The organism is Streptomyces sp. PTL18, from assembly GCF_059510295.1.
The window spans coordinates 1-55,642 of record NZ_JCAJZO010000027.1; the positions used below are offsets into that span (position 1 = coordinate 1).

Sequence of the window (55,642 nt, forward strand, 5' to 3'; positions counted from 1 at the left end):
CCACGGCTTGATCGTGACAGTCAACGCGGTGCTTGCAAAGGAGCAAGGTCAGGAGCGCACGGCGCTGCCACTGTCTGTCTACGTAGCATGGCGGCCATGACGCCGGTCAACTCCTCGCGGGCGGTGCACGGCCACCCGGTACATCTGTCCCCTCCTCGGGAGCTCCACGTCAGAGTTCGCGGCCTGTGCTCACTCAAGGGAGGGAAGCTACGGCGAGGTCAGGAGGGTGCGGTGAGTCGGCTCGCGTTCTTCACCGCCGCCCCCCGCCGGATGGTATTCGGCGAGGTGCCGCTGCAACTGTCCGGCCGCTTCCCGCTCGTACCGTTCGATGGTCTCGCCGACCTGGCCGTCGATCGTGTTGTCGGCCGACGGGACGCGGAACGTGGGGGCGTTGTACACGTAGCCGAAGCGGCAGCCGTGCGGGCACTGCGGCAGCGACCCCATGAAGTCGAGGAGGCGGCGCTGGGCGGGCGGCAGGTCGTACAGGGTCATGCCGCCAGTATGCGCGCCCGTCAGCCGAGCCCGTCTGCTGCCGTCTTGTACGCGGCGGCCTGGTCCGGCGTCAGGTAGTGGGAGACGCGGACGAGCACAGTCCCGTGGACGTAGTCGTACTCGGCGAGGGCGGGCATCGACTTCGTGACGGCCTGGATGTACTTCGCCCGGGTCGCCGCGTCCGCCGGGTCGGCGAACACCTCGACGGCGCCACCGCGGTCGACGTCGCCCGGCTTCGTGTACTCGACGTCGCTGGCTTTGATCCGTGTGTCCGTGAACGTGATCTTCGAGGTGTATTGGCCCGGCCGGCCGAGGAGATGGTTCGGGTCGTTGGCCGCTGTGACGGTGCCGGACAGCTTCGCCGAGGACACCTTGTCGGAGATCTGCGTGAATGCGCTGCCGGCGTCGAGCGGCTTGCTGACGGCCGGGGTGGCGGAGGCGCCGGCCTTCCCGCCGGTCTGCTGGTTCGAGGAGCTGCTGCCGCTGTTGCTGCTGCAGGCGGCAAGTGTGGCGAGGAGAAGGGCGGCGGCTGCGGTGGTGAGGGTTTTGTTCACCGGCAGATCATGCAACCTGTGCATCATGCACGGAAGTGGCGTGATGGAGTTGTGAGGGTGCGTTCGAACGCTGCGCACGCCGAAGGCCCGCACACGGTAGCCCCGAGCGCTCATGGCGGCCCGGGCACAGCCGGTACCGTCGTCTGGTGACCCGCAATCACGCGAGCTGCTACCACACTGGCTACGCCCTCACCTGCGCCGAGTACGACGACCTTCTCCGTCGCGCCGACGACCGCTGCATGCTCTGCCGGGTCAGACGCCGAACCGCCCGTTCCCTCAACATCGACCACGATCACGCGCTCGGCCGCTGGGCTGTCCGAGGCCTCGTCTGCGACCTCTGCAATCAGGCGCTGCGCTACGTCGAAGCCGGAGAGAAGCCCGGCACGCTGAGAATCACGCAGTACCTCGGGAACTCCTGGCATCTGTCCCAACCGTCCAGCGCGGAGAAGGCAGTCCGGGAAAGGCCGCGGACCACCTGCCCGACGTGCGGCAAAGAAGGGGTGTCGGTGAACAGGGACGGGTCCTTGCGGCAGCACAAGAGGTTCGTGCGGGTTGACCGGAGGACCCAGATGGCTGTGTGCCCTGGGCCGAACGGCGCTATGGCGACTGCCGAGATGAGGTACGAGGCGGGCAGCAACGTCATCCCGTTCCAGGCGGCGCGGCGACGGCCGAAGAAGGAGCCCACCACATGAGCGTCGAGATCGAGTTCGTCGGCGGCCCCCACGACGGTCACCGCACCCACACCGACGGCGACTCACTCAAACCGCCGAAGATCCTGCACGCGTTCGACGCGCCGCGCCCGTTCGATCCCACACGAGACGACAATCCAGTCGAGCCACTGCGCAAGCTGGTCTACCAACGCGCCGGCCGCGACGGCCATATCTGGCGCTACCAGTTCCAGAAGCCCACCGAATGACGACGGCCCCGCCCGGACGCGTTCCGGAGCGGGGCGGCGGCGAAATTGGCCGAAACAGCCCATGAGGCCAGCTTCGCTACCTGATATATGCCTGCTCCCCGGCTGCTCCTCGGGCGTCGAGAAGGACGGCCAGCTCCTCCGGATTCAGTGCCGCGTCCCGCAGATGCGCCCGCCAGACAGCCACCGCCCGCAGGAAGGCTCGCAGCGCCTTTTCGTCGAGCGGCTCCTCCTCGACCGCCGGCAGATTCGGATATGGCGGGACTCCCGGTGGTAGCTCAGGACGCCGGTGGCCATCAGTGAAGCCGCCCCAGGCTTCGTTGTTGTACAGGGGCAGCTCGGTGCGCACTGCCTTCCGCTCTTCCAGCCATGCGGGGTCCCGGGCGGGGAACCATTCCAGGCGACGCTCGGTCACCTGGTACCACCAGTCGTGGTGGTTTTTGCGGTGCTCCTTCCACCGGCGGGAGATGTTCGCTGTGATGCCGACGTACAGCAGGCGACCGAACACGTCGTACTGCCGGTACGCGCAAGTCGGGATCGCTTCGAGGGCGGCCCGCTGCCCCTCCACGACCTTGAGATGGCAGGCTTCGCACGCGGGTGATGGACCGTCTGAGCCCCAGAGGCGGCCGCCTGGGTTGCCGCAGATCACGCACTTCACAGGGGGCAGGTCCTGCGGCGATCCCGTCCACGAGCCTCGCCCGCCGCCAGGGCCGCGGTCACCACCACGTCCAGTCGCCCGAACGCCGTGACCGCGCTGTCCACCGCCGCGCGCGCCGCGGCCGCATCGGTCACATCCAAGGGAGCGGTACGAACCCGTGCCCCATAGCGGGAGACCAGGTCTGCCATCTGCTCCGGCTGCCGAGCCGTCGCCAGCACCTGATCCCCGTTCTCCAGGCCCCAGGCCCCAGGCCCCAGGCCCCGGGCCCCGGGCGCCTGGGTAACGCCTGGGACGCGGGCCGTGGTTGGCCAGGTCTGCCCCCGGCTCGACGAGGCTCACCGATCGGAAATCTGAGCACCGATGTCGCGGAAGTGGGTGTCAACCACGGCGGCGCCCCCGTCGCCCACAGAGCGCTGTTGGGCATGCTCGGTGCCGGGGTGCCGGGGTGCCGGGGTGCCGGGGCCGGCTGCGGCGCCCTAACTGCAGGTCGGCTGGGACAGCGTGCCGCCCAAGGCGTAGGGCTCTCGTGTGGCGCGCCCGGCGAGACGAGCGTGGGCAGCCTTCCCCTCCTGTGGGTTTCCGGGTGGGGACGAACCTGCGCACGGTTACTAGGTGGACGACGCGTCTCTGACCTGCGGAGATGCCTGAGAGGCAGCAGGCCTTGCATCGCGACCCGAAGGTGTCACGCGAATAAGGATGACCTGACCAGCAGTTTTGCTTGCGCAGCGGGATCTCTTGGGCGGGGGACTCGGAGTATGGGGACAGGCAAAGCCGCACGGCTCTGGAGCTGCGTTGACCATCAAGACGGTCATCCCGCTGAAGCAGTAGGTCGGGCTCTCGCCTCTTGTCGTCTCTGCCAGTCCCGACTGAAACGCCACGCGGTCTTCGCCCTGTTCCCTCTTCGTGGCTTCCATCAAGACGTCGTCGACGCTGCGGAGCGTCGCCAGGATATCCTTTTGGCCGACATCTCTGCGCTGTACTGGGACGACACCATCCGCGGGCTCGCATGACGGGGCCATGTGTTGAAGGCGCACGGGGTCCTTCGCCCGCGGAGCTTGGACGGTGGCCGTGGCCTCGCGGATCAGGGCGTCGGCCACCCGTCGGCTTTGCGGGGCGCTCGCCGGACGGCAGCGCGAGCACGTCGACATCGTGCTTGGCCCGTGCGGCCGGATTTGCGACCTCCGTCGTGCCCACGGCGCTCAGCGTCGGCCCAGTCGTCGCTGGCGGGCTTGCCCCGGGTCCAGCAGGGTACGTTCCACGGGTCGAACATCGCCCTCGTGCGGCACCGGTCCGGCGGCCAGTGGCCGGTAGCCGGGGGAGCCGCCCATGTTGGCGTCGACCTGCAGTGCCACCGCTGGGTGGGAGCACGCGTTCCGACGCTAGAAGGCGCCACCACCCATGACGACCGGCATCGAGGGTTGCCGTCAAGGCGGGCCACTCGCTGCCGCCGGGCAGCTTCGGGCCTGCTCCTACGAGGGTCTCCACAGCAAGGGTAAGGTGAAGCGGCCAGCGGTCACGCCCCGAGGCGGCAGTGGAAAACCGGGGCAACTAGCCAAGCAGGCCCAGAGATTGACGGTCCGTGGTGGCGGATGGATGCCTGATACTGGGTGGATGCGCGATACGAGGCGGGGGTTGGTGGAACGGCTGGCCGAATCGTATGAGGGACGGTTGGACGGAGCAGCGCTGGTTGGGGAGTTCCGGCGGGCGCTGCTGCTTGTTCCGCTGATCGGTGAGGCGGTGTGGTCGGCGGATTCCGGGGGCGTGAGGTGGGTGTATGCCTTCACCGGTGAGGAGTCGCTGGGGCGGTTCCTGGCCGCGCGGGGCGTCGGACCAGGCGCGGAAGTGCGGTACATGAGGGTGTACGGGGCGCGGTTGCTGGATGTGGCGGTGCCCGCGATCGGCGTCCCGGCCGGGATCGCGGTGGACGTGGCCGGGCCGTGGCCGGGGTTGCTGCCGCCGGTGGCGGGGATCGTATCGCCGACGGCGGCGGTGGCGGCGTGAGCGAGGGCTACCAGGTCGATCCGGACGCGCTGAGGATGGCGGCGAAGGGCATCAACGAGGCGATCGACGAGCTGAAGTCGCTCGGGATCGACGAGAGCGGCGAGATCGGCCGGGGCTTCTCGAACATCGAGTTGACGGGCATGGAGCTGGGCGACGCCGGGCTCCGAAGTGCCTTTGACGCGTTCTGCGAGCGGTGGTCGTGGGGCGTGCGCACGCTCGTCCACGACGGTAACGAGATCGCGCTGCGGCTGGGGCTGTCGGCCGGGCTGTACCACGACCAGGAGCAGTACGTGGAGAAGATGCTCAAGGACGTGGTCAACGCGGGCATGGGCAATCCGGATCTCACACAGGAGCAGGTGGAGGCCCAGTCCTGGGGCAAGACGCTGTCGGACAACTCGTTCAACGACTTCCGGCACGCTGACTGGTCGGAGAAGTCGATAGAGGAGGCGGCCCAGCACTCGGCGCAGGCGTGGAAGGCCGAGGGCCGGGACGTGATGGACGGTCCGATGGGCTGGCGGAAACAGGTGGCGGATGCTGCCGGATATGGCGCGGAGTATGACCGGGCGCAGGACGAGATGTTCGGCCCTGAGCGCAAGAGCCAGTAGTAGGGACTGGGATGGGTGTCGGGGACTGGCTGGGTGAGGCCTGGGACACGGGCAAGAAGGTGGTCGGCGAGACGGTCGACGGCGCGGCGCACGTGGCCGGGGCCGGACTGGACATGGTGGGCCTGCAGGGGGCGGCCAAGTCGGTCGACGGCTGGGGTGACAGGGCGGCCGACAGCCTCGGTGTGGCGGTCCCGGAGAAGGAGCTGGGCGACACCGACGACCCCAGGGAACTGCTCCACGGCAACCCGGCGAGGATCCGCGAAGCCGCCGGTCATCTGCGTAACTTTCATGGCGCGTTCGAGTCGACCGGGTCGGGGCTGCAGCGGCTGGACCACGACCACTGGCAGGGCGACGCGGCAGAGGCGTTCCGAGCGAAGTTCACTCCGCACGCCAAGCAGTGGTTGACCGCCGCCGACGCCTGCCAGAAGGCTGCCGATGCGCTGGAGACGTACGCACACGTGGTGGAGTGGGCGCAGGGCCAGGCCAAGCAGTGCCTCGACCAGTACACGAAGGCCAGCGACGCCTACCAGCGGGCTCAGGCGGCGTACAACGCGCAGGTCGCCGCGTACAACGCGCAGGCTGACAGGTACAACCAGGCGGTGTCCGCCGGGCGTGACCCGGGGGCGGCCCCCACCAGGCCGGGGAAGTTCGACGGCGACTCCTATGCGGCGGAGATGGCCCTGGCGCAGACGGATCTGCACCAGGCCCGCGCGCAGCGTGACTCCGCGGCGCGAGCCGCTGCCCAGGCGGTCGAGGCGGCGACGAACACGGCTCCGAAAGAGCCGAGCTTCGCCTCCCGCCTGCTGGCGGACGGTGAGGACCTGGCTGCCGGATACTCGCTCACCCTGGACCACGTCGCCGGCGGTGTCGTCAAGGGTGCCGCGGACCTGGTGAAGTTCGCCCGGGGTCTGAACCCCATGGACCCGTACAACCTCACCCACCCGGCGATGTGGCTGGACCGGGTCAGCACCACGGCGGCCGGAATGCTGCACGCCTCCAACCACCCCACCGAGCTGCTCTCGGCGCTGGTCGGCTCGGGATGGGGCTCCGACCCGGGGGAGGCGTTCGGCAAGTTGGTCACCAACGTCGCCGCCGGTGTGCTGACCGACGGGGGCAGTGCCGGGGCCTCGGTGGCCGAACGCGAGGCCGTCGGCGTGGCCGAGAACGCCGCCAGGGACGAAGCGATGAACCTGGCCGAGCAAGGGGCGGCGAAAAGCGGTAACGCGCTGCCCGACGGCTGGACTATCGAGCCCACCACGGCAGACAAGGAGGCGGCTCACGACTGGGGGCACCTGGCCCAGCCGACGGACCATGTCTCCGCGAAGGCCATTCATCACGACGTCACGGACCTGGAAACACAGCGCAGGTTCCTGGACGATCAGTATCCTTGGCTCAAAGACGTCAATGGCAACCGCTACTGGGACAATGTGCCCGGATACAACCAGAACTGCTCGAAGAACGTGGAGGCGATCGACGGGCGTCTGGACGGCCACGATTCTGTCGCGGAACCGCTGCACCAGCCGGCCTGGCCGAGCAAGGAGAAACTCGGCAACCCGGACGCCGAATGGCAGCACAACACAAGCTACGATTCCATCATCGAGGACATGGACAAACGGGGGCTCGGCTCCCGCGGCGTCGTCTACATATCCAGACCAGACGGAACCGCGCACGTCTTCAACGTGATCCGCGACCGTAATGGAGTCGTTTTCTTGGACGGGCAGACCGGGATGCTCGGCAACCTCGAGAAGAACGTCACCGAAGTGCGTTATCTGCCCTACAAGTAGATTCCTTCAAGCGTTGAGTCCTGTGGAAAGAGCGATCGGGTCCTGACAATGACGATTGACGAAGCCGTCGAGGTGGCACGTGCCCATCTGCGGGCAATCTACGGAGACGGTCCGCCGACCATCGTGATGCAGCCGGAACTGTCGGTCGAGCACGATGCGGCGTGGGCCGTGCGTTTCGACAGTCAGGAGCACATCGACACCGGGGACCTCACCCAGGCGCCGATGGTGCGGGTCGTCGCCGTCTTCAAGGACGGGTCGTTCGTCGGGTTCCCTCCCTCCGCCTACACCACTGAGCAGTTGAGGACGTGGCTCGCCACGGGGCAGCAGCCCAGGAAGCCGTTCTGAACCCATGAGTGATCCGGCATCGCAGGCTGAAGACTGGCTGCGGCAGATCTACCGCGGAATGGTGGAGCTGTCCGGTACCGGCCCGGTCGTTGAACGGCCTCAATCATGGGTCTTCGGTTGTCGTGCACGGCCGGTGCCCGGCTACCCGGCCACCCCCATGTTGACCTCGCTGCTCGCGGTCCCCAAGAGCGGCAGCCTCCCGTTCCACCCCGCCACCGACGATCCCTGGGAGGACCTGGAGGCCTTCGACCGTGCTCCCCGGCCGCGCGACCCCGCCGAGCAGGCGCTGCGCACCAACGCACGAGGCTGTCTGCTGGCCGCAGACGCCGCCTTGAACGGCGCCAGAGCCACGCCGTTGCCATGGCGGCCCTTCCACGAGGCACCGGGCTGGTGGGACCGTATGATCCACTGGCACTTCCCCGATGCCGAGGTGTCGGCCTGTGCGGGCTGGGACGAGGTGATCGCCGCGGTGCAGGAGCAGGGTCCGGGCACCCGCGGCGCGGTCTGGATCCGCCGTGAAGCCCACGGTGTCGAGGCGACAGGACACCTGGTCTACGCACACAACAACGGTGGCCAAGTGGTGCTTCTCGATCCCCAGGCGGGTCGGCTGGCGCGTCTTGAGTCCACCGGGATCCGTCGGCTGACCCTGGCTCGCTTCGCGGGTGGCGACGGCAATGAAACCGAGCCGGAAGCACCTGCTTGGCGTCGGCAGGCCTCTGACCTCGCGTCAGCGATCGGCAAGGCGAAGGAATGGCTTTTGGACACGTACGGTGGTGAGGTCGCCCTGGTCGATCCCTCACCCGCTGATGAACTTGCCCGCGGGTGGCTGTTCGCCTGCAACAGCAAGGCGTTCCTCGCCGACGGACGTCCAGCCGACGCCATGCTGGACGCCGCCCTGGTCGTACCCAAGGACGAGGGCGAGCCGTTCGGGTTGCCCAACTCCGATCCATGGGGCTGGCTCGCGCGCTGGGACGGCGGTACGGAGCCGGGCGCAGAGGGCCTCGATCTGCCGCCGAAGCCGGGGCCGGCGAGATGGATGCCGCAGACGATGGGCCGACTGGGACCTGTGATCTCCGTGACGGATCACACGGAATGGGCAACCGTCTTGGCCGAACTCGCCACCTCCCCGGAGGGAGTTCGCGCGGTGGTCTGGATCCGTCGCGAGGACCGCCGCGGCCGCGAGTCCGTCGGCCTGCTCGTCGTCGCCGCCCACACTCCCAAGGGCCTCGTGCTGATCGACGCCGCCCGTGACGCCCCTGCCACACCGGACAATGCGGGGGTGCGCTCTCTCCACGTCCTCCGCTACCGCTGAGGGTCGGGGCCGTTAACCTCGCGCTTTCACGTGGCGGGGCGTCCGGTGGGTGATCAGAAACGCACTCATGTCCGTGCATGTGTATGGAGGTTGGCCGGGGAGGCTGCGCCGGACGCGGCCGGGCAGGTGGTCGTGGACCTGGACGGAGTGCTGGTGATCGCGCTTTCCGAGAAGCAGGATGCGGCCGCGACCTGGAAGAAGACCTTCGGGCACCATCCGCTGATGGGGTTCGTCGACCACGGTCGGGGTGGGTCCGGGGAGCCGGTCGCCGGGCTGCTGCGGCCCGGGAACGCGGGCAGCAACACCGCTGCGGACCACATCGAAGCCGCCCGGCTCGCGCTGGCGCAGCTGCCGAAGAAGTACCGACGGGGACGGCAGACGCTGATCCGTACCGACTCGGGCGGGGGCACCCACGAGTTCGTCGACTGGCTGTCCGCCCGCGGCCGGTGGCTGTCCTACTCCGTCGGCATGACCATCACTGATGCCGTCCACCAGGCAGTTTTGAAGGTTCCGGCTTCGGCCTGGACGCCAGCTATCGAGCCGGACGGCGAGATCCGCGACGGCGCCTGGGTGGCCGAACTCGACGGCGACTGCCTCAAAGGCTGGCCCAAGGGGATGCGGCTGATCGTGCGAAAGGAACGGCCGCATCCCGGCGCGCAGTTGCGCTTCACCGACGCCGACGGCATGCGCCTGACCTGTTTCGCCACCAACACCAAGAACATCCCGATCGCCGCACTCGAACTGCGCCATCGCCAGCGCGCGAGGGCCGAGGACCGCATCCGTGCCGCGCGAGCCACCGGCCTGCGCAACCTTTCGCGGTCGCTCCTACGCAACGGCGGACATGAGTGTCACCCCGGTCGCCCTTTTCTTCACGGCAGCAGGGCTCTACCAGGCCTGGTGGCTGTTACTCGGCTTCCCGGCCGTGGCTTTCCGGGTCGTACGGACCTGGCGGCCTCTGATGGCCGGATGCAGGCTCGCCGTGAGCCGTCGGCCGGCGCTGACGGTGGTGTCCGGGCTCGTCGGTAACGGGGCGCCTCCGCCACAGCCGCGCGTACCGCGACGCGGCCTGATCCGCCCAACCTTCGGTGGCTTCGTCCTACTGGTTCGGCTGTTGCCGGGCCAGGTGCCGGAGGACTTCGTCAAGGCCGCGCCGGCTATGGCGGAGAGCTGGCAGGTGCATGCAGTGCGGGTGACCTCCTGGAAGCCGGGAGTTGTACGGGTCGTCGCGTCGGCGGCCGATCCGTTGGCCGCTCCTCGCGTGCCGAAGCAGCGAGGGCAGGGTCATCTGCTCCGAGTGACCGTGGGCGTGCTGGAAACCGGGGCCGCTTGGGTGCTTGACCTGCGGCGCGTGCCACACTGGCTCATCGTGGGGGCCACGCGCTCCGGCAAGTCGACGCTCATCAATGCACTCGTTGCGGGCCTGGCTCCGCAACCCGTCGCCCTGGTCGGCATCGACTGCAAGGGCGGCATGGAACTGTCTCTCTACGAACCGCGGTTGTCTGCCCTCGCGACCAACCGGGAGCAAGCCGTCCGGGTGCTGGCAGCCCTCATGGACCTGACCCTCGACCGCATGACCCTCTGCCGGACGGCTCGGGTCCGAAACATCTGGGGTCTGCCGGACAAGGAACGCCCGGTCCCCGTCGTCGTGATCGTCGACGAGATCGCGGAACTGTTCCTCGTCGCGAGCCGGAACGAGAAGGACGAAGCGCAGGCTGCCGGTACGGCGCTGATCCGGCTGGCCCAACTGGGCGCGGCCCTCGGGGTCTTCCTCGTCGTCGCCGGTCAACGCGTCGGCTCCGACCTGGGGCCCGGCGTCACCGCCCTGCGGGCACAGCTCGGCGGCCGGGTGTGCCACCGGGTGGCCGACCCCGGCACGGCGGAAATGGCGCTCGGAGATCTCAACCCCGATGCCCTGAAGGCGGCACAGGGCATCACCCCGGAACAGGCCGGTACGGCTGTGCTCGCCTCCGGTGACGGCTGGGAACGGGCCAGGTCCCACCTGATCACAGAGTCGGAGGCAGAAGCCGTCGCCGCCGAGTACGCGCACCTGGCTCCGGTCCTCTCCGAACTGCACGTCGAAGCGCCGTGAAAGGGGCCTGCCGTGCTGGTGTCCATGTCCGCCGTTCTGCTGCTCGGGCTGCTGATCTGGTTCCTCCTGCGCATCCGCTACCTGCGGTGGGTCGACGCGCTGATCTGCGGAGCCTTCGGCTTCCTGCTCTCCCGGACCTTGGCCGCGCCGCTCGTTCAGACGCTCCTCGACGGCGTGAACGGCTTCCTCGACCATCTCCGCTTCTGAACACGCCCACTCACCAGAGAAGGGAACTTCCTGTGTCCGACTACGTCATCCGCTCCGGTGACCGCGCCGCCTTCCTGGCCGGTCTACGGGAGCTGGTCGACTTCCTGACCGCCAACCCGGCAGTCGTCGTACCGCGTCACGCGTCCGTCATCGTCCTGGTCGACGCCGCTGACTCTGCCGCTCGCCGAGCTGGTGTGGAGTCCGTCGCGGCCCCGCTCGGCGTGCCGACGGAGGACATCGGTCTCGGCTACTTCGACGCACGCCGTGACTTCGGACCGATCTCGTTGGGCGTCGCCGGGGTGCCGCCCGAGGAGCAGCAGTGACTGCCCGTACAACGGGCTCCCGACGGGGCGCGAAGTCGCCAAACCCGACCCCGTCAGGAACCCACCCCATCCGCCACGTGAGCAGTGAAAGGAGTACTCACACTTTGTCCACCGCGCATCATTCGCGCAAATCCCCGCTGCCCGACTGCGAGCTCAGGCAGCGTGACGCGCAGGTCTCGACCTGCGACGGACGGGAACAGATCGTCCTCGTCGGGCTCGACGGAGCCGAGCAGCGGCTGTGCCCCGCACACGCGGCCGCCCTCTGGCTCACGGACCCGACGCTCCGCTTCAGCGCCAAGACCCGCCCGGAAGGGATCTCGGCCGTGATGGGGCAGGCGTTCGGGCGCGGGGGTGGTCGCCGATGACCACTGCGCTTGCGGCGGGTGCTGCCGCGCTGGTCGCCAGGGCGGCGGAGCCGGACTTCACTGCCTGGCGCCGGAACATCGTCCGCCTCGGTGGCTGCACCAACCCCATCCATCTGGTCGGCGCGGCAACCGTCTACGACACGACGACCGGTGCGGCCCTGCTCTCCTACGGTTCGGGCGCCTACGGCGGTCGCCTGCTCACCGCGTGCGGCAACCGACGGGCAACTGTCTGCCCGGCGTGCTCGGGCCTGTACCGGGCGGACACGTACCACCTCGTCCGGGCCGGACTCGTCGGCGGCAAGAACGTCCCGGGGTCGGTGAGTGTGCATCCGCGCGTGTTTGCCACGCTCACCGCTCCCGGCTTCGGCCCGGTCCACACGCGCCGTGAGCGGGATGGGCGCGTGCGGACCTGTCGGCCTCGCCGAGCGGGGGAGTGCTGCCCGCACGGGACTCCGCCCGGCTGCCGGGAGCGGCACCCGGCGGATGACCCTCGTCTCGGTGAACCGCTCTGCCCGCGCTGCTACGACTACGCGGGGGCCGTCCTCTGGCACGCGTTCGCCGGTCGGCTCTGGCACCGATTCGGGCTGGAGCTCCGGCGGGAGGTCGCACGGCGGGCCGGGCTGTCGCGTACGGAGTTCGGGGAGGTTGCCCGGCTCTCGTACGCGAAGGTCGCCGAGTACCAGCGGCGGGGCCTGGTCCACTTCCATGCCGTGATCCGGCTCGCCGGTCCGGACGGGCCCGGCTCGGTTCCACCTGGCTGGGCGACTGTCCCGCTCCTCGTGGACGCAGTACGGGCCGTGGTCGGTCGGGTGCGCCTGACCGCTCCGGGCGCGGATGTGGTCGGTCCGCGGGTGCTGCGCTTCGGCTCGCAGATCGACGTACGGCCGGTCACTTCGTACGGCCGGGAGGTGGGGGAGCGGCCCGCTTCCGCTGGGGCCGTGGCGGGCTACATCGCCAAGTACGCCACCAAGGGTGCGGAGTCCGCCGGCGCGGTGGACGGTCGCATTCATCACGCGAGGGGCATGGTCATGCTGCCGGTTCGTGCGCATGTGCTGCGGATGATCGGTACGTGCTGGTGGCTCGGAGGCCTGCCTCAGTTCGAGCCGCTCGGACTGCGTCGCTGGGCCCACATGCTCGGGTACGGCGGGCACTTCTCCACCAAGTCACGCTGCTACTCGACCACACTGACCGCGCTCCGACAGGCCCGTGCCGACCACCGTGCGGAGCAGCAACGGGTCTCCCTCGGCCTGGCCGACCTCCCGACGGTGACGGTCGGCGAGTGGCGGTATGCAGGGCGCGGCTACTCGCCGGAAGCGGCTCTCCTGGCTGCCTCGGTTCGGGAGGGCGGTGGTCTCCATGGCGCGTGACGGCCGCGCGAAATCGGCGGAACTGCTCACGGTCCGGCAAGTGCTCGACGAACTGGGCGGTATTTCCCGGCGGACCTTCTACCGCTGGCGGGAACTGCGGCTCGCTCCGGCCTGCATCCGGCTGCCGAACGGGGAGCTGAGGGTCCGCCGGGACGTGCTCAACGAGTGGTTGGAGGAGCGGGCAGAGGGGGCGGCGTCGTGAAGTCGTACAAGGTCGTCGTCTGGAAGCTCAGCGTCAACCGCTCAGCGAAGAAACCGACCCATCTCGTCCGATGGTCTGTGGACGGCCAGCCGTTCCATGAGTCCTACAAGACCAAGGCGCTGGCCGACCGCTTCCGGTCTCAGCTCCTGAGGGCGGCGGACAAGGGCGAGCCCTTCGACACCGTGACCGGCCTGCCCGATTCGCTGCGCGGTGGCAAAGCTGCCCTGTCGTTCCTGGACCTGGCGGTCAAGTACGTGGATGCCCGGTGGGCGGAAGCGTCGGCCAAGCAACGGGACAGCATGACGGACGCACTGGCGACGGTCGTTCCCGTCCTGGTCAAGCCGGGACGGGGGCGTCCTGATCCTGAGGTGTTGCGGCGGGCACTGCGCTCGTACCTTCTGCCGGTTCCTCGTCGAGAGCGGGAGCGGCCGGAGGAGATCGCCGCGGCACTGAAGTGGATCGAGAAGGCGTCGCTGCCGGTGGCGGAGCTGCAAGAGATCACCCGGGCGCATGACCTGATCGATGCGCTGGGCCGGAGGCTGGACGGCAAGCCTGCGGCGACCCAGACGTACCGGCGGCGGCGCGCCGTGGTCTTCAACGTGCTCGAATACGCGGTCGAGTTGGAGCGTCTTCCGTCCAACCCGCTGAGCCGGGTCCGGCGTAAGCGGGGCAAACGGGCGTTGCAGGAGGTTGACCGCCGGGTGGTGGTCAATCCACGGCAGGCTCGGGAGCTGCTGACCGCACTCACGTATGTGGGTGGCTATGAGCGGGCGAGTGGGCGGCGACTGCGGGCGTTCTTCGGGTGCCTGTACTACGCGGCCATGCGGCCGGGGGAGGCGCTCGGTCTTCGCCGCTCCGACTGCACGCTTCCAGAGTCGGGCTGGGGCCGTATCGAGCTGGCGGAGACCCGTCCTACGGCAGGGAAGGCGTGGACGGACTGCGGCGAAGCACATGACCGGCGCGGCCTGAAGCAGCGGGCCCATGGTGAGGTGCGGATCGTGCCGATTCCGCCTCCGCTGGTGCGGCTGCTCCGCGAGCATCTGAAGGAGTTCGGCACGGCGAGGGATGGTCGGCTGTTCGCCAGTGAGAGGGGCAACGTGATCGCTGCCTCGTCGTACTCGCGGGCATGGAAGCAGGCTCGGGAACTGGCGCTGGCGCCGGATCAGGTGGCCTCGGTCCTGGCCTTCCGGCCGTACGACCTCCGGCACGCGGGCGTTTCCCAGTGGCTCAACTCAGGGGTGCCGGCGCCGGAGGTCGCCGCTCGCGCGGGCCACTCGGTGGACGTCCTGCTGAGAATCTATGCCAAGTGCATCGATGGCCAAGAACAAGAGATGAACAACCGGATCATGCAGGGGCTCGGGGAGGAGGACGTAACGGAGCAGTGAAGCGGTCCGAGTGACCTACGCGCGTGAGCCCCGGAGGAATCCGGGGCTTTCGTCTGCAACCCGTGTTGTCGAAGCAGCCTTACTACTCAGCGTCCGACGCTCTGCGCGTCACAGGTGCCCGACGAAGTGGGCTCCTGTCACTGGTCCGTAACACTGTGCCGAGACGCCTGTGTGTCTGTACCGCGTTCCGCCAAAATGGCTGACATGTCCGCGCTGTGGAGTTCGCTAGCCGCATCTGCCGGAGCGGTTGCAACCACTCTGATCGGTGTCTTTGCGGGGAGTGTGGTGAGCAGAAGGGCACAAGACCGACACTGGATCCGGGACCAGATAGCGGCAACGTGCACACGCGCGCTCCGCGAATCATCAAGTGTCCTCGTAAGCCTCAGTGAGATGGAAAGCAGTCGACCTGCCTCCATGCCGCAAGGTGTCGTACGCCCCACCACCATCGACTGGCGACCGTGGAACGAGGCTTTGAGCATGGTGAACCTCGTCGCTGATAAGGACATTGCGGAAGCCGTTCACGCCCTCGACGAGCAGATCTGGCGGCTCCACACCATGGTCAAGCGTGGCCTGACCCCCGAGGAGAACTGGTTCGATCTGCGGTCGCGCGTGGTAGCAGCGCAGAACAACGTCATCACCACAGCACGCCGCCAGCTTTCACTTACCGGAGATCCTCTCCAGCGCTTCTCTGGGCGGCCTGCTCCGGACGACCCGATCTGGAACTCGTGATCAGGCCAGCCCTTCAAACCAAAGTTGGCGCGGAGTCCAGATGCACACGGCGATCTTGTGTCAGCGGGCCCACCTTTGTGCAAGCTACCGTTCCTCGGAACAGTCGTTGACCTGCCGCGATACCCGTCAAGATCATTACGTCGCCATTACGTGATCACTGGCAAACGGCTGCTTTCGGCGGCGTCCGCCTGCACATACACGAAGACCCCGACCGCAGCGTTTCCGCTGGTGACGGGGTCTTTGGGCACCTCATACAGGGTGCCCCCGGCAGGATTCGAACCTGCGCACACGGCTCCGGAGGCCGTTGCTCTATCCCCTGAGCTACGGGGGCGTGTCTCGCGCTGTTGCGCTGACGGGTAGAACCCTACCAGCTCACTCGTGGTGGTCATGAACGGATTACCGGGGGCTACGTCGCCGCGGCTCGCCCGGACGGGGTGGAAGTGGGGAAAACCCGGACGCGACCCCTCGGCTCGACCTACTCTCGAGTTGTGCCAGGCGCGTCCGGCCGGGTGCTTGTTGTGGACGACAACAAGGTCATCCGGCAGCTGATCAGGGTCAACCTCGAGCTGGAGGGTCTTGAGGTCGTGACCGCCGCCGACGGTGCCGAGTGTCTGGACGTCGTCCATCAGGTGCGGCCCGATGTCGTCACCCTGGATGTCGTCATGCCCCGGCTCGACGGGCTGCGGACGGCTGCGCGGCTGCGTGCCGACCCCCGGACCCGCAAGCTGCCCCTCGCCCTCATCAGTGCCTGTACGCAGTCCGAGGTCGAGAGCGGACTCGATGTCGGCGTCGACGCTTTTCTCGCCAAGCCCTTCGAGCCGTCCGAACTCGTCCGGGTCGTCCAGGAATTGATCGAGCGCGGCCCTCAGGTCAGTCGGCAGGACCTGCGGCACCAGCAGCACCAGCAGCAGGTCGACGGGCTCGGCGGGCTTCAGCAGGCCGGTGCGTTCCTCGAAGGTGGTGAAGAGGTCGACGGCGCGTCCGACTCCGATGCCGTCGACGTCGCCGATCGCGTCGAGGCCGCCGGCCACGCGCCCCACGCCGGGCAACCGAACGTCTGAGTGCCCTCCCGCACCACCGGCACCGCACCACCGGCACGCGCACCCGCACCCCCGGCACCGTCCGCATCCCGGACCACACCGCAAACCGACTCGCATACCCACCCCCCTCCTCCCCTACCCTTGTCCCCGTGACCCCCGTCGAGCTGTCCCGCACCGTGCTGCGCGCGGTGCGTCGTGCCGTTGACGTGGGGGAACTCAGCGTGCCCGTGCCCGAACGGGTCGTAGTGACCCCGCCCGGGCCCGGTGGCCGCGGTGACTACGCCACCGGCATCGCCCTTCAGCTGGCCCGGCCCGCCGGGCGTTCCGCCCTCCAGGTCGCCGAGATCCTCCGCCCCCACCTCCGCGGCACCGCCGGTGTCGCCGACGTCGAGATCACCGGGCCCGGATTCCTCAACATCCACCTCGACCAGGGCACCGCCACCGCCGCACTCGTCCGGCAGGTCCTGGACGACGACAGCAACGCCTACGGCCACAGCGCCGCCCTCGACGGCACCGTCGTCCCCCTCCGTGTCCCCTACGACATCCGCGCCGAAGTCGTGGCAGACGCCCTCGTCCGGATCATCGGCACCCAGGGCGGCCGCGTCGAAGTCGATCACGCCCGCCCCGACGAACCGGTCGACCTGCGCCCCGTCCCGGCGCCGGAGGACCCCACCCCCCTCGGTCCCGACGCCGCCCGCTGGGCCCTTCTGCACCCCGCCGCCCACGACCGGCCCCGGATCACGGCCGACCACCTGCTCCAGCGCGAGAGCAACCCCCTCTTCCGCGTCCGCTACGCCCACTCCCGCGCCCGCGCCCTGGCCCGCGGCGCCGCCCGACTCGGATTCGAGGCCGCCCCCGGCGACGTACCCGACGCGACCGCCGCCCGCCTCACCCGCGCCCTCGCCGAGTACCCCACCGCCCTCGCCCAGGCGGCCGCGCACCGTGCGCCCGACCGGCTCGCCCGACACCTCGTCGCCGTCGCCGACGGGCTGCTCGCCTTTCAGCACACCGTTCTTCCGCTCGGCGAGGAGAAACCCTCGGCCGCCCACCGCGCCCGGCTCGCCCTTGCCGAAGCCGCCGGGACGGTGCTGGCCGGCGGCCTGTCCCTGCTCGGCATCAGCGCACCCGACTACCTCTGAGACCCGCGAGAAAGCCCAGACCCGCCATGAGCCGTTCCGCACACCCCGCCGGGCCCCGCCACGCCGACGTCCTGCCCGAGGGGCACTACTCCGCCCCGCCCGCCGACCTCAACGCCCTCGACCCGAAGGTGTGGGCCCAGACCGTCAACCGTGACGCCGACGGCGTCCTCACCATCGGCGGTATCGACGTCAAGACGCTCGCCGAGCGGTTCGGCACCCCCGCCTACTTCATCGACGAGGCCGACTTCCGGGCCCGCGCCCGCGCCTGGCGCACCGCCTTCGGACCGGACGCCGACGTCTTCTACGCCGGGAAGGCATTCCTGTCCCGGGCCGTCGTGCGCTGGCTGTACGAAGAAGGGCTCAACCTCGACGTCTGCTCCGGTGGTGAGCTCACCACCGCCCTCGCGGGCGGCATGCCCGCCGAGCGCATCGCCTTCCACGGCAACAACAAGTCCCCGGAAGAGATCACCCGCGCCGTCGAGACAGGGGTCGGACGGATCGTTCTCGACTCCTTCCAGGAGATCGTGCGCGTCGCGCACATCGCCTCCTCCCTCGGCAAGCGGCAGCGGGTCCAGATCCGTGTCACCGTCGGTGTCGAGGCGCACACCCACGAGTTCATCGCCACCGCCCACGAGGACCAGAAGTTCGGCATCCCGCTCGCCGACGGGCAGGCCGCCGAGGCCGTGCGGCGTGCCCTTCAGCTCGACGGGATCGAACTCATCGGGATTCACTCCCACATCGGGTCGCAGATCTTCGACATGTCCGGGTTCGAGGTCGCCGCCCACCGCGTTGTGGGGCTGCTCAAGGACATACGGGACGAGCACGGTGTCGAGCTGCCCGAGATCGACCTCGGCGGCGGCCTCGGCATCGCCTACACCAGCGACGACGACCCCCGGGAGCCCCACGAGATCGCCAAGGCCCTGACCGAGATCGTCTCCCGTGAGTGCGAGGGCGCCCGCCTGCGCACGCCCCGTATCTCCGTGGAGCCGGGGCGCGCCATCGTCGGGCCGACCGCCTTCACCCTCTACGAGGTCGGCACCATCAAGCCGCTCCAGGGGCTGCGCACGTACGTCTCCGTCGACGGCGGCATGTCCGACAACATCCGCACCGCGCTCTACGACGCCGAGTACAGCGTCTGCCTGGCCTCGCGCACCTCGGAGGCGGAGCCGATGCTGGTCCGTGTCGTCGGCAAGCACTGTGAGAGTGGGGACATCGTGGTGCGGGACGCCTTCCTGCCCGCCGACCTCGCGCCCGGTGATCTGATCGCCGTACCTGCGACGGGTGCGTACTGCCGGTCCATGGCCAGCAACTACAACCACGCGCTCCGCCCGCCCGTCGTCGCCGTGGGAGACGGGGAGGCCCGGGTCGTCGTCCGCCGCGAGACGGAGGAGGATCTGCTGCGCCTCGACGTCGGATGAGGCCCGCCCCGCGCAGCCCACGGACCCGGCGGAAGATCTTCCGGTCTTCCGCCGCTGACAAAATGAAATGAACGTCTCACGATCCGGACCAAGGGCAGAAAGTCCCGTCCGGTGAGTGAGACTGGTCCAACCGTAGACCGCATGAGGAAACGAGGTCGGATGATGCGTACGCGTCCGCTGAAGGTGGCGCTGCTGGGCTGTGGGGTTGTCGGCTCAGAGGTGGCGCGCATCATGACGACGCACGCGGACGACCTCGCCGCGCGGATCGGCGCGCCCGTGGAGCTCGCGGGCGTGGCCGTGCGGCGGCCCTCCAAGGTGCGGGAGGGCATCGACTCCGCCCTCGTCACCACCGATGCCACCGCCCTCGTCAAACGGGGGGACATCGACGTGGTCGTCGAGGTGATCGGCGGCATCGAGCCCGCCCGGACCCTCATCACCACCGCCTTCGCGCACGGGGCGTCGGTGGTCTCCGCCAACAAGGCCCTCCTCGCCCAGGACGGGGCCGCCCTTCACGCGGCTGCCGAGGAGCACGGCAAGGACCTGTACTACGAGGCCGCCGTCGCCGGTGCCATCCCGCTGATCCGGCCGCTGCGCGAGTCCCTGGCCGGCGACAAGGTCAACCGGGTGCTCGGCATCGTCAACGGGACCACCAACTTCATCCTCGACAAGATGGACTCCACCGGCGCCGGGTATCAGGAGGCCCTCGACGAGGCCACCGCCCTCGGGTACGCGGAGGCCGACCCCACCGCCGACGTCGAGGGGTTCGACGCGGCCGCCAAGGCCGCCATCCTCGCCGGGATCGCCTTCCACACGCGCGTGCGTCTCGACGACGTCTACCGCGAGGGCATGACCGAGGTCACCGCGGCCGACTTCGCCTCCGCCAAGCAGATGGGCTGCACCATCAAGCTGCTCGCCATCTGCGAGCGGGCCGCCGACGGGGGCTCGGTCACCGCGCGCGTGCACCCCGCCATGATTCCGCTGACCCACCCGCTCGCCTCCGTGCGCGGCGCGTACAACGCCGTGTTCGTGGAGTCCGACGCCGCCGGTCAGCTCATGTTCTACGGGCCCGGGGCCGGCGGCGCGCCGACCGCCTCCGCCGTCCTCGGTGATCTCGTCGCCGTCTGCCGCAACCGGCTGAGCGGGGCGACCGGACCTGGGGAATCCGCTTACGCGGCCCTGCCCGTGTCGCCCATGGGCGACGTCGTCACGCGCTACCACATCAGCCTGGACGTCGCCGACAAACCGGGTGTTCTCGCCCAGGTCGCCACCGTCTTCGCCGAGCACGACGTCTCGATCGATACGGTTCGCCAGCAGGGGAAGGACGGCGAGGCCTCCCTCGTCGTCGTCACCCACCGAGCGTCCGACGCCTCGCTCAGCGGGACCGTCGAGGCGCTGCGCAAGCTCGACACCGTGCGGGGTGTCGCCAGCATCATGCGGGTTGAAGGAGAGTAACCAGCAATGACCCACCAGTGGCGCGGAATCATCGAGGAGTACCGGGACCGGCTGCCGGTGTCCGACAGCACGCCGGTCGTCACGCTCCGTGAGGGCGGCACGCCGCTCGTGCCCGCGCAGGTGCTCTCCGAGCGCACCGGCTGTGAGGTCCACCTCAAGGTGGAGGGCGCCAACCCCACCGGGTCCTTCAAGGACCGCGGTATGACCATGGCCATCTCCAAGGCCAAGGAGGAGGGGGCGAAGGCCGTCATCTGCGCCTCCACCGGCAACACCTCCGCCTCCGCCGCCGCCTACGCCGTGCGCGCCGGCATGGTGTCGGCCGTGCTCGTGCCGCGGGGCAAGATCGCGCTCGGCAAGATGGGCCAGGCCCTGGTGCACGGCGCGAAGATCCTCCAGGTCGACGGCAACTTCGACGACTGCCTGACCCTCGCCCGGGCGCTCAGCGACAACTACCCCGTGGCGCTGGTCAATTCGGTCAACCCGGTGCGTATCGAGGGGCAGAAGACCGCGTCCTTCGAGATCGTCGACATGCTCGGTGACGCCCCCGACATCCACGTCCTGCCGGTCGGCAACGCGGGCAACATCACGGCCTACTGGAGGGGCTACCAGGAGTACGCCGCCGACCGGGTCGCCGGGCGCACCCCGCGCATGTGGGGGTTCCAGGCCTCCGGCTCCGCGCCGATCGTGCGCGGCGAGGTGGTCAAGGACCCCTCGACCATCGCCACCGCCATCCGCATCGGCAACCCGGCGTCCTGGCAGTACGCCCTCCGGGCCAGGGACGAGTCCGGCGGGCTCATCGACGAGGTGACGGACCGTGAGATCCTGCGCGCCTACCGGCTGTTGGCCGCGCAGGAGGGCGTCTTCGTGGAGCCCGCGTCCGCCGCGTCCGTGGCGGGTCTGCTGAAGGCCGCCGAGCAGGGCAAGGTCGACCCCGGGCAGCGCATCGTCTGCACCGTCACCGGCAACGGCCTCAAGGACCCCGACTGGGCCGTCGCGGGCGCCCCGCAGCCGGTCACCGTCCCGGTCGACGCGGCGACCGCCGCCGAGCGGCTCGGGCTCGCGTAACCAGGCCCTTTCCGGGGGATAAGCCTTACGGGCGCCCGACAGAGGGTGCACATGGGGAATACGACACGCATCGTGCGCCTCCTGTGCGCCCTATGTCGCCACAGAACCTTCCTTCGATAGGCTGTACTGAACCCGCCCACCGCATATGCCGCAGCCGCATGTGCCGTGGTGCCGCGCCGCCTTCGCGGCCTTCGGGCCCTTGGTACGTCATCGAATGTCATTCGACGATCACGCAGCTCAAGGAGAGTCAACGAGCGATGGCCGGTCCAGCGTTCCGCGCCGCCGCCGTCCGGGTGCGCGTCCCCGCCACCAGCGCCAACCTCGGTCCGGGCTTCGACGCCTTCGGACTCGCGCTGGGGCTCTACGACGACGTGGTCGTCCGGGTGGCCGACTCCGGGCTGCACATCGACATCGCCGGTGAGGGCGGCGAGACCCTCCCGCGGGACGAGAGCCACCTCCTCGTGCGGTCCCTGCGCGCCGCCTTCGACGCCCTCGGCGGGCAACCGCGGGGCCTGGAGATCGTCTGCGCCAACCGCATCCCGCACGGCCGCGGCCTCGGCTCCTCCTCCGCCGCCATCTGCGCCGGCATCGTGGCCGCCCGTGCCGTGACCATAGGCGGCGACACCCGGCTCGGCGACACGGCGCTGCTGGAGCTCGCCACCGAGATCGAGGGCCACCCCGACAACGTCGCGGCCTGCCTCCTCGGCGGCTTCACCCTTTCCTGGATGGAACGCGGCGCCGCCCGTGCGATCCGCATGGACCCCGCGGATTCCATCGTTCCGGTGGTTTTCGTCCCCGGGAAGCCGGTGCTGACCGAGACCGCGCGCGGACTGCTCCCGCGCACCGTGCCGCACGTCGACGCCGCCGCCAACGCGGGCCGCGCCGCCCTGCTCGTCGAGGCCCTCACCAGGCGCCCCGAGCTGCTGCTGCCCGCCACCGAGGACCGCCTCCACCAGGAGTACCGCGCCCCGGCCATGCCGGAGAGCACCGCGCTGGTGGAGCGGCTGCGAGCGGACGGCGTCCCCGCGGTCATCTCCGGCGCCGGCCCCACGGTCCTGGCGCTCGCCGACGGCGCGAGCGCGGACAAGGTGGCCGACCTGGCGGGCGAGGGCTGGGCCGCCAACCGGCTCGAGCTGGACAGCCAGGGAGCGAGCGTGCTGCCGCTTGCGCCCTGACACACGGTTGCCGGATTTCGAGAGGGGGAATGTTTGTTGGATCCGGTAGTGTTAACCTCAAGTCTGCACCCGACCCCGCCATGGCGAGGTGCTTCGTGTCCCCCGTCCGGGACCGACATTCTTCCGGGAGCTTCCCAAGCCGCCCTGTGTTCCGTATCACGTACCTGAGCCGTACGTCGTACGCGGACACCGAGCGGATTGCAGAGCACGCTCCGGAATCGGCGTGACCGAGCCGCGTGACACAAAACCGGGTGTCACGGCTTCGGGAAGCGCCAATCACCAGAAATCTCCTCCGCCGCTTTGGCGGACCACCGCACCGGCACGGTCCACACCAACCGGACCGAAGCCGGACAGCACAACCGGTCGCCGAGCCAGACAGGCCGACGTCCGCTCCAGGGAAGGACCCTTCGTGAGCGACACCACCGATCTGATGGGCGCACGTGTCGAGGACACCGCTGCCGCGCCCGCCACGGACGCCTCCGCGCCTGCCACCGGTGCCGGGTCCCGGCGGCGCCGCGGTACCGGCCTCGAGGGCATGGTGCTGGCCGAGCTGCAGCAGGTCGCATCCGGCCTCGGGATCAGGGGCACGGCGCGCATGCGCAAGAGCCAGCTGATCGAGGTCATCAAGGAGGCGCAGGCGGGGGGTGGTGCCCCGGCCGCCAAGGCCGACACCGCCACCGAGACCAAGCCCAAGCGCCGGGCCACCTCCAGGACGCGCACCGGCGACGACGCCGCCGCGGCCGAGCCCAAGACCGGCAAGGCCGACAAGGCCGCCGAGCAGGCCGTGGCCCAGCAGCAGATCGAGATCCCCGGCCAGGGAGCCGGTGACGGCGCCCCGGCCGAGCGCCGCCGGCGCCGCGCCACCGCCGAGGCCGGCAGCCCCGAGACGGTTGCCGCCGAGGCGCAGAGCGAGCCGAAGGCCGAGACCCCGGCCCAGCCCCAGCAGGCCCAGCCGCAGGGCGACGGCGCCAAGGCCGACGCCGCCGACGGTGGCGAGGGCCGCCGCCGTGACCGCCGCGACCGCGGCCGTGACCGCGACCGCGACCGCCGTGGCGGCAAGGGCGACGACCAGCAGCAGGGCCAGGGCGGCGGCCGTCAGGACCGTCAGCAGCAGGGCCAGCAGCAGGGCGGCGGCCGTCAGGACCGCAACACCGGCCCCCAGGACGACGACGACTTCGACGGCGGCCGCCGTGGCCGCCGCGGCCGCTACCGCGACCGCCGTGGCCGTCGTGGCCGCGACGAGATCGCCGAGCCGCAGCTCGCCGAGGACGACGTCCTGATCCCCGTCGCGGGCATCCTGGACATCCTCGACAACTACGCGTTCATCCGGACCTCCGGCTACCTGCCGGGCCCGAACGACGTGTACGTCTCCCTCGCCCAGGTCCGCAAGAACGGCCTGCGCAAGGGTGACCACGTCACCGGTGCGGTCCGTCAGCCCAAGGAGGGCGAGCGCCGGGAGAAGTTCAACGCGCTGGTCCGCCTGGACTCCGTCAACGGCATGGCGCCCGAACACGGCCGCGGCCGCCCGGAGTTCAACAAGCTGACCCCGCTCTACCCGCAGGACCGCCTCCGCCTGGAGACGGACCCGGGCGTGCTCACCACCCGCATCATCGACCTGGTCTCGCCGATCGGCAAGGGCCAGCGCGGTCTGATCGTGGCCCCGCCGAAGACCGGCAAGACCATGATCATGCAGGCGATCGCCAACGCGATCACGCACAACAACCCCGAGTGCCACCTGATGGTCGTCCTCGTCGACGAGCGTCCGGAAGAGGTCACCGACATGCAGCGGTCGGTCAAGGGCGAGGTCATCTCCTCGACCTTCGACCGCCCGGCCGAGGACCACACCACGGTCGCGGAGCTGGCCATCGAGCGCGCCAAGCGTCTCGTGGAGCTGGGCCACGACGTGGTCGTGCTGCTCGACTCGATCACCCGTCTGGGCCGCGCGTACAACCTCGCCGCCCCGGCCTCCGGCCGCATCCTGTCCGGTGGTGTCGACTCCACGGCCCTGTACCCGCCGAAGCGCTTCTTCGGTGCGGCCCGCAACATCGAGGACGGCGGCTCGCTGACCATCCTCGCCACCGCCCTGGTGGACACCGGGTCCCGCATGGACGAGGTGATCTTCGAGGAGTTCAAGGGCACCGGCAACATGGAGCTCAAGCTCGACCGGAAGCTCGCCGACAAGCGCATCTTCCCCGCGGTGGACGTGGACGCGTCCGGTACCCGCAAGGAGGAGATCCTGCTCGGCGCCGAGGAGCTCGGCATCGTCTGGAAGCTGCGCAGGGTGCTGCACGCGCTCGACCAGCAGCAGGCGATCGAGCTGCTCCTCGACAAGATGAAGCAGACCAAGTCGAACGTCGAGTTCCTGATGCAGATCCAGAAGACGACTCCGGCGCCCGGCAACGGCGACTGAGCAGATCGTCCACGGCACACAGGGCCGTCCCGTCGGGTACGACGGACGGCCCTGTGTGCCGTTGCCTGTGCACCGGGGCGGCCCGCGCGTGCGTCGGCGAGATCTATGCCACAACCAAGCGGTTGTGGGTGGTACGGGCACTATGACCCCGTACGTGAAAAACCGCAGGTGAGCCGTGCACTCCCCACCCTGGAGCGACCCTGCGTGTTTGCCGGGCCACGTCCTGGACACTCTGCGTTGTGCAACTCTTGCTCCGGTTTCTCCGTCTCACCGACGGGGCGACCATGGAGCAATGAGAGGCCGCCAGGACTGAGGAGCACATGCCTTCCGAGAGCACGCCGGACGCCGGCATACCCGGCGCGGCCACGACGCCGGTTGCGCGCCGCGACGGCAAGGGCCGCCGTCGCAGGCCCCGCAGCGCCGGACACAGGGCGGTCCTGGTCACCGCCTGGAGTGCGGCGGGCATCCTGCTGCTCGGCGGCACGGGCGCCGGCTACCTGTACTTCAAGCTCAACGGCAACATCAAGAGCGTCGACATCGACCAGGCGCTCGGCAGCGACCGGCCCGGCAAGGTCGACAACGGCTCCGAGAACATCCTGGTCCTCGGCTCGGACACCCGTTCCGGTGCGAACCGGAAGCTGGGCGGCGGCACCGACGACGGCACCGGCCGGTCGGACACCGCGATGATCGTGCACCTGTACAGGGGTCACAAGCAGGCCAGTGTCGTCTCCATACCGCGCGACACCCTCGTCGACCGCCCCGCGTGCACCGACCCCAAGGGCGTCACCCACGCCGCGGCCCCCGGGTCCATGTTCAACGAGGCCTATTCCGTCGGCGGCGCCACCTGTGCCGTGAAGACCGTCGAGTCGATCACCGGCATCCGCATGGACCACTACGTCGAGGTCGACTTCGCCGGTTTCGAGAAACTGATCGACACCCTCGGCGGCGTCCAGGTGACCACCACCAAGGACATCCACGACAAGAACAGCCACCTCGACCTGAAGGCCGGCACGCACACCCTCGGTGGACAGCAGGCGCTCGGCCTGGTCCGCACCCGGCACGGCGTGGGCGACGGCTCCGACCTCGGGCGCATCCAGCTCCAGCAGGCGTTCCTCAAGGCCCTGGTCAACCAGGTGGAGCACGTCGGCGTCCTGACCAGCCCCAAGAAGCTGTACGACCTCGCCGACACCGCGACGAAGTCCGTCACCACCGACTCCGACCTGGCCTCCGTCAAGGACCTGGCGTCGTTCGCCGAGGGGCTGAAGGGCATCGGCTCCTCCCACCTGAACATGGTGACGATGCCGGTCCAGTACGACACCGCGGACCCGAACCGGGTGCTGCTGGACGAGGCCAAGGCCCGGCTCGTGTGGAACGCCCTGAGAGACGACCGGCCGATCCCGGCGGCGGCGACCCGCGGGACGGCCACCGGGGAAGCCAAGGACGTCCTGACCTCGTCCTGAGGCGCGCCCGGGGGTGAGGCCGCCCGGGAGGCGGCTGCGCGGCCCGGCGCCACGGGGCGCCTCCTCCGGGCTCTTCGAGCAGGGGTCCCCCGGCGCCCGCCCGTGCCGCCCCGGGGACCCCGGGCCCCCGAGGCTCCGGATGGAGGAGGCACGACTGCCCGCAGTCGAGCCGCCCGGGGAATATCCTGCCCGTCCCCCCGGTTTTGGGGGATGGCGCCAGTCCTGGCAGACTGGTACGTCGGCTCCGGTTCACGCTCCCGCATCCCGCGGTTGCGACCCGGCGCCCTCCCGGAAACTAGGAGACACCTTGAAGCGCGACATCCACCCCGCGTACGTCGAGACGCAGGTCAGCTGCACCTGCGGCGCGTCGTTCACCACCCGTAGCACCATCGAGTCCGGCACCATCCGGGCCGAGGTCTGCTCCGAGTGCCACCCGTTCTACACGGGCAAGCAGAAGATCCTCGACACCGGTGGCCGTGTGGCCCGCTTCGAGGCCCGCTTCGGCAAGGCTGCCGCTGCCAAGAAGTAGCGAGCCCACAGCGCCGGTCTCCGGTGCCCCCTTGGCCGGGGGCACCGGGGCCGGCGCTTTGCGGTGCAGCCTTTGTTTGTCGTACACACGTCCCCGTGGCCCGGCCGGGCTGGGGGCATTTCAGGGAGCCGGAGATGTTCGAGGCGGTCGAGGAACTGGTCGGCGAGCACGCCGACCTGGAGAAGAAGCTCGCGGATCCGTCGATCCACGCCGACCAGGCGGGCGCACGCAGGCTGAACAAGCGCTACGCCGAGCTCGGCCCGATCGTCGCCACGTACCGTTCCTGGAAGCAGACCGGCGACGACATCGAGACCGCACGCGAACTCGCCGCCGACGACCCGGACTTCGCCGCCGAGGTCAAGGAGCTGGAGAAGCAGCGCGAGGAGCTGACCGAGAAGCTGCGCCTGCTGCTCGTCCCGCGCGACCCCAGCGACGACAAGGACGTCATCCTCGAGATCAAGGCGGGCGCGGGCGGCGACGAGTCCGCCCTGTTCGCCGGCGACCTGCTGCGCATGTACCTGCGCTATGCCGAGCGCGTCGGCTGGAAGACCGAGATCATCGACTCCACCGAGTCCGAGCTGGGCGGTTACAAGGACGTCCAGGTCGCGGTGAAGGCCCGCGGCCAGGTCGAGCCCGGCCAGGGCGTGTGGGCCCGGCTGAAGTACGAGGGCGGGGTGCACCGTGTGCAGCGCGTGCCCGCGACCGAGTCCCAGGGCCGTATCCACACCTCCGCGGCCGGTGTGCTCGTCACTCCGGAGGCCGAGGAGGTCGACGTCGAGATCAACCCGAACGACCTCCGGATCGACGTCTACCGGTCGTCCGGCCCCGGCGGCCAGTCCGTCAACACCACCGACTCCGCGGTGCGCGTCACGCACATTCCGACCGGTGTCGTCGCCTCCTGCCAGAACGAGAAGAGCCAGCTGCAGAACAAGCAGCAGGCGATGCGTATCCTGCGCTCCAGGCTGCTCGCCATGGCGCAGGAGGAGGCGGAGAAGGAGGCCGCCGACGCCCGGCGCAGCCAGGTCCGCACCGTCGACCGCTCCGAGAAGATCCGCACGTACAACTTCCCGGAGAACCGCATCTCGGACCACCGCGTCGGCTTCAAGGCGTACAACCTGGACCAAGTCCTGGACGGCGACCTCGACGCGGTCATCCAGGCCTGCGTCGACGCGGACTCGGCAGCCAAGCTCGCCGCCGCCGCGTAAGGCTCCGTACCAGCCGACGAGGCCCGTACACAGCACCGGAGGACCAGCGTGCAGCCATTCGACGGGGGGCGCCCCCCGAACCCCCGCAGCGTGCTGCTCGCGGAGGTGGCCCAGGCCACCCAGCGGCTGGCCGACGCCGGCGTGCCCTCGCCGCGCAACGACGCGGAGGAGCTCGCCGCGTTCGTGCACGGCGTCAAGCGGGGCGAGCTGCACACCGTCAAGGACTCGGACTTCGACGCCCGCTACTGGGAGGTCATCGCGCGCCGGGAGCAGCGCGAGCCGCTCCAGCACATCACCGGCCGGGCCTACTTCCGCTATCTGGAACTGCAGGTCGGGCCCGGAGTGTTCGTACCGCGCCCGGAGACCGAGTCGGTCGTCGGCTGGGCCATAGACGCCGTACGGGCCATGGACGTCGTCGAGCCGTGCATCGTGGACCTGTGCACCGGCTCCGGCGCCATCGCGCTCGCCCTGGCCCAGGAGGTGCCGCGCTCGCGCGTGCACGCCGTGGAGCTGTCCGAGGACGCGCTGCAGTGGACCCGCAAGAACGTGGCGGGCTCCAGGGTCGACCTGCGTCAGGGAGACGCGCGGGACGCCTTCCCGGACCTCAACGGCCAGGTCGACCTGGTCATCTCCAACCCGCCCTACATCCCGCTCACCGAGTGGGAGTACGTGGCGCCGGAGGCACGCGACTACGACCCGGAGTTGGCCCTGTTCTCCGGCGAGGACGGCCTGGACCTCATCCGGGGCATCGAACGCACCGCGCACCGGCTGCTGCGCCCCGGCGGTGTGGTCGTCATCGAGCACGCCGACACGCAGGGCGGCCAGGTGCCGTGGATCTTCACCGAGGAGCGGGGCTGGGCCGACGCGGCCGACCACCCCGACCTCAACAACCGCCCGCGCTTCGCGACCGCCCGCAAGGCGCTGCCGTGAGCGTCCTGCAGACTCTTTTCCCGCAGCAGTACGTGTACGAGGAGGCCAGCTGACAATGGCACGGCGATACGACACCAACGACGCGACCGACCGTGCGACGGGTCTGCGCGAGGCCGCGTCCGCCGTCCGCCGGGGCGAACTCGTGGTGCTGCCGACCGACACGGTGTACGGCATCGGTGCCGACGCGTTCTCCGCGGAGGCCGTGGCCGACCTGCTCCAGGCCAAGGGCCGGGGCCGCACCATGCCCACGCCCGTCCTCATCGGCTCCCCGAACACGCTGCACGGACTCGTCACGGACTTCTCCGAGATGGCGTGGGAGCTGGTGGACGCGTTCTGGCCGGGCGCCCTCACGCTCGTCACCAGGCACCAGCCGTCGCTGCAGTGGGACCTGGGGGACACCCGGGGCACCGTCGCCGTGCGGATGCCGCTGCACCCGGTCGCGATCGAGCTGCTGACGGAGGTCGGGCCGATGGCGGTCTCCTCCGCGAACCTGACCGGCCACCCGGCGCCGGAGACCTGTGACGCCGCCCAGGAGATGCTCGGCGACTCGGTCTCCGTCTACCTGGACGGCGGCCCGACCCCCGGCAACGCGCCGTCGTCGATCGTCGATGTCACCGGCAAGGTGCCCGTGCTGCTGCGCGAGGGCGCCCTCTCGCCGGAGGAGCTGCGGAAAGTCGTACCCGACCTCGAGGTGGCGAATTGACGGCCCCTGACGCGGGGCGTGGCATAGGCAACGGGGAAAGTGCGGCCGAGATCACGACGACGTTCGTGGGGCTTCCGCGCGACAGCTTCCGCATCCTCCACGTCAGCACCGGCAACGTGTGCCGCTCGCCCATCACGGAGCGGCTGACCCGCCATTTCGTGCGGGAGCGGCTCGGCGTGCTGGGCGGTGGGCTGATCGTGGAGAGCGCCGGCACCTGGGGCCACGAGGGCGCGCCCATGGAGGCGAACGCGGAGGCGGTCCTGGCGGACTTCGGCGCGGACGCCTCCGGCTTCGTGGGCCGTGAGCTGCTGGACGAGCACGTCATCACGGCCGACCTGGTGCTGACCGCGACGCGGGACCACCGGGCGCAGGTGATCTCCATGGGGCACTCGGCGGGGCTGCGCACGTTCACGCTGAAGGAGTTCACGCGGCTCGTGCGGGCGATAGACCCGGCCACCCTGCCGCCGCTGGAGGACGGCGTGGTGGCCCGTGCGCGGGCGCTGGTGCGTGCGGCGGCTGCTCTCCGCGGGTGGCTGCTGGCGCCGACGGCGGAGGCGGACGAGGTGTACGACCCGTACGGGGCGCCGCTGCCGTTCTTCCGGTCGATCGGGGACGAGATCCATCAGGCACTGGAGCCGGTGGTGACGGCGCTCACGGGGGTCCCGGCGCGGATGTAGGACGCCGGGGTGTTCCGGGGTGCCCGGGAGGTGCGGGTGCCTGGGGGTGTGGGGCCCGGGGCGTCGGTGCCCGGAGCTGTGCGGTGCCCGGAGGGTGGTGGCGTGGCCCGGCGCCTCGGGGCCCCCACCAAGCTCTTCGAGCAGGGCCACCCCCGGCGCCCACCCGCGCCGCCCGGGGGTCCCCTCGGACCGTCAAGGCTCCGGGGGAGGTACGACTGCCCGCAACCAGGGTGGCTCGCCCGTTCAATACCGGGCGCCCCACCGGTCCCCGGCCTACATTGGACCTACGTCCTCGTCGTCGCCCGGGAGCTCACCATGGCGGTCATCCCCACCCTCGAGGCCGACGTCCTGCGGCGGCAGGACCCCGAGATGGCCGAACTCCTCCTCGGGGAGCTGGCGCGGCAGTCGACCACCCTGCAGCTCATCGCAGCCGAGAACTTCAGCTCGCCGGCCGTGCTCGCCGCCCTCGGGTCGCCGCTCGCCAACAAGTACGCCGAGGGATACCCCGGCGCCCGGTACCACGGCGGGTGCGAGATCGTCGACGTCGCCGAGGGCCTCGCCGTGGAGCGGGCCAAGGCACTCTTCGGCGCCGAGCACGCCAATGTGCAGTCGCACTCGGGATCGTCCGCGATGCTCGCCGCGTACGCCGCCCTGCTGCGCCCCGGCGACACCGTGCTCGCCCTCGGACTGCCGCACGGCGGCCACCTCACGCACGGCTCGCCCGCCAACTTCTCCGGCCGATGGTTCCACTTCGTCGGTTACGGGGTGGACGCCGAGTCCGGGCTCATGGACCACGAGCAGGTCCGCACCCTCGCCCGTACGCATCGCCCGAAGGCCGTCGTCTGCGGGTCCATCGCCTATCCGCGCCACATCGACTACGCCTTCTTCCGTGAGGTCGCCGACGAGGTGGGGGCGTACCTCATCGCCGACGCCGCGCACCCCATCGGGCTGGTGGCCGGGGGAGCGGCGCCCAGTCCGGTGCCGTACGCCGACATCGTCTGCGCCACCACCCACAAGGTGCTGCGCGGCCCGCGCGGCGGCATGATCCTGTGCGGAAGCGAACTGGCCGAACGGGTGGACCGGGCGGTCTTCCCGTTCACGCAGGGCGGCGCCCAGATGCACGCCGTCGCCGCGAAGGCCGTCGCGTTCGGGGAGGCGGCGACGGACGCCTTCGCCGCCTACGCCCACCGGGTGGTCGCCAACGCCCGGGCGCTCGCGGCGGGACTGGCCGCCGAGGGGCTGCACATCACCACCGGCGGCACCGACACGCACCTGATCATCGCCGATCCCGCCCCGCTCGGGGTCGACGGCCGCACGGCGCGCGGGCTGCTCGCCGCCGCCGGAATGGTCCTGGACTGCTGTGCGCTGCCGCACGGCGACGCCCGCGGCCTGCGCCTGGGCACCGCGGCACTGACCACACAGGGCATGGGCGAGGGCGAGATGGCGGACGTGGCGGCCCTGTTGGCGTCCGTGCTGCGCCAGGAGACGGAGGCCAGGGCGGCACGCGAGAAAGTGCGGGATCTCACCGAGGGATTTCCGCCGTATCCCGGGCGATGAGGGGTAGGCGCGCGTTATACACAGCCACACATGCAACCATCTTCGCTACCCGTGAGTCCTCAACCGTATGCACGCGAAGCTAGGGTGTGGGGCTGAGGATGCCCAGCCAGACCTGTGGGGAAGCCCGTGCGTGAATACCTGCTGACGCTCTGCATCACGGCCGCGGTGACGTATCTGCTGACAGGGCCGGTACGCAAGTTCGCGATCGTGGCGGGAGCGATGCCGGAGATCCGGGCCCGGGACGTGCACCGGGAACCGACACCCCGGCTCGGCGGTATCGCCATGTTCTTCGGCCTGTGCGCGGGCCTGCTGGTCGCCGACCACCTCAAGAACCTCAACGAGGTCTTCGCCAAGTCCAACGAGCCACGGGCACTCCTCTCCGGAGCGGCCCTCATCTGGCTGATCGGCGTGCTGGACGACAAGTTCGAGATCGACGCCCTGATCAAACTGGGCGGTCAGATGATCGCCGCGGGCGTGATGGTCATGCAGGGTCTGACCATCCTGTGGTTGCCGGTCCCGGGTGTCGGCACGGTCTCGCTCACCCCCTGGCAGGGCACCCTGCTGACCGTGGCCCTGGTCGTCATCACGATCAACGCGGTCAACTTCGTCGACGGCCTCGACGGTCTCGCCGCCGGCATGGTGTGCATCGCGTCGGCGGCGTTCTTCATGTACGCGTACCGGATCTGGTACGGCTACGGGCTCGAGGCCGCCGCCCCCGCCACCCTGTTCGCGGCCGTCCTGATGGGCATGTGCCTGGGCTTCCTGCCGCACAACATGCACCCGGCGCGGATCTTCATGGGCGACTCGGGATCCATGCTGATCGGGCTCGTGCTGGCCGCCGGCGCCATCTCGGTCACCGGGCAGGTCGACCCGGACGCGATGAACCTCTTCTCCGGTTCCGAGCGCGCGACGGTCCACCAGACCGTCCCCGTCTACATCCCGCTGCTGCTCCCGCTGACGATCATCGCCGTCCCGGCCGCGGACCTGGTCCTGGCGATCGTGCGGCGCACCTGGCGCGGCCAGTCCCCGTTCGCCGCCGACCGCGGTCACCTGCACCACCGGTTGCTGGAGATCGGGCACTCGCACAGCCGCGCCGTGCTGATCATGTACTTCTGGTCGGCGCTCATCGCCTTCGGCACGCTCGGCTACTCGGTGAACTCCGCGTCCCTGTGGATCGTGCTCGGCATCGTGATGCTCAGCGCGGTCGGCCTGGTGCTGCTCCTGTTGCCGCGGTTCACCCCGCGCGCCCCGCGGTGGGCCGAGTCCTTCGTGCCCCCGCGCTACCGGCGCCGCACCGCCGCGCAGCCGCTGCCGGCCGCCGTGTCGGAGAGCGGGCAGCCGCGGCAGGAGGAGCGCCGCACGCCGGTCGTCGCGGGCGTCTCGGGCGCCAACGGAGCCACCGCCGTCGGCAACCGTGCGCGGATGGACCGGCGCCGGGCCGAGTCACCGCGCTGATGCGCAAGGTAAGAATCTGACGAGTGCGTTGCCATTTCGTGGGGGAGCAAAGCGGCTCAATACCAGACAAGATGCCCCCGGATCCGCGCAGACGGGCGGGTTCACTCTCATGTGTGACGGTGGGCACATCGCCTAGGTAAAGACCGCATCAAATAGTTTGTGATACCGTTCACGAGAACCCCGGGATAGAGCCGAAGGGTCCGGATGCGACGGTCCCCAGGCGTGCGGACTCGCTCCGGCCCGGGACTACGCTCGTCCATGACGACACCCTGCCCCCTGTGAAAGCGGAGTTGCCGCCATGCCGTCCAATGACGTCCGGAACCTTCTGCAGACCGCTGTGCCCGCAGCGTCTGTCGGCGCGGTCGCCGTCGTCGTCAGCGGTGTTGTCGCGGGCGGCCAGGGAGCGATCGGGGCGGCCGTCGGCACGGTGCTGGCCGTCCTCTTCATGGGGATCGGGCTCTACGTCCTGCAGTGGACGGCGAAATCGCTCCCGCACCTGTTCCAGGCCATGGGGCTGATGCTCTACATGGCCCAGCTCCTGCTGCTCCTGATCTTCGTGGGCATCTTCAAGGGCACTTCTCTCTTCAATCCCAAGACGTTCGCGCTCGCGCTCGTCGTCACCACGGTCGTATGGATGGCCGCGCAGGCGCGTGCACACATGAAGGCCAAGATCTTCTACGTCGACCCGGACTCCCAGAAGAGCGAGAAGCCCGAGAAGACAGGGCCCGCGTCGTGAGGGGTAGGGCCGGGATAAAGACTTGTGAGATCTCCTGCTATCGTCCGGTGCCAACTGCGGCATCGCGGGCGCGGGCATCCGAGCTGACGCCTGCTCAAACGCGAGGCTTGATGCCCCTCAGCCGCCCCCACATCCGTAACACCAGTCCGGTGCCGATCCGCGGCTGCGCGCCGCGCCGACACAACGAGGTTGCCGTATCCATGCGCCACGCCGAAGGAGCCCGCGGTGAGTGCTGACCAGACCCAGCTCGCCTTCGACTGGAGTTGTCGCATCCTGTCCGACAACGGGTGCGGCTTCCCGGCTCCGGGCCTGCAGTCCTTCTTGTTCAAGCCGCTCTTCACCGTCGGCGGCTTCCAGTTCAACAAGGTCATCCTGCTTGCCCTCATCACCACCGTGCTGATCGTCGGCTTCTTCTGGGCGGCCTTCGGGAAGGCCAAGGTCGTCCCGGGCAAGCTCCAGATGATCGGCGAGGCCGGCTACGACTTCGTCCGCCGCGGCGTGGTCTACGAGACCCTCGGCAAGCGCGAGGGCGAGAAGTACGTCCCGCTGATGGTTTCGCTGTTCTTCTTCATCTGGATCATGAACCTGTGGGAGGTCATCCCGCTTGCTCAGTTCCCGGTGTCGTCGATCATTGCGTACCCGATCGTGCTGGCCGCGATCGTCTATATCACCTGGGTGGCACTGACCTTCAAGCGGCACGGCTTCGTCGGCTTCTTCAAGAACGTCACCGGGTACGACAAGTCGCTCGGTGCGGTTCTGCCGCTCGTCATGGTCATCGAGTTCTTCTCGAACCTCTTCGTCCGCCCGTTCACGCACGCGGTGCGACTCTTCGCCAACATGTTCGCCGGTCACCTGATGCTGGCGATGTTCACCGTCGCCTCCTGGTACCTGCTGAACAGCTGGATGGTCCCGGCCGCCGGTGTCTCGTTCGTGATGACGATGGGTCTGATCGTCTTCGAGATGTTCGTCCAGGCCGTCCAGGCGTACGTCTTCGTACTGCTCGCCTGTTCCTACATTCAGGGCGCTCTCGCCGAGCACCACTGAGTCGTACCACCAGCCCGCAATCCCACAGTCGTCCGGTGGCCAACCCCCACCGGTCCGTAAAAGAGAAGGAAGAAACGGCATGTCCGCTGCCATCGACCTCGCCGCCGGCGTCTCTGGTTCCCTCGGTTCCATCGGCTACGGCCTCGCGGCCATCGGCCCCGGTATCGGAGTCGGCATCATCTTCGGTAACGGCACCCAGGCCCTCGCCCGCCAGCCCGAGGCCGCCGGTCTGATCCGTGCCAACCAGATCCTCGGCTTCGCCTTCTGTGAGGCGCTCGCCCTCATCGGCATCGTTATGCCGTTCGTGTTCGGTCGGTAATCAACCACCCACCGACACGTTTCGACGAAAGGCACTCATGTGATCGCCAACCTGGTACAGCTGGCGGCCCCGGAGGAGGGCGGCAGCCCGCTCCTTCCGGAGTACCCCGAGCTGCTCGTCGGCACCATCGCCTTCGCCATCGTGTTCTTCTTCTTCTGGAAGAAGCTGCTTCCGAACATCAACAAGGTTCTGGAGGAGCGGCGCGCGGCGATCGAAGGCGGCATCGAAGAGGCCGACGCCATGAAGGTCGAGGCCCAGAGCGTGCTCGAGCAGTACAAGGCTCAGCTCGCCGAAGCCCGGCACGAGGCCGCGCGGCTGCGCCAGGAGGCGCAGGAGCAGGGCGCCGCCCTCATCGCCGAGATGCGCGCGGAAGGCCAGCGGCAGCGTGAGGAGATCATCGCCGCCGGTCACGCGCAGATCGAGGCCGACCGCAAGGCCGCCGCGCAGAACCTGCGGCAGGACGTCGGCAGGCTCGCCACCGAGCTGGCCGGCAAGCTCGTCGGCGAGTCCCTCGAGGACCACGCCCGGCAGAGCCGCGTGATCGACCGCTTCCTCGGCGAGCTCGAGGAGAAGGCCGAGGCCGCGCGATGAACGGAGCGAGCCGCGAGGCCCTGGCAGCCGCACGCGAGCGTCTCGACGCGCTCACGGACGCGACGTCCGTGGACGCTGCGCAGCTCGCCGACGAGCTGGCCGCCGTCACCGCGCTGCTCGACCGCGAGGCGTCGCTGCGCCGGGTCCTCACCGACCCGGCGCGGGCCGGCGAGGCCAAGGCCGGGCTGGCCCAGAGCCTGTTCGGCGGCCAGGTCGGCGGGCCGGTCGTGGACCTGCTGTCCGGCATGGTGCGCTCGCGCTGGTCGCAGTCGCGCGACCTGGTCGACGCGCTGGAGGAGCTGGCGAACCTCGCCGACCTCACGGCCGCCGAGAAGGCGGGCGCGCTCGACGACGTCGAGGACGAGCTGTTCCGGTTCGGCCGGATCGTCTCCTCCAACACGGAGCTGCGCGCCGCGCTCACGGACCGTGCCGCCGGCACCCCGGCCAAGATCGAGCTGCTGCACCGGCTGCTCGGCGGTCGTGCCGACGTCACGACCGAGCGTCTGGTCACGCGCCTTGTGACCGCGCCGCGGGGACGTAGCCTGGAATCGGGAATCGAGTCCCTGTCCAAGCTGGCCGCCGCCCGTCGTGACCGTCTGGTCGCCGTCGTGACCTCGGCGGTCCCGCTGAGCGACATCCAGAAGCGGCGCCTCGGTGCCGCACTGGCCAAGCTCTACGGCCGCCAGATGCACCTCAACCTGGACGTCGACCCGGAGGTCGTCGGAGGGATCCGGGTGCAGGTCGGTGACGAGGTCATCAACGGTTCGATCGCGGACCGACTCGAGGACGCCGGCCGCCGCATGGCGAGCTAGCACCAACTCCATACGCAGGACAACGGCCCGGGTTGGGCCGTGCAGAGGATGCAGAGTTTCTGGGGGGCGCCCCCAGAACCCCCACAGAAACTTCGGGCCCAACAAGGAGAGCAGGGAACCCAGATGGCGGAGCTCACGATCCGGCCGGAGGAGATCCGGGACGCGCTGGAGAACTTTGTCCAGTCGTACAAGCCGGACGCGGCCTCGCGCGAGGAGGTCGGCACAGTCACGTTCGCCGGTGACGGCATCGCGAAGGTCGAGGGCCTGCCCTCGACCATGGCCAACGAGCTGCTGAAGTTCGAGGACGGCACCCTCGGCCTCGCCCTCAACCTCGAGGAGCGGGAGATCGGTGCCATCGTCCTCGGCGAGTTCAGCGGCGTCGAGGAGGGACAGCCGGTGCAGCGCACCGGTGAGGTGCTCTCCGTGGCCGTCGGCGAGGGCTACCTCGGCCGCGTCGTCGACCCGCTCGGCAACCCGATCGACGGCCTCGGCGAGATCGAGACCGACGGCCGCCGCGCCCTCGAGCTGCAGGCCCCCACGGTCATGCAGCGCAAGTCGGTGCACGAGCCGATGGAGACGGGCTACAAGGCCGTCGACGCGATGACCCCGATCGGCCGTGGCCAGCGTCAGCTGATCATCGGCGACCGCCAGACCGGGAAGACCGCCCTGGCGATCGACACGATCATCAACCAGCGCGACAACTGGCGCTCCGGCGACCCGAAGAAGCAGGTCCGCTGCATCTACGTCGCCATCGGCCAGAAGGGCTCCACCATCGCCGGCGTCCGCCGCGCGCTGGAGGAGAACGGCGCCCTGGAGTACACCACGATCGTCGCCGCCCCGGCGTCCGACCCGGCCGGCTTCAAGTACCTGGCGCCGTACACCGGTTCCGCCATCGGCCAGCACTGGATGTACCAGGGCAAGCACGTCCTGATCATCTTCGACGACCTGTCGAAGCAGGCCGACGCCTACCGTGCCGTGTCCCTGCTGCTGCGCCGTCCGCCGGGCCGCGAGGCCTACCCGGGCGACGTCTTCTACCTGCACTCCCGTCTGCTGGAGCGCTGTGCGAAGCTCTCCGACGACATGGGTGCCGGTTCGATGACCGGTCTCCCGATCGTCGAGACCAAGGCCAACGACGTCTCGGCGTTCATCCCGACCAACGTCATCTCCATCACCGACGGCCAGTGCTTCCTGGAGTCCGACCTGTTCAACGCCGGCCAGCGTCCGGCCCTGAACGTCGGTATCTCGGTCTCCCGTGTCGGTGGCTCCGCCCAGCACAAGGCAATGCGCCAGGTCTCCGGCCGTCTGCGCGTGGACCTCGCCCAGTTCCGTGAGCTGGAGGCGTTCGCCGCCTTCGGTTCCGACCTGGACGCCGCGTCGAAGGCGCAGCTGGAGCGTGGTTCGCGCATGGTCGAGCTGCTGAAGCAGAACCAGTACGAGCCGATGGCCACCGAGGACCAGGTCGTCTCCATCTGGGCCGGCACCAACGGCCGTATGGACGACGTTCCGGTCGCCGACATCCGCCGCTTCGAGCGTGAGCTCCTCGACTACCTGCACCGCAAGGAGCAGGGTCTGATGACCTCCATCAAGGAGGGCGCCAAGATGTCGGACGACACCATCCAGGCGATCGACGACGCCGTCGCGGAGTTCAAGAAGCAGTTCGAGACCTCGGACGGCAAGCTGCTCGGCGAGGACACCCCGGCCGCAGCCGCCAAGTGACGTAAGGAAGGGACCTGACTCATGGGAGCCCAGCTCCGGGTCTACAAGCGTCGCATCCGATCCGTCAGCGCGACCAAGAAGATCACGAAGGCGATGGAGATGATCGCCGCCTCGCGCGTCGTCAAGGCGCAGCGCAAGGTGGCGGCCTCCACGCCGTACGCGACCGAGCTGACGCGCGCGGTATCGGCGGTCGCCACGGGGTCGAACACCAAGCACCCGCTGACGACGGAGTCGGAGAACCCGACCCGTGCCGCGGTCCTGCTCCTCACGAGCGACCGCGGCCTGGCCGGCGCCTTCAACTCCAACGCCATCAAGACGGCGGAGCAGCTGACCGAGCGGCTCGAGCGCGAGGGCAAGCAGGTCGACACGTACATCGTCGGCCGGCGTGGTGTGGCCCACTACAACTTCCGTGAGCGCAAGATCGCGGAGTCGTTCACGGGCTTCACCGACGACCCCTCGTACGCGGACGCCAAGAAGGTCGCGGCCCCCCTGATCGAGGCGATCGAGAAGGAGACGGACAACGGCGGCGTGGACGAGCTGCACATCGTCTACACGGAGTTCGTGTCGATGATGACGCAGACGGCCCTCGGCGCCCGTCTGCTGCCGCTCAGCCTCGACGACGTGGCCAGGGAGGCGGCGCCGAAGGGCGACGAGATCCTGCCGCTGTACGACTTCGAGCCCTCGGCGGAGGACGTCCTCGACGCCCTGCTGCCGCGCTACGTGGAGAGCCGCATCTACAACGCGCTGCTCCAGTCGGCCGCTTCGAAGCACGCCGCCACGCGGCGCGCGATGAAGTCGGCCACCGACAACGCCGGAGACCTCATCGAGAGCCTCACCCGGCTTGCCAACGCGGCCCGCCAGGCCGACATCACCCAGGAAATCAGCGAGATCGTCGGTGGCGCGAGTGCCCTGGCCGACGCGACCGCGGGGAGTGACTACTAATGACCACCACTGTTGAGACGGCCACGGCGACGGGCCGCGTCGCGCGGGTCATCGGCCCGGTCGTCGACGTGGAGTTCCCCGTCGACGCGATCCCGGACATGTACAACGCCCTGCACGTCGAGGTCTCCGACCCGGCGAACGCGGGCGAGAAGAAGACGCTGACCCTGGAGGTCGCCCAGCACCTGGGCGACGGCCTGGTCCGCACGATCTCGATGCAGCCCACCGACGGTCTGGTCCGCCAGGCCGCGGTGACCGACACCGGCTCCTCCATCTCCGTCCCGGTCGGCGACTTCACCAAGGGCAAGGTGTTCAACACCATCGGTGACGTCCTGAACGTGGACGAGAAGTACGACGGCGAGCGCTGGCCGATCCACCGCAAGGCGCCGAACTTCGACCAGCTCGAGTCCAAGACCGAGATGTTCGAGACCGGCATCAAGGTCATCGACCTGCTGACCCCGTACGTCAAGGGCGGCAAGATCGGTCTGTTCGGCGGCGCCGGTGTCGGCAAGACGGTGCTCATCCAGGAGATGATCTACCGCGTCGCCAACAACCACGACGGTGTCTCCGTGTTCGCCGGCGTCGGTGAGCGCACCCGTGAGGGCAACGACCTCATCCAGGAGATGTCCGAGTCCGGCGTCATCGACAAGACCGCGCTGGTCTTCGGCCAGATGGACGAGCCGCCGGGCACCCGTCTGCGGGTGGCCCTCGCGGGCCTGACGATGGCGGAGTACTTCCGCGACGTCCAGAAGCAGGACGTGCTGTTCTTCATCGACAACATCTTCCGCTTCACCCAGGCCGGTTCCGAGGTCTCCACGCTGCTCGGCCGTATGCCGTCCGCGGTGGGTTACCAGCCGAACCTGGCCGACGAGATGGGCCTCCTGCAGGAGCGCATCACCTCGACCCGCGGTCACTCGATCACCTCCATGCAGGCGATCTACGTCCCCGCCGACGACCTGACCGACCCGGCCCCGGCCACCACCTTCGCCCACCTCGACGCGACGACGGTTCTCTCCCGTCCGATCTCGGAGAAGGGCATCTACCCGGCCGTGGACCCGCTGGACTCCACGTCCCGCATCCTGGACCCGCGCTACATCGCGCAGGACCACTACAACGCGGCCATGCGCGTCAAGACGGTCCTGCAGAAGTACAAGGACCTCCAGGACATCATCGCGATCCTCGGTATCGACGAGCTCGGCGAGGAGGACAAGCTCGTCGTCCACCGGGCCCGCCGTGTGGAGCGCTTCCTGTCCCAGAACACCCACGTCGCCAAGCAGTTCACCGGCGTCGACGGGTCGGACGTGCCGCTGGACGAGTCGATCGCCGCGTTCAACGCGATCATCGACGGTGACTTCGACCACTTCCCGGAGCAGGCCTTCTTCATGTGCGGTGGTATCGACGACCTGAAGAAGAACGCGAAGGAGCTCGGCGTCTCCTGACGTCGCGTCCGTAAGGAGGGGGACGAGACCACTCCCGTGACCGGGGTGCGTCCCGTCCCCCTCTCCACGCCTACTAGAATTCATCCCAACACCCGGCAGAACCGCCGGGTGGTGACCCGAGGAGCCACTCTTGGCTGCTGAGCTGCATGTCGAGCTGGTCGCCGCCGACCGCCAGGTCTGGTCCGGTGAGGCCACCCTGGTCGTCGCGCGCACCACGTCCGGCGACATCGGCGTCATGCCCGGTCACCAGCCGCTGCTCGGTGTGCTGGAGTCGGGCCCGGTGACCATCCGTACGAGTGATGGTGGAACGGTCGTCGCCGCGGTGCACGGCGGTTTCATCTCGTTCGCGGACAACAAGCTGTCGCTGCTGGCCGAGGTCGCCGAGCTGTCGGACGAGATCGACGTCCAGCGCGTGGAGCGTGAGCTCGAGCGCGCGAAGGCGGACGACGACGCCGTCGCCGAGCGGCGTGCCGACGTCCGCCTGCGGGCGGCACAGGCGGCGCGCTGATCTGGGGGCACCTCCCAGGCCGTCTAGGCTCTGGGAGAGCGCATGCTGTGACATGACTCAGCCGCGGTCGGCCCGGAGCAATCCGGTGCCGGCCGCGGCTGAGGCAGATCCGGGTGTTTTTTCCGTTCCGTTACCTAGGAGACGAGGAGGTCGGTGTCGATGGTCCTCGCTCTGAGCGTGTGCGGAGTGGTCGTGGCACTCGTACTGGTGGGGCTGTTCGTCTTCGGTCTCAGGCGCCGTCTCATCCAGCGCTCCGGCGGCACCTTCGACTGCAGCCTGAGGTGGAACGTCCCGGAGGAGCCCGACACCAGCGGCAAGGGCTGGGGGTACGGGATCGCCCGCTACAACGGCGACCGCGTCGAATGGTTCCGCGTCTTCTCCTACGCCCCGCGCCCGCGCCGGGTCCTGGAGCGCTCGGCGATCGAGGTGGCCGGCCGGCGCGATCCCGAGGGCGAGGAGGAGCTGGCGCTGCTCTCCGACGCGGTGGTCCTCGCCTGTCACCACCGGGGCACCCGGCTGGAACTGGCGATGAGCGAGGACGCGCTGACCGGTTTCCTGGCGTGGCTCGAGGCCGCACCTCCCGGTCAGCGCGTCAACGTCGCTTAGCCCCTTCGGTCAGGTTTACGAGAGTCCGTTGCTGAGGGCGCTCACCAGCTCACCATTGGCGGTGTCGCCGCTGAACTCCCAGAAGAAGGCGCCGCCCAGGCCCTGGTTCCTGGCCCACGCCATCTTCGTCCCGATCGTGGCCGGGGTGTCGTACGACCACCAGTTGCTGCCGCAGTGCGCGTACGCGGTCCCCGCGACGGTGCCGGTGGCCGGGCAGGACGTCTTGAGCACCTTGTAGTCCTCGATGCCCTGCTCGTACGTGCCGGCCGCCGGGCCCGTGGCGGTCCCACCCGGCGCGTCCTGGGTGACGCCGGTCCAGCCCCGGCCGTAGAAGCCGATGCCGATCAGCAGCTTCTTCGCGGGCACCCCGATCGCCTTGTACTTGGCGATCGCGTCGGCCGTGGTGAAACCGGCCTTCGGGATGCCGCTGTACGAGCTGAGCGGGGAGTGCGGGGCGGTGGGTCCCTGGGCGTCCCAGGCGCCGAAGAAGTCGTACGTCATCACGTTGTACCAGTTGACGTAACTCGCGGCGCCCGCGTAGTCGGCGGCCTCGATCTTGCCGCCGGAGGAACCGTCGGCGGTGACGGCGGCGGTGACCAGGGCGGAGGGGCCGAACTTGGCGCGCAGCGCGGCCATCACGTTCCTGAAGGCCGCCGCCCCGCTCGTGTCGCAGGACAGCCCGCAGGCGTTCGGGTACTCCCAGTCGATGTCGATGCCGTCGAAGACGTCCGACCAGCGCGGGTCGTGCACCAGGTCGTAGCAGGACTGCGCGAAGCCCGCCGGGTCCTTGGCCGCGTCCGCGAACCCACCGGACCAGGTCCAGCCGCCGAAGGACCACAGCACCTTCAGGTTCGGGTACTTGGCCTTCAGCTCGCGCAGCTGGTTGAAGTTGCCGCGCAGCGGCTGGTCCCAGGTGTCGGCGACGCCGCTGACGGACTGGTCGGCGGTGAACGCCTTGTCGTAGTCGGCGTAGGAGTCGCCGATGGCGCACTTGCCGCCGGTGACGTTGCCGAAGGCATAGTTGACGTGCGTGATCCTCGCGGCGGAGCCGGACGTCACCAGGTTCTTGACGTTGTAGTTCCGGCCGTAGATGCCCCACTCGGTGAAGTAGCCGAGCTTGACCTTGTCACCGGTGGTCGGGGGAGTGGTGGTGCCGCCGGTGGTGTGGACGGCGACCGCGCCGCTGACCGGCCCGGTCTGGTCGGCGGTGTCACGGGCCTGCACCGTGTAGGAGTAGTCGCTGCCGGCGGTCAGGCCGGTGTCCGAGTACGAGGTGGTCGTCACGGTGGCGACCGTCCTGCCGTCGCGCAGGACGTCGTAGTTCTTGACCCCCTTGTCGTCGGTGGCCGCGGACCAGCTGAGCTTCACCGAGGTGTCGGTGAGGTCCGAGGCGGTGGGGGTGCCGGGAGCTGAGGGCGGGTTGTCGCCGGGGACCGTGGTGCCGCCGTCGCAGCTTCCGCCGTTGAGCCTGCAGTTGGACGGTGCGCCGGAGCCGGTGCCGTTGAAGCCGAAGGAGACGGACGCGCCCGGGGCGAGGGTGCCGTTGTAGGACTTGTTCTTGGCGGTCCAGTGGGTGCCGGAGCCGGTCACGTCCGCGTCCCACGCGGAGGTGACGGAGGTCCCGGAGGGGAAGTCCCATTCGATGGTCCAGGAGTTGATGGTCGTCGAGCCGGTGTTCTGCACCGTCCACTTGCCTTCGAAGCCGGTGCCCCAGTCCTGCGTCTTGGCGTAGGTGGCGGTGGCGGTCGAGGCGGCCTGGGCGGGGCCGGCGGCGAGTCCGACCAGCCCGGCCAGCGGGAGCAACAGGCTCGCGCATCCTGCCGCGGCTCTGTGTCTGAAGCGCATGCTGCGCCTCCCTGTCTTGGGGGTGGGGAGTGGTGGGCATGACTGAGCCTTCACGCCCACGGTGCCGCGAGAATAGAAAGGTCTGGACCAGAGGTCAATAGGTCTGGACCACTGTGCGGTCGGTCTACTGGATCCCCAACTCCCGTGACAGCACGGCGGCTTGCACCCGGCTGCGCATCCCCAGCTTGCCGAGGAGACGGCTGACGTGCGTCTTCACCGTGGCCTCGGCCATGTCCAGACGCCCCGCGATCTCGGCATTGGACAACCCCTCCCCGAGGCACGACAGCACCTCACGCTCGCGCCGGGTGAGGGTCTCGAGGACCGCCGGGTCGGCCTTCGGCTCGCGCACCGGCCCGGCGGCGAACTCCGCGATCAGCCGCCGTGTGACCGCCGGGGCGATCATCCCCTCGCCGCGCGCCACCGTCCGCACGGCGTCGATCAGGTCCCTCGCCTCCGTGTTCTTCAGCAGAAACCCGGCAGCGCCCGCCCGCAGCGCACCGAAGACGTACTCGTCCAGATCGAAGGTGGTCAGGACGAGAACGTCCGCCAGCCCCTCCTGGACGACCTGCCTGGTCGCCGACACCCCGTCCAGCTTCGGCATCTGGACGTCCATCAGAACGACGTCCGGCCGTAGTTCACGGGCGAGCGCCACCGCCTGCTCGCCGTCCGCGGCCTCTCCGGCCACCTCGACGTCGGGCGCGCTGCTCAGGATGAGGACCAGTCCTGCGCGTACGGAGGACTGGTCCTCGGCGACCAGGACGCGGATCATGCGGGATCTCCTTCGCTCAGCGGAAGAGCGGCGCGTACGGTCCACCGGGGGCCGTCGGGCCCCGCCTCGAACGTGCCGCCCAGCAACGTGGCCCGCTCCCGCATTCCGACGAGCCCGGCACCGGAACCGGGGGCGCGCGGTCGGTCCCGGTCGCCGCAGGGGCTGGTCACGCGGATGTCGAGGAAGCCGTCGCGCTGGGCCAGACGCACGGTGACCCGGCCGGGACCGGCGTGTTTGAGCGCGTTGGTCAGCGACTCCTGAACGATCCGGTACGCGGCCAGCTCCACGGGCGCCGGTACCCTCTCGTGCTCGGCGCCGAGGGTGACGTCGAGCCCGTTGGCGCGGGCACTGTCGACCAGGGCGGCGAGCCCGTCCAGGGTGGGGGTGGCGGCGGGGTCGCGCGCGGCGCCCCCGTCGCGCAGGATGCCGATCAGCCGCCGCATCTCCTCCAGCCCGGCCACGCTGTTCTCGCGGATGACGGCGAGGGCCTCCCGGGAGGTCGTCGGATCGTCGAGGGAGAGCGCGGCGGTGGAGTGGATGGCGATCGCGGACAGGTGGTTGGCGACCATGTCGTGCAACTCCCGTGCCACCCGGGCGCGTTCGGTGGTGACCGCCTGGGCGCGGTCCATCTCGGCCAGCAGGGCCGTCTGTTCGGCACGCAGCCGGGCCGCCTCGGCGGCGTCGCGGTGGTTGCGGACGACCCAGCCGGTGGCGGCGGGTGCGAGGGCGACGACACCGACACCGACGCCGATCAACAGGGCCTGGGGGACGCGCCAGACGGCGAGGGGGACGAGAGCACCGGCGACGGTGAGGAGCCCCATGACCCACGGCAGGCGGCGGGCGGAGGCGGGGGTGCCGTAGAGGACGGCCGCGTACACCAGGTCCGTGAACATCACGACGGTGGCCACGCTGCCCCGGGTCACCGTGTCGCCGACCACGGCGGCGGTGCCGATCAGCAGGGCCGCCTTGGGCCGGGTACGGCGCAGCAGCTCGCAGCCGGCGGTGACGACGAGCGGCACGAGCAGCGCCCAGCGGTCCGGACGGAGCACGAGCGCTTCGTGCGGCCCCCGGGGGCTGAGCCCGATGCCCCACAGCAGCAGCCCACCGAGCAGCCCGCCGACCGCGATCCGCACGTCGTCACGGTGCGGGCGGGGCACGAGTGCGGGCATGGCTCCATCCAACACGGCACGCGGGGCGGCCGTGTGCGTCTCGGGAAGGGTTCCGGACTGCATCTTTCGATGGACGGAGACCTCGTCATCACCGACGACGACCCGCGCACCCGGGAAGCGGGCCCGGTGAGGTGCGCGAGGGGAGCGAGCCTCGATCGTCGGGTTGGCCGGCGCATGTGGGGGACGCCGATGTCGCCCTCTTGGAGGAGCGCCGTACGCTGACCCGGCGACAAGCGGTCCGGGGAGGGCGTATGAGTGACGCGGTCGGGGCGGTGCTGGTCGTGGACGACGACGCGGCCATCCGGCGGTCGCTCGAGCGCGGCCTCAGGCTCAGCGGTTTCCGGGTGCGGACCGCCGAGGGCGGGGCCGAGGCGCTCGCCCTCATCCGGGACGCACCGCCCGACGTGCTGGTCCTCGATGTGTCGATGCCCGGTATGAGCGGCATCGAGGTGTGCACCCGGCTCCGCGACGACGGCCAGGACCTTCCCGTCCTCATGCTCTCCGCGCTCGACGAGACCGCCGACCGCATAGCCGGCCTGCAGGCGGGCGGCGACGACTACCTCGTCAAACCCTTCGCCCTGCAGGAACTCGTCCTCAGACTGCGCGCCCTGCTGCGCCGCCGCCCGCCCGCCGACCGGGACGTGCTGCGCGTGGCGGACCTGGTGATCGACCCGGCGGCCCGTACCGTCCACCGCGACGGCCGCCCCCTGGAACTGACCCGGCGCGAGTTCGAACTGCTCGAGGTGCTCGCCCGCAACACCGGCCTCGTCCTCACCCGCGACCAGCTCCTGGAACGCGTATGGGGCTACGACTTCGACGTCCGCACCGACGCCGTCGACACCTTCGTCAGCTATCTGCGGCGCAAGCTGGAGGCGGAGGGGCGGCCGCGGCTGATCCACACCGTGCGCGGGGTGGGCTTCGTGCTGAGGGAACAACTGTGAGACTCTCCACCCGTATCGGGCTCGCCGTGGGACTCACCGTCCCGCTCCTGGTACTGGCCTCCGGCTTGCTGCTGCTGCGCCTGGTCGCCCACGACCTGCACCAGGAGGAGGACCGGCATCTGCGCGCCCGGGCCGCCGCCGTCGCCCCGGACGCGCGCTCCCTGCTGCGCGCGGCCGCCGGCCGCCCCAAGGCCGCCGACACCCGGGAACGGCGGCTCTACACCGCCGCCCTCGACGTCGGCGTACGCGTCGTCGGACCGGACGCCACCTTCAGCGGCGGGCCCCAGCCCGACACCTCGGTCGCCCTGCCGACCGAGGCCACCGGGCCGGTCACCGTCCGGGACGCCGGGCGCAGCTGGCGCGTCCTGTCCGAGCGGATCGAGGCCCCCCAGGCCTCCGGCACCCTCTGGGTCTTCCAGCCCGACACCGCCGACCGCACCCAACTCCGCCTCGTGGGCCGCCGCGTCCTCATGACCGCCCTGCTCGCCGCACCCCTGTCCGGTCTGCTCGCCTGGGGCCTCGCCACCGGCGCCACCCGCCCCCTGCGCCGCCTCGGCCGCCGTACCGCGGGCCTCGACCCGCGCACCAGCACCGCCCGGCTGCGCCATGAGCCGACGGGCGTGAAGGAGGTCGACGAGCTCGCCGCCACCCTGCGCACCGTCCTCGCCCGCTACGACGAACAGGCCGCCCGGACCGCCGAGGCCCTGGACACCGCCCGCTCCTTCTCCGCCGCCGCCTCCCACGAACTGCGCACCCCGCTGATGAGCATGGGTACCAACCTCGACATCCTCGCCGACCACGCCGACCTGCCCGAGCCGGACCGCACGGAGGTCCTCACCGACCTGCGCCGCGAACACGCCCGGCTGCTCGGACTGCTGGTGATGCTGCGCGAACTGGGGCGGGGCGATCTGGTGGAGGCGGAGGCCTTCCGCACGGTGGACGTGACGGAGGCCGCGGACGCGGCGGTCGCCGAAGCCCGGCGCCGCGCCCCGGACGCCCGCGTCACGCTGAGCGGGCAGCCGGGGCTCACCGTGCACGGCTGGGAGCCCGGACTGCGGCTCCTGCTCGACAACCTGCTCGCCAACGCGCTGGCCCACGGACGGGACGGGCAGGGTGGGGCGTCCGTGGCGGTCGGCGTGCGAGGGGACGGCCACGAGGTGGTGATCACGGTGGACGACCAGGGGCCCGGCGTCCCGCCCTGCTCCCGCGCCCGGGTCTTCGAACGGTTCCAGCGCGGCCCGGACAGCGTCGGATCGGGTCTCGGCCTGACTCTGGTCGCGCAGCAGGCGGCGCTGCACCGGGGGAGCGTCACGGTGACGGACGGCCCTCAGGGGGCGGGGGCGCGCTTCGAGGTGCGGCTGCCCCGGGTGGGCGGGGCACTGCCCGGCCGGCGGGACTGGCTGATCTCGGCAGCCGGGGCGACCCGGTCACAGAGTTCCCACAAAGACGGCCCCTAGCCTCCCGCGGTGTCGGACGGACGACGGGGCCGTCCGGGAACGGAGGAGGACATGGACGTACGACGACGCCGGCGCACCCTGCTCGCGGGTCTGGCCACGGCCGCGCTGCTGGTGGCCGGGACCGGGGCGGCCGTGGCGGAGACGTCACCCACGCCCGCGCCCACGGCCAAGGCGGCGCCCGAGGGCGACGGGGCCAAGACGCTGTGCAAGCGGGTGCCGAAGATCGAGGGGCGCATCGACCGCGCGCTGGAGCGGCTGGAGGGCGGAGCGGAGGTCAAGGGGTCCATCGCCCGGCTGCAGCAGCGCGTGGACAACGCGAAGAAGGCAGGCCACACGGAGATCGAGACCTACCTGCAGGACCGGCTCACCTTCCGCACGTCGCTGGTGACGACGCTTCAGCAGCGGCAGAAGGACCTGGCCGCGGTCAAGACGTGGTGCGCGGACAACGGCAAGGCGGCGAGCTGATGCGTCGCGGGCTGAGGGCGGCCGTCCCCGTGGTGGTCCTTTTCGTGGGCCTCACCGCGGGCTGCGCCCGGGAGCACGGCACGGCGGCGACGCCGGCGTCGTCCGGGGCCTCCTCCGCGAATCCCACCGCGGCCCCGTCCGGGTTCGCGGACATGCAGAGGAAGGTGTCCGCCGCGGAGTCCGCGCTCGCGGCGGCGGACCGGGACGCGGCCCAGGACGGCACCGGCCGCTGAGCGGGTGGGGGCGCGCCCCAGCGGTTCGGCGCTCCCCACCCGGCACCCGCAGCACGTCCCGCTCTCCTTGTGCGTGTACCGCGCCGGGATGCCGCCTTTTCCGTGGGACGACTCCCGGACCCCGGCAGGAGGAGCGGGGCGCGGGCCGAGGCGTCAGGGTCAGCGTTCGCCGCCGGGCACCCAGAGCACGTCCCCGGTCTCCTTGTTCGCGTACCGCGCCAAGATGAACAGCAGGTCCGAGAGCCGGTTGAGATACGTGGCCGTCAGGGGGTTCATCACCTCGCCGTGCACCTCCAGCGCGGCCCACGTCGAGCGCTCGGCGCGGCGTACGACCGTGCATGCCTGGTGCAGCAGGGCCGCGCCGGGGGTGCCGCCGGGCAGGATGAACGAGCGCAGCTTCTCCAGATCGGCCAGGAAGCGGTCGCAGTCCGCCTCCAGCCGGTCGACATAGAACTGTTCCACCCGCAGCGGCGGGAACTCCGGGTTCTCGGCCACCGGCGTCGACAGGTCGGCGCCCACGTCGAACAGGTCGTTCTGCACACGGGTGAGGACCTTCACGACCTCCTCGTCGAGGCCGCCCAGCGCGATCGCGGTGCCGATCACCGCGTTCGCCTCGTTGGCGTCCGCGTACGCGGCGATCCGCAGGTCGGTCTTCGGCACCCGGCTCATGTCCCCGAGGTGCGTCGTGCCCTTGTCGCCGGTCCGCGTGTAGATGCGCGTGAGATTGACCATGCGACCAGCGTAGTTACGCCCCGGCCGTGCGGAACACCCGTGTGCCCACCGTCACGGCGAGCGCCGTGAGGCCGAGCGCGACCAGGACGCCGTAGAGCGGGTGCGCCGTCGTGCAGGAGCCGACGTAGGCGTCCCGCACCGTGTCCACCGGACAACGCAGCGGCATGACGTGGGACAGCACGTCCAGCCGGCCGGGGGCCGGGGACATCAGGCGAGCCGGCTGTGCATCTCCGATGTCGCCACGGGGCTGTTCCTGGAACGCGGCTTCGACGCGGTGACGGTCGCGGCGATCGCGGAAGCGTCGGACGTCTCCGTCAACACCGTCCACAACCACCTCCCCGGGAAGGAGGACCTCTTCCTCGACCGCTCCTCGGGGGTGGTGGACCGTCTGGCCCGCTGGGTGCGCGGACGCGAGAAGGGGGAGTCGGCCGCCGTGGCCGTCCTGCGTGAACTGCGCGACGAGCTCGCGGCGGTGTCGCCGCGACTGGGGCTGATGGACGGATATGGCCGCTTCGTGCGGGTCGTTCACGACGCCCGGCTCTCCTCTCCCGTCGGTGGGCCATCGGGCAGGAGGTCCTGGACAACCTCGAAGCCGCCCTGCGCGAGGAGACCGGAGCCGCCCCCGACGACCCGCCGCCCACCCTGATCGCGGGTCAGGTCGACTGGTCCACCGGACCGTCATGGCCGTCATCGGCCGGGCGATGACGGCCGGGCGCAACCCGGACGAAGTGTCACGTGAGGTGCTCCTGCTTTTCGACGAGATGGAGGAGCTGTTGAGCGAGAAGGTGCTCAAGTACGCCGTCCGGGCCGTGGAATGCCCCGTGCCGGTGTGAAGTCCGTCATGTGAGACGTGACGCGCGTTACTAACCGGTCACACCGGCCCCCACGAGCGCTAGTGTCCGCCCGAGAGGCATACACGGACAGCGTCAGGGGAGTCGCACAGTGGCACGGAAGCTTGCCGTCATCGGAGCCGGACTCATGGGTTCCGGTATTGCCCAGGTATCGGCCCAGGCCGGCTGGGAGGTCGTCCTCAGGGACGTCACGGACGAGGCGCTCACCCGTGGCACGGACGCCATCAAGGCCTCGTACGACAAGTTCGTCGGCAAGGGCAGGCTCGAGGCGCAGGACGCCGAAGCGGCGCTCGCCCGCATCACGACGACCACCGACCTCGACGCCGCCGCCGACGCGGACGTCGTCGTCGAGGCGGTCTTCGAGAAGCTCGACGTCAAGCACGAGATCTTCCGGACCCTCGACAAGCTCGTACGCGAGGACACCGTGCTCGCGTCCAACACCTCCGCCATCCCGATCACCAAGATCGCGGCGGCCACCGAGCGCCCGGAGCGCGTCGTGGGCGTGCACTTCTTCTCGCCGGTACCGATGATGCAGCTCGTCGAACTGGTCCGCGGCTACAAGACGAGCGACGAAACCCTGGCCACCGCCCGGGAGTTCGCGGAGTCCGTCGGCAAGACCTGCATCGTCGTCAACCGCGACGTCGCCGGTTTTGTGACGACCCGCCTCATCTCGGCGCTCGTCGTCGAGGCCACCAAGCTGTACGAGTCGGGCGTGGCCACCGCCGAGGACATCGACCTCGCCTGCAAGCTGGGCTTCGGCCACGCCATGGGACCCCTGGCCACGGCCGACCTCACCGGCGTCGACATCCTGCTGCACGCCACCGGCAACATCTACACCGAGACCCAGGACGAGAAGTTCGCCCCGCCGGAGCTGATGCGCCGGATGGTGGACGCGGGTGACATCGGCCGCAAGAGCGGGCAGGGCTTCTACGCGTACTGACACCGCGGGCCCCCATGGGCATCACCCGCTCGGGTGAATTCGGTATCGGTTCGCCAACGATCGGCAACCTGGCCGCTCTCCACGCAGTCAGACGTTGCACAACGGACAACGCGGGGTACACGAGCACGCACTCTCGGGGAGCGCATATGCACATCAGGGGCGACCACGCCGAGCTGGTCGTCGGGGGCCGCCTCGACGTCCACAGCGCGGCGGACGCCCGTACGGTCCTGCACTCGGCGGTCGACGAAGGCGTCGGCGACCTGGTGCTCGACCTGGCCGAACTGGACTCCTGGGACGCCACCGGCCTCGGGGTGATCATGGGAGCCCACCGGCGGGCCGGACGGTGCGGCCGACGGCTGGTGCTGCGTGGTGTGCCGACGCAGATGCAGCGCCTGCTGGTGGCCACCCGGCTGCACCGGATCCTGGCCATCGAGGGCGGCATCGGCGTGGAGTCACTGCCCCGGGTCTGACCGGAGGGTGACGGGTTTCACCGGCGCGACCCGGGTGACCCGGAGGTGGGCTCCCCCCGAGGGTGAACGACGACGAAACGCGCGTCGCGCACAATCCTCACGAGACTGTGACGTCTCGGACGGCGTGGTACCCCGGCCTGTCGGAGATACTGACCGAAGGTTTAAGGTTCGGCTGCCCGCCGCCCGTAGGCCCTCGAGCGGGTACTACCGGACCAGAAGCGACAGCGCAGTGTGCGGCAAGGCCGGGAGGGGCTCATGCACACGACGCTTTTGGGGGCTTGGACTTCATGGACGCGAACAACCCGGGACCCGAGGAGTACGGCCCAGGCGACGTCGGCGACGCGCCGGGCCGACGACCGCCACGGGACCCCATGACACCGGACTTCGGACAGCCGGCACCGGCACTCGCCCGTACCGTCCAGCTCGTGACGGGCGACTTCCTGCTCACCGTCAACCCCGTCGACGGCAGCGAGATCGAGCTCTGCCCACCCGGGGAGCGGCCCGCGCGCCCGGCCAAGTACACCGCCGGCGAGCGCAACGACCGGGACCGCGCCGCCAGGCCGCCCGTACCGCCCGGGCCCTCGCAGCCGCGGCTTCCGCTGCTCGAACGCCAGGAGGAGCGCGAGCGGCTGGTGCGCCTGCTCGCCCGCGGCCGCTCGGTCCGCCTCACCGGGCCCTCCGGCTCCGGCCGCACCACGCTCCTCGACGTCGTCGCCGAGGACTGCACGGACCTGGCGCCCGACGGCGTCGTACGCCTGACCGGGTACCGGCGCACCACCGGCGACCTGCTGTACGACCTCTTCGCCGCCGTCCACAAGGCGCCCGCGCACCGGCCGGGCCGGGAGGAACTGCTCGAGCAGGTCCGCGAGATCGGCGCCGTCGTCGTCCTGGACGACCTGGAGTTCGGCGGCAGCGCGCTCGACGAGCTGCTCGACGCCACGCCCGAGTGCGCGTTCCTGCTCTCCGCCACACCCGACGTGCCCGCGCCCTCGGCCGACTCGCACGTGGAGGAGGTCTTCCTGAGCGGACTCGACCGCGCCGGGGGCCTCGAACTCCTCGAACACGCCGTCGGCCGCGACCTCACCGAGGAGGAGGCGAACTGGGCGGGCGACCTGTGGTTCGAGTCCGAGGGACTGCCGCTGCGCTTCGTCCAGGCCGGGGCGCTGCTCAGGCAGCGCGACCGGCAGCGGGCCGACCGGAGCGCCGTCGACGAGTTCGGCGTGTTCCAGGACGTCGACGGCCCGGTCGACGAGCCCTTCGACGCCGAGGACGGCCGTGACGTGCCGCTGCCGTCGCTCGCCGAGGCCGCCGCGCCCGCCCCGCTGCTCGCCTCCCGGCTCAGCGCCTCGGCGCGCGAGACGCTGAAGTTCGCGGTCGCGCTCGGCGGGGAGGTGCCCCACCTGACGCATCTGCCGGCCCTCGTCGACGACACCCACGCGGACGCGGCGCTCGCCGAACTCGTCGGCTGCGCCCTGGTCTCCCCGGTCGGCTCCCGCTACCGGCTCGCGGCCGGAGTGCCGGCGCAGCTGGAGGCCGCCGGATACGCGACCGGCGTGCAGGAGTACGCGCTCAAGGCCGCCCAGCACTACTCCTGGTGGGCCGGGCATCCCTCGGTCACACCGGAGAGGGTCTCCGCGGAGGCCGACGCCATACTGGCCGCGCTGACCGCCCTGGTGCCGGTGACCTCCCCCAAGCCCTCGGCTCCGCCCGAGCAGGGGGGACCCTCCTCGCCCGCCGAGGGCGAGGGCAGCGCGGCCGTACGACTGGCCCGGCAGGCGGCGCCCGCGCTGGCCGCGGGGCTGCACTGGGGCGCCTGGGAGCGCGCACTGCGAGCCGGAGCGGAGGCCTCCCGGCTGTCCGGTGAGGTCGGGGAGCAGGCCTACTTCCACCACGAGTTGGGCATCCTCGCGCTCTGCGGCGGACAGCTCGACCGGGCCAAGGCCGAGCTGGAGGCGTCCATCGGGCTGCGCGGCGCCCTCGCCGACAAGCGGGGCACGGTCGCGGGACGGCGCGCCCTGGCCCTGGTCGCCGACCGGTCCGGTGAGACACCGTCCGGCGTGGAGCCTTTCACGGAACCGACGCCGCCGACCGGCTTCCTGATGCCCCCGCCCGCCCCCGACCCCCTGCCTCTGCTCACCCATCAGGTCCCGGCCCGCCCGTCCGGCGGCCTGCGGGGCGTGGCCAAGGGCACCCGGCGCAACCTGGTGGCCGCGGGCGCGGGAGCGGCGCTGGCCGCGGTGCTCGGCACGGTGGTGACGCTCGGCATGACGTCGAACAACGACGGCGACGCCCCGTCGGACCAGGTCCGCGTGGGCCCCTCGGTCAGCCAGGGCACGGACGGCGGCGACCTGGGCGCGGACAAGGCGGGGGACAGCGGCTCGGGCGGCAAGGGAGGTTCGGGCTCGGTGGGCGCGGCGACGGCGAAGGCTCCCGGCAGGGCCGGAACGCCCGGTACGACGGGCAGCCCGACGCCGGGCACCTCGGACCACCCGTCGGGCAAGCCGACGGGTACGCACGGGTCGACTCCTTCGGAGTCGCCGTCGAAGCCACCTTCCACGTCGTCTGCGAAGCCGTCGACGCCGCCCACGAAGCCGTCGAGCTCCACCACGGCCTCTCCGACACCCACGGACTCCGGGCCGACCACGTCCCCGTCGCCTGCCCCGAGTGCGCCGAGTACCTCCAACTCGGCCAGCGGCCCCTCGTCCAGCGCCCCCGGCACCACCAGCAGTTCGGCGAGCGCCCCCGCCACCTCGGGCTCCCCGAGCAGCACCGGCCCGGTGATATAGAGCCCCACCGACGCAAGAGGGCCGAGTCCGCCTTCCGGACCCGGCCCTCCGTCGTCGTACCGCCCGTCAGAACAGGCGGAGCTTGTCGTCCTCGATGCCCCTCAGGGCGTCGTAGTCCAGCACCGCGCAGCCGATCCCGCGGTCCGTGGCCAGCACGCGGGCCTGCGGCTTGATCTCCTGGGCCGCGAAGATGCCGCGCACCGGGGCCAGGTGCGGATCGCGGTTCAGCAGCTCCAGGTAACGCGTGAGCTGTTCCACCCCGTCGATCTCGCCGCGACGTTTGATCTCCACCGCCACGGTCCGCCCCTCGGCGTCCCGGCAGAGGATGTCCACCGGCCCGATCGCCGTCATGTACTCGCGGCGGATCAGCGTGTAGCCCTCGCCGAGCGTCTCGATGCGGTCGGCGAGCAGTTCCTGGAGGTGCGCTTCCACGCCGTCCTTGATCAGCCCGGGGTCCACGCCGAGTTCGTGCGTGGAGTCGTGGAGGATCTCCTCCATCGTGATGATCAGTTTCTCGCCCGTCTTGTTGGTGACGGTCCACACGTCCTTCTCGTCGCCCGCACCCTCCTTCAGTGTGCAGGGCGGCGACATCCAGTTGAGGGGCTTGTAGGCACGGTCGTCCGCGTGGACCGAGACGCTTCCGTCCGCCTTCACCAGGATCAGGCGGGGAGCGGTGGGGAGATGGGCGGTGAGACGGCCCGCGTAGTCGACGGAGCACCGGGCGATGA

Annotated in this window: 57 protein-coding genes, 1 tRNA gene and 4 pseudogenes (1 of these 62 cut by a window edge); 50 read left to right on the forward strand and 12 right to left on the reverse strand. The window is 70.2% G+C overall.

Annotation, left to right across the window (positions count from 1 at the left end; genetic code table 11):
• Positions 1 to 207: 207 nt before the first annotated feature.
• Complete coding sequence (locus tag AC5WS8_RS32675; protein WP_496107128.1) at positions 208 to 492, reverse strand: hypothetical protein; 285 nt, start codon at positions 490 to 492, stop codon at positions 208 to 210.
• 20 nt (positions 493 to 512) lie between these two features.
• On the reverse strand, positions 513 to 1,046 hold the full coding sequence (locus AC5WS8_RS32680) for a hypothetical protein (RefSeq protein ID WP_496107129.1): 534 nt from the start codon (positions 1,044 to 1,046) through the stop codon (positions 513 to 515).
• Positions 1,047 to 1,192: 146 nt separating this feature from the next.
• Between AC5WS8_RS32680 and AC5WS8_RS32685 the strand changes: the two genes are divergently transcribed.
• Entirely contained in the window at positions 1,193 to 1,738 is a 546-nt protein-coding gene (locus AC5WS8_RS32685; protein ID WP_496107130.1) for an endonuclease domain-containing protein, read from the forward strand.
• Positions 1,735 to 1,962 carry a DUF8847 domain-containing protein gene (locus tag AC5WS8_RS32690; RefSeq protein WP_496107131.1) on the forward strand — a complete coding sequence of 76 codons (228 nt, stop codon included), beginning with the start codon at positions 1,735 to 1,737 and terminating at the stop codon, positions 1,960 to 1,962. The genes AC5WS8_RS32685 and AC5WS8_RS32690 overlap by 4 nt, the downstream gene beginning before the upstream one ends.
• Positions 1,963 to 2,038: 76 nt before the next feature.
• Here the strand turns inward: AC5WS8_RS32690 and AC5WS8_RS32695 are convergent, their stop codons facing one another.
• From AC5WS8_RS32695 to AC5WS8_RS32705, 3 genes are all read right to left on the reverse strand, one after another.
• The gene (locus AC5WS8_RS32695) at positions 2,039 to 2,617 is read right to left on the reverse strand and encodes a GIY-YIG nuclease family protein (protein WP_496107132.1); all 579 of its coding nucleotides are present in this window, start codon (positions 2,615 to 2,617) and stop codon (positions 2,039 to 2,041) included.
• A complete protein-coding gene (locus AC5WS8_RS32700; protein ID WP_496107212.1) occupies positions 2,614 to 2,874 on the reverse strand; it encodes an SDR family oxidoreductase in 261 nt (86 codons plus the stop codon). The genes AC5WS8_RS32695 and AC5WS8_RS32700 overlap by 4 nt, the downstream gene beginning before the upstream one ends.
• Positions 2,875 to 3,816: 942 nt before the next feature.
• The gene (locus AC5WS8_RS32705; protein WP_496107133.1) at positions 3,817 to 3,969 is read right to left on the reverse strand and encodes a hypothetical protein; all 153 of its coding nucleotides are present in this window, start codon (positions 3,967 to 3,969) and stop codon (positions 3,817 to 3,819) included.
• Between the two features lie 259 nt (positions 3,970 to 4,228).
• Here AC5WS8_RS32705 and AC5WS8_RS32710 point away from each other — a divergent pair, with 259 nt between their 5' ends.
• The 15 genes and pseudogenes from AC5WS8_RS32710 (at position 4,229) to AC5WS8_RS32780 (ending at position 15,331) form a co-directional block, all read left to right on the forward strand.
• Positions 4,229 to 4,618, forward strand: a complete 390-nt coding sequence (locus tag AC5WS8_RS32710; protein ID WP_496107134.1) for an SseB family protein — start codon at positions 4,229 to 4,231, stop codon at positions 4,616 to 4,618.
• Positions 4,615 to 5,223: a hypothetical protein gene (locus tag AC5WS8_RS32715; protein WP_496107135.1), complete on the forward strand. Its 609-nt coding sequence runs from the start codon at positions 4,615 to 4,617 to the stop codon at positions 5,221 to 5,223. Before AC5WS8_RS32710 ends, AC5WS8_RS32715 begins: the two co-directional genes overlap by 4 nt.
• 11 nt (positions 5,224 to 5,234) lie before the next feature.
• Positions 5,235 to 7,007, forward strand: coding sequence for a putative T7SS-secreted protein (locus AC5WS8_RS32720; protein ID WP_388576777.1), 1,773 nt, complete (start codon positions 5,235 to 5,237; stop codon positions 7,005 to 7,007).
• A 48-nt stretch (positions 7,008 to 7,055) separates the two neighbouring features.
• Positions 7,056 to 7,352, forward strand: a complete 297-nt coding sequence (locus tag AC5WS8_RS32725; RefSeq protein WP_388576775.1) for a YrhB domain-containing protein — start codon at positions 7,056 to 7,058, stop codon at positions 7,350 to 7,352.
• Positions 7,353 to 7,356: 4 nt separating this feature from the next.
• Positions 7,357 to 8,664 (forward strand): YrhB domain-containing protein, encoded by a 1,308-nt coding sequence (locus AC5WS8_RS32730; RefSeq protein WP_496107136.1) that lies wholly within the window; start codon positions 7,357 to 7,359, stop codon positions 8,662 to 8,664.
• A gap of 3 nt (positions 8,665 to 8,667) precedes the next feature.
• Positions 8,668 to 9,477 (forward strand): annotated as a pseudogene (locus tag AC5WS8_RS32735) (transposase); the annotation flags it as partial.
• Positions 9,478 to 9,505: 28 nt separating this feature from the next.
• Positions 9,506 to 9,829 (forward strand): annotated as a pseudogene (locus tag AC5WS8_RS32740) (hypothetical protein); the annotation flags it as partial.
• Positions 9,830 to 9,964: 135 nt separating this feature from the next.
• Positions 9,965 to 10,753, forward strand: a complete 789-nt coding sequence (locus AC5WS8_RS32745) for an FtsK/SpoIIIE domain-containing protein (protein ID WP_496107213.1) — start codon at positions 9,965 to 9,967, stop codon at positions 10,751 to 10,753.
• Between the two features lie 12 nt (positions 10,754 to 10,765).
• Positions 10,766 to 10,960: a hypothetical protein gene (locus tag AC5WS8_RS32750; RefSeq protein WP_496107137.1), complete on the forward strand. Its 195-nt coding sequence runs from the start codon at positions 10,766 to 10,768 to the stop codon at positions 10,958 to 10,960.
• A 32-nt stretch (positions 10,961 to 10,992) separates the two neighbouring features.
• Positions 10,993 to 11,283: a hypothetical protein gene (locus AC5WS8_RS32755; RefSeq protein WP_496107138.1), complete on the forward strand. Its 291-nt coding sequence runs from the start codon at positions 10,993 to 10,995 to the stop codon at positions 11,281 to 11,283.
• A 104-nt stretch (positions 11,284 to 11,387) separates the two neighbouring features.
• Positions 11,388 to 11,648 (forward strand): hypothetical protein, encoded by a 261-nt coding sequence (locus AC5WS8_RS32760; protein ID WP_496107139.1) that lies wholly within the window; start codon positions 11,388 to 11,390, stop codon positions 11,646 to 11,648.
• Entirely contained in the window at positions 11,645 to 13,015 is a 1,371-nt protein-coding gene (locus tag AC5WS8_RS32765; RefSeq protein WP_496107140.1) for a replication initiator, read from the forward strand. Before AC5WS8_RS32760 ends, AC5WS8_RS32765 begins: the two co-directional genes overlap by 4 nt.
• Positions 13,005 to 13,217, forward strand: a complete 213-nt coding sequence (locus AC5WS8_RS32770) for a helix-turn-helix transcriptional regulator (protein WP_496107141.1) — start codon at positions 13,005 to 13,007, stop codon at positions 13,215 to 13,217. The genes AC5WS8_RS32765 and AC5WS8_RS32770 overlap by 11 nt, the downstream gene beginning before the upstream one ends.
• Entirely contained in the window at positions 13,214 to 14,602 is a 1,389-nt protein-coding gene (locus AC5WS8_RS32775; protein WP_496107142.1) for a tyrosine-type recombinase/integrase, read from the forward strand. The genes AC5WS8_RS32770 and AC5WS8_RS32775 overlap by 4 nt, the downstream gene beginning before the upstream one ends.
• A 477-nt stretch (positions 14,603 to 15,079) precedes the next feature.
• Positions 15,080 to 15,331 carry a hypothetical protein gene (locus tag AC5WS8_RS32780; protein WP_496107143.1) on the forward strand — a complete coding sequence of 84 codons (252 nt, stop codon included), beginning with the start codon at positions 15,080 to 15,082 and terminating at the stop codon, positions 15,329 to 15,331.
• A 259-nt stretch (positions 15,332 to 15,590) separates the two neighbouring features.
• Here the strand turns inward: AC5WS8_RS32780 and AC5WS8_RS32785 are convergent.
• Positions 15,591 to 15,662 (reverse strand) — tRNA-Arg (locus AC5WS8_RS32785).
• A 187-nt stretch (positions 15,663 to 15,849) separates the two neighbouring features.
• Here AC5WS8_RS32785 and AC5WS8_RS32790 point away from each other — a divergent pair.
• The 25 genes from AC5WS8_RS32790 to AC5WS8_RS32910 all read left to right on the forward strand — a co-directional run bounded on the left by AC5WS8_RS32790 (position 15,850) and on the right by AC5WS8_RS32910 (position 42,256).
• A complete protein-coding gene (locus AC5WS8_RS32790) occupies positions 15,850 to 16,392 on the forward strand; it encodes a response regulator (protein ID WP_496107214.1) in 543 nt (180 codons plus the stop codon).
• A gap of 128 nt (positions 16,393 to 16,520) precedes the next feature.
• On the forward strand, positions 16,521 to 17,510 hold the full coding sequence (nrtL, locus tag AC5WS8_RS32795; protein WP_496107144.1) for an ArgS-related anticodon-binding protein NrtL: 990 nt from the start codon (positions 16,521 to 16,523) through the stop codon (positions 17,508 to 17,510).
• A gap of 26 nt (positions 17,511 to 17,536) precedes the next feature.
• Positions 17,537 to 18,928 (forward strand): diaminopimelate decarboxylase, encoded by a 1,392-nt coding sequence (lysA, locus tag AC5WS8_RS32800; RefSeq protein ID WP_496107145.1) that lies wholly within the window; start codon positions 17,537 to 17,539, stop codon positions 18,926 to 18,928.
• Positions 18,929 to 19,090: 162 nt separating this feature from the next.
• Positions 19,091 to 20,380: a homoserine dehydrogenase gene (locus tag AC5WS8_RS32805; RefSeq protein WP_496107215.1), complete on the forward strand. Its 1,290-nt coding sequence runs from the start codon at positions 19,091 to 19,093 to the stop codon at positions 20,378 to 20,380.
• Between the two features lie 6 nt (positions 20,381 to 20,386).
• The gene (gene thrC / locus AC5WS8_RS32810) at positions 20,387 to 21,445 is read left to right on the forward strand and encodes a threonine synthase (protein WP_496107146.1); all 1,059 of its coding nucleotides are present in this window, start codon (positions 20,387 to 20,389) and stop codon (positions 21,443 to 21,445) included.
• A 257-nt stretch (positions 21,446 to 21,702) separates the two neighbouring features.
• The gene (gene thrB, locus AC5WS8_RS32815) at positions 21,703 to 22,620 is read left to right on the forward strand and encodes a homoserine kinase (protein WP_496107147.1); all 918 of its coding nucleotides are present in this window, start codon (positions 21,703 to 21,705) and stop codon (positions 22,618 to 22,620) included.
• A gap of 409 nt (positions 22,621 to 23,029) precedes the next feature.
• On the forward strand, positions 23,030 to 25,030 hold the full coding sequence (gene rho, locus AC5WS8_RS32820; RefSeq protein WP_496107148.1) for a transcription termination factor Rho: 2,001 nt from the start codon (positions 23,030 to 23,032) through the stop codon (positions 25,028 to 25,030).
• Positions 25,031 to 25,350: 320 nt separating this feature from the next.
• Positions 25,351 to 26,490, forward strand: coding sequence for an LCP family protein (locus AC5WS8_RS32825; RefSeq protein ID WP_496107149.1), 1,140 nt, complete (start codon positions 25,351 to 25,353; stop codon positions 26,488 to 26,490).
• A gap of 307 nt (positions 26,491 to 26,797) precedes the next feature.
• Entirely contained in the window at positions 26,798 to 27,019 is a 222-nt protein-coding gene (gene rpmE / locus AC5WS8_RS32830) for a 50S ribosomal protein L31 (protein ID WP_103838593.1), read from the forward strand.
• Between the two features lie 134 nt (positions 27,020 to 27,153).
• The gene (gene prfA, locus AC5WS8_RS32835; protein WP_496107150.1) at positions 27,154 to 28,224 is read left to right on the forward strand and encodes a peptide chain release factor 1; all 1,071 of its coding nucleotides are present in this window, start codon (positions 27,154 to 27,156) and stop codon (positions 28,222 to 28,224) included.
• Positions 28,225 to 28,314: 90 nt separating this feature from the next.
• Complete coding sequence (gene prmC, locus AC5WS8_RS32840; RefSeq protein WP_496107216.1) at positions 28,315 to 29,154, forward strand: peptide chain release factor N(5)-glutamine methyltransferase; 840 nt, start codon at positions 28,315 to 28,317, stop codon at positions 29,152 to 29,154.
• 55 nt (positions 29,155 to 29,209) lie between these two features.
• A complete protein-coding gene (locus AC5WS8_RS32845; RefSeq protein ID WP_496107151.1) occupies positions 29,210 to 29,857 on the forward strand; it encodes an L-threonylcarbamoyladenylate synthase in 648 nt (215 codons plus the stop codon).
• Positions 29,854 to 30,534, forward strand: a complete 681-nt coding sequence (locus AC5WS8_RS32850; RefSeq protein WP_496107152.1) for an arsenate reductase/protein-tyrosine-phosphatase family protein — start codon at positions 29,854 to 29,856, stop codon at positions 30,532 to 30,534. The genes AC5WS8_RS32845 and AC5WS8_RS32850 overlap by 4 nt, the downstream gene beginning before the upstream one ends.
• A gap of 315 nt (positions 30,535 to 30,849) precedes the next feature.
• Positions 30,850 to 32,091, forward strand: a complete 1,242-nt coding sequence (glyA, locus tag AC5WS8_RS32855; RefSeq protein ID WP_496107153.1) for a serine hydroxymethyltransferase — start codon at positions 30,850 to 30,852, stop codon at positions 32,089 to 32,091.
• Between the two features lie 126 nt (positions 32,092 to 32,217).
• Positions 32,218 to 33,546, forward strand: a complete 1,329-nt coding sequence (locus AC5WS8_RS32860; RefSeq protein ID WP_496107154.1) for an MraY family glycosyltransferase — start codon at positions 32,218 to 32,220, stop codon at positions 33,544 to 33,546.
• A gap of 298 nt (positions 33,547 to 33,844) precedes the next feature.
• Complete coding sequence (locus tag AC5WS8_RS32865) at positions 33,845 to 34,282, forward strand: Cg1360 family ATP-synthase-associated protein (RefSeq protein WP_496107155.1); 438 nt, start codon at positions 33,845 to 33,847, stop codon at positions 34,280 to 34,282.
• Positions 34,283 to 34,507: 225 nt separating this feature from the next.
• Positions 34,508 to 35,326, forward strand: a complete 819-nt coding sequence (gene atpB, locus AC5WS8_RS32870; protein WP_496107156.1) for a F0F1 ATP synthase subunit A — start codon at positions 34,508 to 34,510, stop codon at positions 35,324 to 35,326.
• Positions 35,327 to 35,405: 79 nt separating this feature from the next.
• Complete coding sequence (gene atpE / locus AC5WS8_RS32875) at positions 35,406 to 35,645, forward strand: ATP synthase F0 subunit C (RefSeq protein WP_009190636.1); 240 nt, start codon at positions 35,406 to 35,408, stop codon at positions 35,643 to 35,645.
• A gap of 39 nt (positions 35,646 to 35,684) precedes the next feature.
• Positions 35,685 to 36,236: a F0F1 ATP synthase subunit B gene (locus tag AC5WS8_RS32880; RefSeq protein ID WP_496107157.1), complete on the forward strand. Its 552-nt coding sequence runs from the start codon at positions 35,685 to 35,687 to the stop codon at positions 36,234 to 36,236.
• Positions 36,233 to 37,048: a F0F1 ATP synthase subunit delta gene (locus AC5WS8_RS32885; protein ID WP_496107158.1), complete on the forward strand. Its 816-nt coding sequence runs from the start codon at positions 36,233 to 36,235 to the stop codon at positions 37,046 to 37,048. Before AC5WS8_RS32880 ends, AC5WS8_RS32885 begins: the two co-directional genes overlap by 4 nt.
• Before the next feature lie 123 nt (positions 37,049 to 37,171).
• Entirely contained in the window at positions 37,172 to 38,764 is a 1,593-nt protein-coding gene (atpA, locus tag AC5WS8_RS32890; RefSeq protein WP_496107159.1) for a F0F1 ATP synthase subunit alpha, read from the forward strand.
• 21 nt (positions 38,765 to 38,785) lie between these two features.
• Positions 38,786 to 39,706, forward strand: a complete 921-nt coding sequence (locus AC5WS8_RS32895; protein ID WP_496107160.1) for a F0F1 ATP synthase subunit gamma — start codon at positions 38,786 to 38,788, stop codon at positions 39,704 to 39,706.
• Entirely contained in the window at positions 39,706 to 41,142 is a 1,437-nt protein-coding gene (gene atpD / locus AC5WS8_RS32900; RefSeq protein WP_496107161.1) for a F0F1 ATP synthase subunit beta, read from the forward strand. Before AC5WS8_RS32895 ends, atpD begins: the two co-directional genes overlap by 1 nt.
• A 130-nt stretch (positions 41,143 to 41,272) precedes the next feature.
• Positions 41,273 to 41,650: a F0F1 ATP synthase subunit epsilon gene (locus tag AC5WS8_RS32905; RefSeq protein ID WP_496107162.1), complete on the forward strand. Its 378-nt coding sequence runs from the start codon at positions 41,273 to 41,275 to the stop codon at positions 41,648 to 41,650.
• 159 nt (positions 41,651 to 41,809) lie between these two features.
• A complete protein-coding gene (locus AC5WS8_RS32910) occupies positions 41,810 to 42,256 on the forward strand; it encodes a DUF2550 domain-containing protein (protein WP_496107163.1) in 447 nt (148 codons plus the stop codon).
• A gap of 15 nt (positions 42,257 to 42,271) precedes the next feature.
• On the opposite strand, the gene AC5WS8_RS32915 is transcribed toward AC5WS8_RS32910, so the two are convergent.
• From AC5WS8_RS32915 to AC5WS8_RS32925, 3 genes are all read right to left on the reverse strand, one after another.
• Positions 42,272 to 44,101 carry a glycosyl hydrolase family 18 protein gene (locus AC5WS8_RS32915; protein ID WP_496107164.1) on the reverse strand — a complete coding sequence of 610 codons (1,830 nt, stop codon included), beginning with the start codon at positions 44,099 to 44,101 and terminating at the stop codon, positions 42,272 to 42,274.
• Between the two features lie 124 nt (positions 44,102 to 44,225).
• The gene (locus AC5WS8_RS32920) at positions 44,226 to 44,870 is read right to left on the reverse strand and encodes a response regulator (RefSeq protein WP_496107165.1); all 645 of its coding nucleotides are present in this window, start codon (positions 44,868 to 44,870) and stop codon (positions 44,226 to 44,228) included.
• Complete coding sequence (locus tag AC5WS8_RS32925) at positions 44,867 to 46,039, reverse strand: sensor histidine kinase (protein ID WP_496107166.1); 1,173 nt, start codon at positions 46,037 to 46,039, stop codon at positions 44,867 to 44,869. Before AC5WS8_RS32925 ends, AC5WS8_RS32920 begins: the two co-directional genes overlap by 4 nt.
• Positions 46,040 to 46,290: 251 nt before the next feature.
• On the opposite strand from AC5WS8_RS32925, the gene AC5WS8_RS32930 reads away from it, so the two are divergent.
• The 4 genes from AC5WS8_RS32930 to AC5WS8_RS32945 are packed head-to-tail and all read left to right on the forward strand — an operon-like array spanning position 46,291 to position 49,135.
• Entirely contained in the window at positions 46,291 to 46,980 is a 690-nt protein-coding gene (locus tag AC5WS8_RS32930) for a response regulator transcription factor (protein ID WP_496107167.1), read from the forward strand.
• A complete protein-coding gene (locus AC5WS8_RS32935) occupies positions 46,977 to 48,437 on the forward strand; it encodes a sensor histidine kinase (RefSeq protein ID WP_496107168.1) in 1,461 nt (486 codons plus the stop codon). Before AC5WS8_RS32930 ends, AC5WS8_RS32935 begins: the two co-directional genes overlap by 4 nt.
• 51 nt (positions 48,438 to 48,488) lie before the next feature.
• The gene (locus tag AC5WS8_RS32940; protein ID WP_496107169.1) at positions 48,489 to 48,902 is read left to right on the forward strand and encodes a hypothetical protein; all 414 of its coding nucleotides are present in this window, start codon (positions 48,489 to 48,491) and stop codon (positions 48,900 to 48,902) included.
• Positions 48,902 to 49,135 (forward strand): hypothetical protein, encoded by a 234-nt coding sequence (locus AC5WS8_RS32945; RefSeq protein WP_496107170.1) that lies wholly within the window; start codon positions 48,902 to 48,904, stop codon positions 49,133 to 49,135. The genes AC5WS8_RS32940 and AC5WS8_RS32945 overlap by 1 nt, the downstream gene beginning before the upstream one ends.
• Positions 49,136 to 49,294: 159 nt before the next feature.
• Here the strand turns inward: AC5WS8_RS32945 and AC5WS8_RS32950 are convergent, their stop codons facing one another.
• Together AC5WS8_RS32950 and AC5WS8_RS32955 are read right to left on the reverse strand one after the other, a co-directional pair.
• Positions 49,295 to 49,867, reverse strand: a complete 573-nt coding sequence (locus AC5WS8_RS32950; protein ID WP_496107171.1) for a cob(I)yrinic acid a,c-diamide adenosyltransferase — start codon at positions 49,865 to 49,867, stop codon at positions 49,295 to 49,297.
• A gap of 13 nt (positions 49,868 to 49,880) precedes the next feature.
• A pseudogene (locus tag AC5WS8_RS32955) lies at positions 49,881 to 50,063 on the reverse strand (ABC transporter permease); the annotation flags it as partial.
• On the opposite strand from AC5WS8_RS32955, the pseudogene AC5WS8_RS32960 reads away from it, so the two are divergent.
• The 4 genes and pseudogenes from AC5WS8_RS32960 to AC5WS8_RS32975 all read left to right on the forward strand — a co-directional run bounded on the left by AC5WS8_RS32960 (position 50,037) and on the right by AC5WS8_RS32975 (position 54,914).
• A pseudogene (locus tag AC5WS8_RS32960) lies at positions 50,037 to 50,700 on the forward strand (TetR/AcrR family transcriptional regulator). The pseudogenes AC5WS8_RS32955 and AC5WS8_RS32960 sit on opposite strands and share 27 nt — an antisense overlap.
• Positions 50,701 to 50,809: 109 nt before the next feature.
• On the forward strand, positions 50,810 to 51,658 hold the full coding sequence (locus tag AC5WS8_RS32965; protein WP_496107172.1) for a 3-hydroxyacyl-CoA dehydrogenase family protein: 849 nt from the start codon (positions 50,810 to 50,812) through the stop codon (positions 51,656 to 51,658).
• Between the two features lie 146 nt (positions 51,659 to 51,804).
• Positions 51,805 to 52,128: an STAS domain-containing protein gene (locus AC5WS8_RS32970; protein WP_496107173.1), complete on the forward strand. Its 324-nt coding sequence runs from the start codon at positions 51,805 to 51,807 to the stop codon at positions 52,126 to 52,128.
• Positions 52,129 to 52,415: 287 nt separating this feature from the next.
• On the forward strand, positions 52,416 to 54,914 hold the full coding sequence (locus AC5WS8_RS32975) for an ATP-binding protein (RefSeq protein WP_496107217.1): 2,499 nt from the start codon (positions 52,416 to 52,418) through the stop codon (positions 54,912 to 54,914).
• A gap of 66 nt (positions 54,915 to 54,980) precedes the next feature.
• Here AC5WS8_RS32975 and nucS read toward each other — a convergent pair whose 3' ends face one another.
• Positions 54,981 to 55,642: the 3' portion of an endonuclease NucS gene (gene nucS, locus AC5WS8_RS32980; RefSeq protein ID WP_496107174.1), read on the reverse strand. Its footprint extends 10 nt past the window's final position; 662 of the gene's 672 nt are visible here — the last part of the coding sequence; its start codon lies off the right edge, out of view; the stop codon is at positions 54,981 to 54,983.

Bases quoted from the DNA above. Each gene is read 5' to 3' on its own strand.
- AC5WS8_RS32895 (WP_496107160.1), top strand. From the start codon at position 38,786: ATGGGAGCCCAGCTCCGGGTCTACAAGCGTCGCATCCGATCCGTCAGC.
- atpD (WP_496107161.1), top strand. From the start codon at position 39,706: ATGACCACCACTGTTGAGACGGCCACGGCGACGGGCCGCGTCGCGCGG.
- AC5WS8_RS32725 (WP_388576775.1), top strand. From the start codon at position 7,056: ATGACGATTGACGAAGCCGTCGAGGTGGCACGTGCCCATCTGCGGGCA.
- thrB (WP_496107147.1), top strand. From the start codon at position 21,703: ATGGCCGGTCCAGCGTTCCGCGCCGCCGCCGTCCGGGTGCGCGTCCCC.
- AC5WS8_RS32940 (WP_496107169.1), top strand. From the start codon at position 48,489: ATGGACGTACGACGACGCCGGCGCACCCTGCTCGCGGGTCTGGCCACG.
- atpE (WP_009190636.1), top strand. From the start codon at position 35,406: ATGTCCGCTGCCATCGACCTCGCCGCCGGCGTCTCTGGTTCCCTCGGT.
- AC5WS8_RS32910 (WP_496107163.1), top strand. From the start codon at position 41,810: ATGGTCCTCGCTCTGAGCGTGTGCGGAGTGGTCGTGGCACTCGTACTG.
- AC5WS8_RS32720 (WP_388576777.1), top strand. From the start codon at position 5,235: ATGGGTGTCGGGGACTGGCTGGGTGAGGCCTGGGACACGGGCAAGAAG.
- AC5WS8_RS32975 (WP_496107217.1), top strand. From the start codon at position 52,416: ATGGACGCGAACAACCCGGGACCCGAGGAGTACGGCCCAGGCGACGTC.
- AC5WS8_RS32770 (WP_496107141.1), top strand. From the start codon at position 13,005: ATGGCGCGTGACGGCCGCGCGAAATCGGCGGAACTGCTCACGGTCCGG.
- AC5WS8_RS32865 (WP_496107155.1), top strand. From the start codon at position 33,845: ATGCCGTCCAATGACGTCCGGAACCTTCTGCAGACCGCTGTGCCCGCA.
- prfA (WP_496107150.1), top strand. From the start codon at position 27,154: ATGTTCGAGGCGGTCGAGGAACTGGTCGGCGAGCACGCCGACCTGGAG.
- glyA (WP_496107153.1), top strand. From the start codon at position 30,850: ATGGCGGTCATCCCCACCCTCGAGGCCGACGTCCTGCGGCGGCAGGAC.
- AC5WS8_RS32805 (WP_496107215.1), top strand. From the start codon at position 19,091: ATGCGTACGCGTCCGCTGAAGGTGGCGCTGCTGGGCTGTGGGGTTGTC.
- AC5WS8_RS32885 (WP_496107158.1), top strand. From the start codon at position 36,233: ATGAACGGAGCGAGCCGCGAGGCCCTGGCAGCCGCACGCGAGCGTCTC.
- AC5WS8_RS32945 (WP_496107170.1), top strand. From the start codon at position 48,902: ATGCGTCGCGGGCTGAGGGCGGCCGTCCCCGTGGTGGTCCTTTTCGTG.
- AC5WS8_RS32765 (WP_496107140.1), top strand. From the start codon at position 11,645: ATGACCACTGCGCTTGCGGCGGGTGCTGCCGCGCTGGTCGCCAGGGCG.
- AC5WS8_RS32950 (WP_496107171.1), bottom strand. From the start codon at position 49,867: ATGGTCAATCTCACGCGCATCTACACGCGGACCGGCGACAAGGGCACG.
- AC5WS8_RS32780 (WP_496107143.1), top strand. From the start codon at position 15,080: ATGGTGAACCTCGTCGCTGATAAGGACATTGCGGAAGCCGTTCACGCC.
- AC5WS8_RS32845 (WP_496107151.1), top strand. From the start codon at position 29,210: ATGGCACGGCGATACGACACCAACGACGCGACCGACCGTGCGACGGGT.
- AC5WS8_RS32920 (WP_496107165.1), bottom strand. From the start codon at position 44,870: ATGATCCGCGTCCTGGTCGCCGAGGACCAGTCCTCCGTACGCGCAGGA.
- AC5WS8_RS32925 (WP_496107166.1), bottom strand. From the start codon at position 46,039: ATGCCCGCACTCGTGCCCCGCCCGCACCGTGACGACGTGCGGATCGCG.
- thrC (WP_496107146.1), top strand. From the start codon at position 20,387: ATGACCCACCAGTGGCGCGGAATCATCGAGGAGTACCGGGACCGGCTG.
- AC5WS8_RS32690 (WP_496107131.1), top strand. From the start codon at position 1,735: ATGAGCGTCGAGATCGAGTTCGTCGGCGGCCCCCACGACGGTCACCGC.
- AC5WS8_RS32730 (WP_496107136.1), top strand. From the start codon at position 7,357: ATGAGTGATCCGGCATCGCAGGCTGAAGACTGGCTGCGGCAGATCTAC.
- AC5WS8_RS32710 (WP_496107134.1), top strand. From the start codon at position 4,229: ATGCGCGATACGAGGCGGGGGTTGGTGGAACGGCTGGCCGAATCGTAT.
- AC5WS8_RS32915 (WP_496107164.1), bottom strand. From the start codon at position 44,101: ATGCGCTTCAGACACAGAGCCGCGGCAGGATGCGCGAGCCTGTTGCTC.
- atpA (WP_496107159.1), top strand. From the start codon at position 37,172: ATGGCGGAGCTCACGATCCGGCCGGAGGAGATCCGGGACGCGCTGGAG.
- AC5WS8_RS32930 (WP_496107167.1), top strand. From the start codon at position 46,291: ATGAGTGACGCGGTCGGGGCGGTGCTGGTCGTGGACGACGACGCGGCC.
- AC5WS8_RS32675 (WP_496107128.1), bottom strand. From the start codon at position 492: ATGACCCTGTACGACCTGCCGCCCGCCCAGCGCCGCCTCCTCGACTTC.
- AC5WS8_RS32970 (WP_496107173.1), top strand. From the start codon at position 51,805: ATGCACATCAGGGGCGACCACGCCGAGCTGGTCGTCGGGGGCCGCCTC.
- AC5WS8_RS32825 (WP_496107149.1), top strand. From the start codon at position 25,351: ATGCCTTCCGAGAGCACGCCGGACGCCGGCATACCCGGCGCGGCCACG.
- lysA (WP_496107145.1), top strand. From the start codon at position 17,537: ATGAGCCGTTCCGCACACCCCGCCGGGCCCCGCCACGCCGACGTCCTG.